Annotated in this window: 50 protein-coding genes and 1 pseudogene (1 of these 51 running past the window's edge); 26 read left to right on the top strand and 25 right to left on the bottom strand. The window is 40.9% G+C overall.

Annotation, left to right across the window (positions count from 1 at the left end; translation table 11 throughout):
• From ACSFVZ_RS10650 to ACSFVZ_RS10640, 3 genes are all read right to left on the bottom strand, one after another.
• A protein-coding gene (locus ACSFVZ_RS10650) for a cyclic di-GMP phosphodiesterase (protein ID WP_135923629.1) crosses the window boundary here: on the bottom strand, window positions 1-912 show its 5' portion. It extends 306 nt beyond the left edge of the window; 912 of the gene's 1,218 nt are visible here — the first part of the coding sequence; its start codon is at window positions 910-912; its stop codon lies off the left edge, out of view.
• A 225-nt stretch (window positions 913-1,137) separates the two neighbouring features.
• Window positions 1,138-1,473, bottom strand: a complete 336-nt coding sequence (gene rraB, locus ACSFVZ_RS10645) for a ribonuclease E inhibitor RraB (protein WP_054552644.1) — start codon at window positions 1,471-1,473, stop codon at window positions 1,138-1,140.
• The gene (locus tag ACSFVZ_RS10640; protein WP_171040399.1) at window positions 1,473-2,186 is read right to left on the bottom strand and encodes a 1-acylglycerol-3-phosphate O-acyltransferase; all 714 of its coding nucleotides are present in this window, start codon (window positions 2,184-2,186) and stop codon (window positions 1,473-1,475) included. The genes rraB and ACSFVZ_RS10640 overlap by 1 nt, the downstream gene beginning before the upstream one ends.
• A 264-nt stretch (window positions 2,187-2,450) precedes the next feature.
• Between ACSFVZ_RS10640 and ACSFVZ_RS10635 the strand changes: the two genes are divergently transcribed.
• Window positions 2,451-4,760: a M66 family metalloprotease gene (locus ACSFVZ_RS10635; RefSeq protein WP_435558822.1), complete on the top strand. Its 2,310-nt coding sequence runs from the start codon at window positions 2,451-2,453 to the stop codon at window positions 4,758-4,760.
• A 36-nt stretch (window positions 4,761-4,796) separates the two neighbouring features.
• Here ACSFVZ_RS10635 and parC read toward each other — a convergent pair whose 3' ends face one another.
• From parC to ACSFVZ_RS10600, 7 genes are read right to left on the bottom strand one after another with little or no spacing between them, the layout of a single operon-like run.
• Entirely contained in the window at window positions 4,797-7,094 is a 2,298-nt protein-coding gene (gene parC, locus ACSFVZ_RS10630; protein ID WP_135923627.1) for a DNA topoisomerase IV subunit A, read from the bottom strand.
• A 10-nt stretch (window positions 7,095-7,104) separates the two neighbouring features.
• On the bottom strand, window positions 7,105-8,205 hold the full coding sequence (locus ACSFVZ_RS10625; RefSeq protein WP_199526099.1) for a PQQ-dependent sugar dehydrogenase: 1,101 nt from the start codon (window positions 8,203-8,205) through the stop codon (window positions 7,105-7,107).
• Between the two features lie 34 nt (window positions 8,206-8,239).
• Complete coding sequence (gene parE / locus ACSFVZ_RS10620) at window positions 8,240-10,129, bottom strand: DNA topoisomerase IV subunit B (RefSeq protein WP_435558821.1); 1,890 nt, start codon at window positions 10,127-10,129, stop codon at window positions 8,240-8,242.
• 33 nt (window positions 10,130-10,162) lie between these two features.
• Window positions 10,163-10,723, bottom strand: coding sequence for a YqiA/YcfP family alpha/beta fold hydrolase (locus ACSFVZ_RS10615; RefSeq protein ID WP_281546552.1), 561 nt, complete (start codon window positions 10,721-10,723; stop codon window positions 10,163-10,165).
• Window positions 10,708-11,490 (bottom strand): metallophosphoesterase, encoded by a 783-nt coding sequence (locus ACSFVZ_RS10610; RefSeq protein WP_435558820.1) that lies wholly within the window; start codon window positions 11,488-11,490, stop codon window positions 10,708-10,710. Before ACSFVZ_RS10610 ends, ACSFVZ_RS10615 begins: the two co-directional genes overlap by 16 nt.
• On the bottom strand, window positions 11,477-11,935 hold the full coding sequence (locus ACSFVZ_RS10605; RefSeq protein WP_135923622.1) for a DUF1249 domain-containing protein: 459 nt from the start codon (window positions 11,933-11,935) through the stop codon (window positions 11,477-11,479). The genes ACSFVZ_RS10610 and ACSFVZ_RS10605 overlap by 14 nt, the downstream gene beginning before the upstream one ends.
• Before the next feature lie 9 nt (window positions 11,936-11,944).
• On the bottom strand, window positions 11,945-12,577 hold the full coding sequence (locus ACSFVZ_RS10600; RefSeq protein ID WP_135923621.1) for an NUDIX domain-containing protein: 633 nt from the start codon (window positions 12,575-12,577) through the stop codon (window positions 11,945-11,947).
• 150 nt (window positions 12,578-12,727) lie between these two features.
• Between ACSFVZ_RS10600 and tolC the strand changes: the two genes are divergently transcribed.
• From tolC to ACSFVZ_RS10585, 3 genes are all read left to right on the top strand, one after another.
• Window positions 12,728-14,068 carry an outer membrane channel protein TolC gene (tolC, locus tag ACSFVZ_RS10595; protein ID WP_435558819.1) on the top strand — a complete coding sequence of 447 codons (1,341 nt, stop codon included), beginning with the start codon at window positions 12,728-12,730 and terminating at the stop codon, window positions 14,066-14,068.
• 107 nt (window positions 14,069-14,175) lie between these two features.
• Window positions 14,176-15,102 (top strand): LpxL/LpxP family Kdo(2)-lipid IV(A) lauroyl/palmitoleoyl acyltransferase, encoded by a 927-nt coding sequence (lpxL, locus tag ACSFVZ_RS10590; RefSeq protein ID WP_435558817.1) that lies wholly within the window; start codon window positions 14,176-14,178, stop codon window positions 15,100-15,102.
• Between the two features lie 59 nt (window positions 15,103-15,161).
• Window positions 15,162-15,737 carry a TcpQ domain-containing protein gene (locus ACSFVZ_RS10585; protein ID WP_135923618.1) on the top strand — a complete coding sequence of 192 codons (576 nt, stop codon included), beginning with the start codon at window positions 15,162-15,164 and terminating at the stop codon, window positions 15,735-15,737.
• A gap of 22 nt (window positions 15,738-15,759) precedes the next feature.
• Here the strand turns inward: ACSFVZ_RS10585 and glnE are convergent, their stop codons facing one another.
• Complete coding sequence (glnE, locus tag ACSFVZ_RS10580) at window positions 15,760-18,567, bottom strand: bifunctional [glutamate--ammonia ligase]-adenylyl-L-tyrosine phosphorylase/[glutamate--ammonia-ligase] adenylyltransferase (protein ID WP_435558816.1); 2,808 nt, start codon at window positions 18,565-18,567, stop codon at window positions 15,760-15,762.
• A gap of 72 nt (window positions 18,568-18,639) precedes the next feature.
• Between glnE and ACSFVZ_RS10575 the strand changes: the two genes are divergently transcribed.
• From ACSFVZ_RS10575 to ruvX, 6 genes are all read left to right on the top strand, one after another.
• Window positions 18,640-19,533, top strand: coding sequence for a DUF350 domain-containing protein (locus tag ACSFVZ_RS10575; protein ID WP_135923616.1), 894 nt, complete (start codon window positions 18,640-18,642; stop codon window positions 19,531-19,533).
• Between the two features lie 27 nt (window positions 19,534-19,560).
• On the top strand, window positions 19,561-20,022 hold the full coding sequence (locus ACSFVZ_RS10570; RefSeq protein ID WP_135923615.1) for a hypothetical protein: 462 nt from the start codon (window positions 19,561-19,563) through the stop codon (window positions 20,020-20,022).
• Between the two features lie 69 nt (window positions 20,023-20,091).
• Window positions 20,092-20,826 carry a 16S rRNA (uracil(1498)-N(3))-methyltransferase gene (gene rsmE / locus ACSFVZ_RS10565; RefSeq protein WP_253038611.1) on the top strand — a complete coding sequence of 245 codons (735 nt, stop codon included), beginning with the start codon at window positions 20,092-20,094 and terminating at the stop codon, window positions 20,824-20,826.
• A 69-nt stretch (window positions 20,827-20,895) separates the two neighbouring features.
• A complete protein-coding gene (gene gshB, locus ACSFVZ_RS10560; RefSeq protein WP_435558815.1) occupies window positions 20,896-21,849 on the top strand; it encodes a glutathione synthase in 954 nt (317 codons plus the stop codon).
• Between the two features lie 24 nt (window positions 21,850-21,873).
• On the top strand, window positions 21,874-22,431 hold the full coding sequence (locus tag ACSFVZ_RS10555) for a YqgE/AlgH family protein (RefSeq protein WP_135923612.1): 558 nt from the start codon (window positions 21,874-21,876) through the stop codon (window positions 22,429-22,431).
• A 21-nt stretch (window positions 22,432-22,452) separates the two neighbouring features.
• Window positions 22,453-22,902: a Holliday junction resolvase RuvX gene (gene ruvX / locus ACSFVZ_RS10550; RefSeq protein ID WP_135923611.1), complete on the top strand. Its 450-nt coding sequence runs from the start codon at window positions 22,453-22,455 to the stop codon at window positions 22,900-22,902.
• Here ruvX and ACSFVZ_RS10545 read toward each other — a convergent pair.
• Genes ACSFVZ_RS10545 through ACSFVZ_RS10535 form a run of 3 tightly spaced genes read right to left on the bottom strand, consistent with a single transcriptional unit; the run spans window position 22,899 to window position 25,956 of the window.
• Complete coding sequence (locus ACSFVZ_RS10545) at window positions 22,899-23,768, bottom strand: hypothetical protein (protein ID WP_435558814.1); 870 nt, start codon at window positions 23,766-23,768, stop codon at window positions 22,899-22,901. The genes ruvX and ACSFVZ_RS10545 overlap by 4 nt on opposite strands.
• Window positions 23,768-24,901 carry a PilT/PilU family type 4a pilus ATPase gene (locus ACSFVZ_RS10540; protein WP_135923610.1) on the bottom strand — a complete coding sequence of 378 codons (1,134 nt, stop codon included), beginning with the start codon at window positions 24,899-24,901 and terminating at the stop codon, window positions 23,768-23,770. Before ACSFVZ_RS10540 ends, ACSFVZ_RS10545 begins: the two co-directional genes overlap by 1 nt.
• 14 nt (window positions 24,902-24,915) lie before the next feature.
• Window positions 24,916-25,956, bottom strand: coding sequence for a type IV pilus twitching motility protein PilT (locus ACSFVZ_RS10535; RefSeq protein ID WP_135923609.1), 1,041 nt, complete (start codon window positions 25,954-25,956; stop codon window positions 24,916-24,918).
• Window positions 25,957-25,958: 2 nt separating this feature from the next.
• On the opposite strand from ACSFVZ_RS10535, the gene ACSFVZ_RS10530 reads away from it, so the two are divergent.
• From ACSFVZ_RS10530 to ACSFVZ_RS10490, 9 genes are all read left to right on the top strand, one after another.
• Window positions 25,959-26,672 carry a YggS family pyridoxal phosphate-dependent enzyme gene (locus tag ACSFVZ_RS10530; RefSeq protein ID WP_435558812.1) on the top strand — a complete coding sequence of 238 codons (714 nt, stop codon included), beginning with the start codon at window positions 25,959-25,961 and terminating at the stop codon, window positions 26,670-26,672.
• A 17-nt stretch (window positions 26,673-26,689) separates the two neighbouring features.
• Window positions 26,690-27,511, top strand: a complete 822-nt coding sequence (proC, locus tag ACSFVZ_RS10525) for a pyrroline-5-carboxylate reductase (protein WP_199526089.1) — start codon at window positions 26,690-26,692, stop codon at window positions 27,509-27,511.
• A gap of 23 nt (window positions 27,512-27,534) precedes the next feature.
• A complete protein-coding gene (locus ACSFVZ_RS10520) occupies window positions 27,535-28,068 on the top strand; it encodes a YggT family protein (RefSeq protein ID WP_135923606.1) in 534 nt (177 codons plus the stop codon).
• A 56-nt stretch (window positions 28,069-28,124) separates the two neighbouring features.
• On the top strand, window positions 28,125-28,565 hold the full coding sequence (locus ACSFVZ_RS10515; RefSeq protein ID WP_235381781.1) for a DUF4426 domain-containing protein: 441 nt from the start codon (window positions 28,125-28,127) through the stop codon (window positions 28,563-28,565).
• Between the two features lie 8 nt (window positions 28,566-28,573).
• On the top strand, window positions 28,574-29,173 hold the full coding sequence (locus tag ACSFVZ_RS10510) for an XTP/dITP diphosphatase (protein ID WP_058586594.1): 600 nt from the start codon (window positions 28,574-28,576) through the stop codon (window positions 29,171-29,173).
• Complete coding sequence (gene hemW / locus ACSFVZ_RS10505; protein ID WP_421967159.1) at window positions 29,170-30,303, top strand: radical SAM family heme chaperone HemW; 1,134 nt, start codon at window positions 29,170-29,172, stop codon at window positions 30,301-30,303. Before ACSFVZ_RS10510 ends, hemW begins: the two co-directional genes overlap by 4 nt.
• A 40-nt stretch (window positions 30,304-30,343) precedes the next feature.
• A complete protein-coding gene (locus ACSFVZ_RS10500; RefSeq protein ID WP_435558810.1) occupies window positions 30,344-32,179 on the top strand; it encodes a DUF885 domain-containing protein in 1,836 nt (611 codons plus the stop codon).
• Window positions 32,180-32,278: 99 nt separating this feature from the next.
• Entirely contained in the window at window positions 32,279-32,962 is a 684-nt protein-coding gene (locus tag ACSFVZ_RS10495) for a hypothetical protein (RefSeq protein ID WP_421967157.1), read from the top strand.
• Window positions 32,963-32,966: 4 nt separating this feature from the next.
• Window positions 32,967-34,223 carry a lipopolysaccharide biosynthesis protein gene (locus ACSFVZ_RS10490; protein ID WP_435558809.1) on the top strand — a complete coding sequence of 419 codons (1,257 nt, stop codon included), beginning with the start codon at window positions 32,967-32,969 and terminating at the stop codon, window positions 34,221-34,223.
• On the opposite strand, the gene ACSFVZ_RS10485 is transcribed toward ACSFVZ_RS10490, so the two are convergent.
• A complete protein-coding gene (locus ACSFVZ_RS10485) occupies window positions 34,212-34,928 on the bottom strand; it encodes an SIMPL domain-containing protein (RefSeq protein ID WP_435558808.1) in 717 nt (238 codons plus the stop codon). The two genes, ACSFVZ_RS10490 and ACSFVZ_RS10485, sit on opposite strands and share 12 nt — an antisense overlap.
• Window positions 34,929-35,097: 169 nt before the next feature.
• Between ACSFVZ_RS10485 and ACSFVZ_RS10480 the strand changes: the two genes are divergently transcribed.
• Window positions 35,098-37,767, top strand: coding sequence for a bifunctional acetate--CoA ligase family protein/GNAT family N-acetyltransferase (locus ACSFVZ_RS10480; protein ID WP_435558807.1), 2,670 nt, complete (start codon window positions 35,098-35,100; stop codon window positions 37,765-37,767).
• Window positions 37,768-37,776: 9 nt separating this feature from the next.
• Window positions 37,777-38,730, top strand: a complete 954-nt coding sequence (locus ACSFVZ_RS10475; protein ID WP_435558854.1) for an ion transporter — start codon at window positions 37,777-37,779, stop codon at window positions 38,728-38,730.
• Window positions 38,731-38,756: 26 nt separating this feature from the next.
• On the opposite strand, the gene ACSFVZ_RS10470 is transcribed toward ACSFVZ_RS10475, so the two are convergent.
• From ACSFVZ_RS10470 to ACSFVZ_RS10460, 3 genes are read right to left on the bottom strand one after another with little or no spacing between them, the layout of a single operon-like run.
• Entirely contained in the window at window positions 38,757-43,262 is a 4,506-nt protein-coding gene (locus tag ACSFVZ_RS10470) for an EAL domain-containing protein (RefSeq protein WP_138557174.1), read from the bottom strand.
• A gap of 15 nt (window positions 43,263-43,277) precedes the next feature.
• On the bottom strand, window positions 43,278-43,703 hold the full coding sequence (locus ACSFVZ_RS10465) for a GNAT family N-acetyltransferase (RefSeq protein ID WP_135923596.1): 426 nt from the start codon (window positions 43,701-43,703) through the stop codon (window positions 43,278-43,280).
• Between the two features lies 1 nt (window position 43,704).
• Window positions 43,705-43,905, bottom strand: a complete 201-nt coding sequence (locus ACSFVZ_RS10460) for a DUF3283 family protein (RefSeq protein ID WP_135923595.1) — start codon at window positions 43,903-43,905, stop codon at window positions 43,705-43,707.
• A gap of 145 nt (window positions 43,906-44,050) precedes the next feature.
• On the opposite strand from ACSFVZ_RS10460, the gene ACSFVZ_RS10455 reads away from it, so the two are divergent.
• The gene (locus ACSFVZ_RS10455) at window positions 44,051-44,752 is read left to right on the top strand and encodes a transporter substrate-binding domain-containing protein (RefSeq protein ID WP_249930195.1); all 702 of its coding nucleotides are present in this window, start codon (window positions 44,051-44,053) and stop codon (window positions 44,750-44,752) included.
• Here ACSFVZ_RS10455 and ACSFVZ_RS10450 read toward each other — a convergent pair.
• The 4 genes from ACSFVZ_RS10450 to zntR form a co-directional block, all read right to left on the bottom strand.
• On the bottom strand, window positions 44,749-44,994 hold the full coding sequence (locus tag ACSFVZ_RS10450; protein WP_135926240.1) for a DUF1289 domain-containing protein: 246 nt from the start codon (window positions 44,992-44,994) through the stop codon (window positions 44,749-44,751). The genes ACSFVZ_RS10455 and ACSFVZ_RS10450 overlap by 4 nt on opposite strands.
• Window positions 44,995-45,103: 109 nt before the next feature.
• Window positions 45,104-46,234, bottom strand: a complete 1,131-nt coding sequence (locus tag ACSFVZ_RS10445; protein WP_295508134.1) for a 1-acyl-sn-glycerol-3-phosphate acyltransferase — start codon at window positions 46,232-46,234, stop codon at window positions 45,104-45,106.
• Window positions 46,235-46,387: 153 nt separating this feature from the next.
• The gene (locus ACSFVZ_RS10440; RefSeq protein ID WP_435558806.1) at window positions 46,388-47,668 is read right to left on the bottom strand and encodes an SO_0444 family Cu/Zn efflux transporter; all 1,281 of its coding nucleotides are present in this window, start codon (window positions 47,666-47,668) and stop codon (window positions 46,388-46,390) included.
• Window positions 47,652-48,065 carry a Zn(2+)-responsive transcriptional regulator gene (gene zntR / locus ACSFVZ_RS10435; RefSeq protein WP_135926239.1) on the bottom strand — a complete coding sequence of 138 codons (414 nt, stop codon included), beginning with the start codon at window positions 48,063-48,065 and terminating at the stop codon, window positions 47,652-47,654. The genes ACSFVZ_RS10440 and zntR overlap by 17 nt, the downstream gene beginning before the upstream one ends.
• A 94-nt stretch (window positions 48,066-48,159) precedes the next feature.
• On the opposite strand from zntR, the gene ACSFVZ_RS10430 reads away from it, so the two are divergent.
• Window positions 48,160-49,104 (top strand): D-2-hydroxyacid dehydrogenase, encoded by a 945-nt coding sequence (locus ACSFVZ_RS10430; RefSeq protein ID WP_435558805.1) that lies wholly within the window; start codon window positions 48,160-48,162, stop codon window positions 49,102-49,104.
• A 159-nt stretch (window positions 49,105-49,263) separates the two neighbouring features.
• The gene (locus ACSFVZ_RS10425; protein ID WP_435558804.1) at window positions 49,264-49,647 is read left to right on the top strand and encodes a DUF3192 domain-containing protein; all 384 of its coding nucleotides are present in this window, start codon (window positions 49,264-49,266) and stop codon (window positions 49,645-49,647) included.
• Between the two features lie 31 nt (window positions 49,648-49,678).
• Here the strand turns inward: ACSFVZ_RS10425 and ACSFVZ_RS10420 are convergent, their stop codons facing one another.
• From ACSFVZ_RS10420 to ACSFVZ_RS10410, 3 genes and pseudogenes are all read right to left on the bottom strand, one after another.
• On the bottom strand, window positions 49,679-50,602 hold the full coding sequence (locus ACSFVZ_RS10420; RefSeq protein ID WP_135923590.1) for a GGDEF domain-containing response regulator: 924 nt from the start codon (window positions 50,600-50,602) through the stop codon (window positions 49,679-49,681).
• Window positions 50,571-54,011: a response regulator gene (locus ACSFVZ_RS10415; RefSeq protein ID WP_435558802.1), complete on the bottom strand. Its 3,441-nt coding sequence runs from the start codon at window positions 54,009-54,011 to the stop codon at window positions 50,571-50,573. Before ACSFVZ_RS10415 ends, ACSFVZ_RS10420 begins: the two co-directional genes overlap by 32 nt.
• A 61-nt stretch (window positions 54,012-54,072) precedes the next feature.
• A pseudogene (locus ACSFVZ_RS10410) lies at window positions 54,073-54,330 on the bottom strand (PhoH family protein); the annotation flags it as partial.
• A gap of 85 nt (window positions 54,331-54,415) precedes the next feature.
• Here ACSFVZ_RS10410 and ACSFVZ_RS10405 point away from each other — a divergent pair.
• Window positions 54,416-55,906, top strand: a complete 1,491-nt coding sequence (locus tag ACSFVZ_RS10405) for a tyrosine-type recombinase/integrase (protein ID WP_016708217.1) — start codon at window positions 54,416-54,418, stop codon at window positions 55,904-55,906.
• Entirely contained in the window at window positions 55,890-57,599 is a 1,710-nt protein-coding gene (locus tag ACSFVZ_RS10400; RefSeq protein ID WP_435558801.1) for a hypothetical protein, read from the top strand. The genes ACSFVZ_RS10405 and ACSFVZ_RS10400 overlap by 17 nt, the downstream gene beginning before the upstream one ends.
• Window positions 57,600-57,671 lie beyond the last annotated feature (72 nt).

Below are 57,671 nucleotides of genomic sequence, written 5' to 3'. Positions count from 1 at the left end.
TAAATAGCGCAGTGCCGAAATGGGTTCTTCACCCATTTGATGAGGTCTGTCCGCCGTCATTGCATCATACACATCAACAATAGCCATAATGCGCGCTGGTCGACTTAACTTTTCTCCGGTGATGCCACGAGGATAACCGCTGCCATCTAAACGTTCATGATGATTAACTATCATCTCTAACATTAAGGGCGTAATGCCTTTTTCACCTTTCACTAAACCTAAACTTTGTGCCACATGTTTTTTTACTACCTGCATTTCATTATTATTTAATGCGCTTGGCTTAGAAAGAACCCCCTGTGGCATCTTGGCTTGCCCAATATCATGCAGCAATGCACCCATTGCTAATTCTTTAATGGTTTTTTCTTTATAGCCTAAATACTTGGCAAACACACTAACCAAAATGGCGGTGTTGATCATATGTCGCCAATTATAAATATGTTTATCTCTGAGCCGAGTTAAGATAGTCAACGCATTGTGATTACGAAATACCGAGCTGACTATATCAACGGCGATATCATCAAGTACCGACACATTCATTTTTAAACCCGAGGTAATATCAGAGTAAAAGCCTTGCAGTTTTCGACTATGTTGTTCGTAATGCACACTGGCTTTTAGAAACTCTTGCTGAACAGTGATCCCTTGCGGTACTTCGTTAGCCGCAGGCTTTTGTTCTACTTTGGCTTGAGTAGTCTCAGTTTTTGGTTGATATTTTTTAGGAAGTGCAACATCACTTTGGGTGAAGTCGATAAGAAGCTCTTCAACACCTTCAGATATTAAGCGCTGAATAATGGTTTTATCGCGGACCAGGCCACGCGTCTTAATTTTTATGCTATTTACGTGCTCTTGCTGCTTACTGACACTGTCAACAAACATCCCTGGTACTAGTTCGGCAATGGGTAAAGTTATAAGCATAAACGCGCTTGGTGTATAAAAAGATTGAGTTTTTAATTATCACCAATTAATCAAAAATGTCTATATATTATTCTTAGAATACGAAATAGGTATGGGTTATAAAGTTGAAAAGGGGAAAATTAAAAAAGGTAAAGTTAGAAAGTAGCAACTCGCTAACTTTACTCTTTCCCCTAGAAGCTCACAAACTATTAAGTTTCAATCTGAGAGCTGAAAGCTGATAGCTGTTTACTCCTGAAAGTAAGTGCCCCAGCCGTCGTATTCAACATCAGTTTGCTGAGCAAGCGCTTCTAGCTTGTCTACGTCTTCCATAATCGCTTCTACGTCAAGTTCACACTCAACAACCACATCAAAGCTCCACACTTTCTCGCCGTCTTCTAGCTCAAGTTCAGCAGGTTCTTCAACATCATAACCTAGTTTAAAAGCGGCTAAAGCTGCTTGCTCTAACTTTTCAAAATTTTCGCTAACAAAGTGGTGTTCCACTTCATAAAGTACTTCAGGATCTGAGCCATCTTCAAGTAATGAAGTTACGATGTCTTCAGTAATTTCGCGCCAATTTTCCATTATTTATTTCTCACTTGAGCATCTAATTCAGTTATTTTAGCAGCCATAACCTGATGAACATGGGATGCATGATCACGAGCAGATACGTCTTTATCAAGATAGATTGGCGCTAACATTTCGAGATAAATTGTACCATTATCCCAGCGATTTAGCTTAATAGTTTTATGTGTTGTACTCATACAAACAGGCACTACTGGCACATCGGCACTCATAGCAGTATGAAAAGCACCGGTTTTAAAAGGTAATAAACCTCGGCCATAGCTACGTGTACCCTCAGGGAACATCCATACCGATAACCCTTTACGCTTAATTTTTTCGGCTGATTTAGAAATTGTACCAGCTGCTTTTGAGCGATTAGCTCGGTCAATTAATATATTGCCTGATAGCCAATAAAGCTGGCCAAAAAATGGGATCCACTTAAGACTTTTTTTACCAAGGCTTACACAGTTCTCAGGCACCATCGCTGGCAAAGTAAATAAATCATAATTATTTTGATGGTTAGCTACATACACTGCAGGACCAATATTTTTAGGATCTTCGTGGTACTTAAGCTCAAGCTTTACACCCAATACTTTAGCAACTTTGCAAAACCACCCAGAGATAATGTGAACGTTATTGGCATGAAACGGCTTCACAATACATAAAAGCAAACCAACAAGGCAGCTAAAAACTATAAATAAAGCCATGAAAATAATGCGAAAAACAGCTAACAAACGAATTCTCCTCGTACTAATCAGCGCGCATTATACCGTGATTAATTGCATTTCCATAGTATTAAGCGAACACATGTAAGCTAAAAATTATCACAAAATCGCTTACCGGCATTACCATTACGGCTATCTGAAATAGCCAATTGCTAACCGTGTTCAGAGTTTTCTCTTGTTCATTTATGAAGCATCTTAAAAGGTGCTAGGCCTATGAATGATAGTATTTTCGATAGCTTTATTCCTACTTATTACGCAATTGGTTGAACGTTTATGAAAAACACATCTTTATCTCTAGCTGTACTGTGCGCATTAACGCTAAGTAACTACAGTGTGGCAAATAACACAGAAACTCACTACTTTAACCAAAATGCCCTTAATAGTGATACCGAAGGAAACTTTCCTGCAACCGTACTTTTTGCTCAAAATTCAATAACGCCTTCTCTAAATAAGATCGAAGACGATATTCAACCTCATTTAGTAGCGCAAAGAAAAACCATGTTGATGTTCAAGCCACATCAAGAATTAGCAAATGACTCTCAAATTATCTTAAGTGTGCTTGATAGCAACGATACCCTCGTGTATCAAACGTTTATGCGCTCGCCTGATGCCTTTACTAAACCCTTTGGTTATGATGATAATTCTGTTAACTATTCTGATAACACTTTTTCGAGCATTCTGCCGGCATCAGTTATTCAGCCGAACATTCACTTTGCGTTTGAGCTAGGCGATAAGTCAAGTAAACTAAATAACGTCAAAGTTGGTGCAAGCACAAGTCTTATAATTAATACTATTGATGTAGGCTTGCTTACTCCTTATCGAGACAAGTTCACTTTTCAACACGATGCTGATTTACATCGCCAGTACTTTCAGCAAGTCCCTATTACTAAGCTATCTGTAAATAATTTTGAACCGCTGCATTTAACCGAAGTGATGATGCCTGACGGCCGCCTGTTGACTGACTCAGATCCAAGTAAAGGGGGAATTTACTCTGGCGATATGCGCCATTTAATTGCTAAAAACCTACTGTCGCATGGTATCAATAATGCTAATTATGGTATCAATGCGTCTGGTATCGGTGGTCCGACAGCACACCCGTATAGTGCAGCACAAGTAACCGCCCATAATGCTATTGGTAAGTACGATAATGGTATCTTTGTTCACGGTTTATCAGGTGGTGCGGGCATGGTGACACTGTATAAATCTGTTGGTAATGAATTTAGTCACGAGTTAGGACATAACTTCGGTTTAGGCCATTACCCTGGCGGCGAACATGGAGTATTAAATCGCCCCGCCGATGAACGTAATTCAACTTGGGGTTGGGATGGCGACTTAGATAAATTTATACCAAACTTTTCACCTAAGTTATCGTATAAAGACCGCTGTTATAAACAGACCTGTATTGCTGCATTTAATGGTCATCAATATGGCACAGGCTCTATGTCTGGTGGTGGGCCAATGTACAGCGAGTACAACAAATACACGCTACATACTCCATACGAGTTGCAACATATACAACGCTTTTTAGAAAACAAAGCACATTTTGATAGCAGCAGCAAAACTGGGTTTAGTAAATGGGATCCGCTGACTCAATCAATGCAACCTTGGAACAATACAGTCTTAGATACCAATACACTGCGCTTGGTTAATCGCACTCCTTATAAGCAAGATGTTCCAATCACAACAATCATCGGTTTTTACGATCCTGAACAACAGCTACAAAGCTTTATTTACCCTGCACTTCACGGTGCTTCAGGCGCCGTCTATAAAGACAGCTTCTCTTCATCAAGCTGTAAGTTAATTGTCAAAACCCAAAAAGCAGGGAATAAAACCTTCAACCTACCTGCAACACGATTAACAACAGGTAAAATGAATAAGATCCACATCAATCTAGAGGCAACTTCAGTACCAACTAGCGCTTCTGTGTACTGCGACTCAAACCTACTGGTATGGCAAGAGCTAGAACCTGCAAAACAAAACTTACCAGCCTCAGTTATCACTACTCAAGAGAAGCCAAAAGCCTGTATTGTAAACATAGAAACAAACGAAGAGTTTTGTCTACAGGATGGACAAAAAGCAAGCTCTCTTCCCGCTTTTGTAAGTCGAAAGCCTGTTTATGTGAGAGCACCACAAGGTTTACAGGTTATGTTATCTGACTATGGAAACTTATCTTATAACCGCATTGCGACTTTTAATGGCACCGTTGAAAATAACAAACTGAAAAATGTTTTAGCAAAAAATGGACAATATTTAGATTTCTCTAAGCCACGCTCTATGCGCGTATTTAGCTCTGAGGAGCCTTTAGGTTGCATTGTAAGCTTGCTAGATCAAAGTGAATACTGCTTAAAAGCAAATGAACGCTCAAACTACAGGCTACCTGCTTATATCAATAAACATCCTGTATACGTTAAAGCAGCGCCAGGAGTAGCAGTGACTCTTTCTGATTGGCCGAATCTATCTTATCGCCATACAGCTACATTCACTGAAAATACCAGCCATCAAGATTTGCAAAATGTAAAAGCCGATAACGGTCAATACCTTAACTTTTCTAGGCCGGCTTCAATGAGAGTCGTTGCAAACTAAAGCAACAAAAAGGCCTGCAATTGCAGGCCTTGTATTTTACTCTATTACTTCACTTGGCGACTCATCACTATCATCAGTTTGAGTCATTTCAACCACAGCTTCATCAACCCGCTGTAGACCGCGTGGTAATTTGTTACCTCGTCTACCCCGTTCACCATGATAATGCTCAAGATCAGACGGTTTAAGTGTCAGTTTTCGTTTACCTGCATGCAGGGTTACGCTACTGCCCTCTGGCACCACAGCAAGTACTTTTACAAACTCTTCACGAGCTTGTACTTTCGCACTTGGGATAGAAATAATCTTATTCCCTTTACCTTTACTTAACTTAGGTAAGTCACGCAGTGGGAATAACAACATTCGGCCTTCATTAGAAATTGCCATACAGTAGTCTGTCGCTACATCAGTCACTCTAATTGGCGCGAGTAATTCACCGCCCTTAGGAACACTAACAAGCGCTTTACCGTTTTTGTTCTTACTCACTAAATCTTTAAAGTCGCTAATAAAGCCATAACCTGCATCTGAAGCCATTAACAATACTTGGTTGTCTTCAGCCATCACCACATGCTCAAAATTGGCACCAGAACTTAGGTTAAAGCGCCCTGTCATTGGTTCACCTTGACTACGAGCTGAAGGTAAACTGTGCGCATCGGTAGCAAAAGCGCGACCACTTGAGTCTAAGAACACTGCTGGCTGATTACTCTTACCTCGCGCCGAGGCTTTATAGCTGTCGCCAGACTTATAACTTAGCCCTTCAACATCTAAATCATGGCCTTTACCAACACGTGCCCAGCCTTTTTCAGATAACACAACTGTAACTGACTCAGAAGGAATAAGATCTTTTTCGCTTAGTGCTTTTGCTTCTACACGTTCAACGACTGGTGAGCGGCGATCATCACCGTACATTTCAGCGGCTTCTTGGATTTCTTTTTTCATCAACGTCGACATACGACGCTCAGAACCCAGAATTTGCTCTAACTTGTCACGTTCAAGCGCAAGCTCATCTTGCTCACCTTTAATCTTAAATTCTTCAAGTTTTGCTAAATGACGTAGCTTTAATTCTAAAATTGCTTCGGCTTGAATATCGGTAATACCAAAGCGCTCCATTAATACGGGCTTTGGTTTATCTTCAGTGCGAATAATTTCGATGACTTCGTCGATATTTAAAAAGGCAGTTAATAAACCTTCTAAAATATGCAAGCGTGCTAACACTTTATCTAAGCGGTATTGTAAACGGCGACGAACAGTTTCACGACGGAACGTTAACCACTCAGTTAAGATACTACGTAAGTCTTTAACTTGCGGACGACCATCAAGGCCAAGCATGTTTAAGTTTACGCGGTAGTTCTTTTCTAAATCGGTGGTTGCAAACAGGTGTGCCATTAATGGCTCAGCCTTGATGCGGTTCGAACGCGGTACAATCACGATACGAGTTGGATTTTCGTGATCTGATTCGTCACGTAAATCGGCAACCATCGGTAACTTTTTAGCGTTCATTTGTGCAGCTATTTGCTCAAGTACTTTTGCACCTGAACACTGATGAGGTAGCGCTGTAATTACAATATCACCGTGCTCTTCAGTGTAAATTGCACGCATCTTGATAGAGCCACGTCCGGTTTGATAAATCTTACGAATATCATCCTTCGGAGTGATTATCTCAGCTTCTGTTGGATAGTCAGGGGCATGCACTAACTCAAGCAGCTCTTCGATTTCAGCTTTTGGTTTATCAAGCAGTAAACAACAGGCACTGGCAACTTCTCGCACGTTGTGTGGTGGAATATCCGTTGCCATACCAACCGCGATACCAGTCACACCATTGAGCAAAATGTGCGGTAAGCGCGCTGGCAATACCATTGGCTCATCCAGTGTGCCATCAAAGTTTGCGGTCCAATCAACAGTACCTTGGCCGAGCTCTTTTAATAAAACTTCAGAGAACTTAGATAAACGCGCTTCGGTATAACGCATCGCCGCAAATGACTTAGGATCGTCCGCGGCACCCCAGTTACCTTGGCCGTCCACCAGCGGGTAACGATAAGAAAACGGCTGAGCCATCAACACCATGGCTTCATAACAAGCACTATCACCATGGGGATGGTATTTACCAAGTACATCACCAACAGTACGCGCAGATTTTTTATACTTAGCTTGCGCCGATAACCCAAGCTCGCTCATTGCATAAATGATACGACGCTGTACAGGCTTTAGACCATCACCCACATGCGGTAAGGCGCGGTCCATAATGACGTACATTGAGTAGTTTAAGTAGGCGTCTTCAGTAAAACGCCCCATTGTTTGTTGTTCTATGCCCTGCATCAGCAAGGTATCAGTATCACTCATTAACGCTTACCTATTTTTTCTTTGCGCTAACACGATAAATCACGTTAGCAAAGTCGTCTGAGATCAATAAGCTGCCATCTGCAAGTTCTGCAAAGGCAACTGGGCGACCAAATGTTTCTTCATTTTGCATAAACCCTGTAACGAACGGAGTGTATTGGGTAATACGACCTTGTTCAACGTTCGCTAACATCACTCTGTAACCCGATTTTTTACTGCGGTTCCAAGAGCCATGCTCAGCAACAAATAGTTGCTCTTTGTATTTCGCAGGGAACTGTTTGCCGTTATAAAAATGAATACCAAGAGGTGCCACGTGCGCACCAAGTGCAAGCGCAGGTGACTTGTAATCAGCAATGCTCTTACCTTGACCAAACTCAGGGTCTAAAATGGCACCTGCATGTACATAAGGGAAACCATAATGTGCCCCTTCTTCACCTTCACCTACACGGTTGATTTCGCAAGGAGGCATATCATCGCCCATCATGTCACGGCCATTATCACTAAACCAAAATGCATTGGTAGTTGGGTGATAATCAAAACCAACTGAGTTACGAACGCCTTTGGCGATTGTTTTAATTTCTTTTGTATCAACATCTAACGAAAAGATACGACCATATTTGTCGTCTTCTGCACAAATGTTACATGGCACACCCACAGGCACAATTAGCTCACCGGTTGGCGCAAAGCTAATGAACTTCCAGCCATGATGACGATCGGTTGGGAATTTATCGTAAACGACTTCAAATTTAGGGTCTTTTAGGTTTTTATCGATATCTTTAAAACGGATGATACGCGACACTTCTGCCACATATAAATCACCATCTTTAACAGCTAATCCCGAAGGCATTTCAAGGCCTGTGGCGATAACCATTTTTCTATCGGCAACGCCATCACTATTATGATCTATTAATGCATATACATTGCCCGCTTTTCGTGAACCAGCATACACGATGCCTCTTTTTGACACGGCAATCTGGCGCGCATTTTCAACGTCATCAGCAAACAAGCTGATAGTAAATCCATCAGCTACAGTGAGTTTATCAAGAATATCTTTGGCCATTACCGGCGCTGACAACAAGCTCAGCGATAATAATGAGGTCAGTATTTTTTTCATTTTTCTTGCCCTTTCATTCGTTCAACTACCTTAACTAAACTTGTGCGCGGTTACCGTGATCTTCTAACCACTGGCGACGGTCTGATGAACGTTTCTTTGCAAGTAACATATCCATCATCTCCATCGTTTGCTCCTCTTCGTCCAGCGTTAATTGCACTAGACGACGCGTATTTGGATCCATAGTGGTTTCACGTAATTGTAGTGGGTTCATTTCACCCAACCCTTTAAAGCGTTGAACATTGACCTTACCACGTTTCTTCTCGGCCTCAATGCGCGCTAAAATACCGTTCTTTTCGTCTTCATCAAGGGCGTAGTAAACCTCTTTACCAATGTCGATACGAAATAGCGGCGGCATAGCTACGTACACATGGCCTTGTTTGATAAGCGATGGAAAGTGACGAACAAACAGCGCACAAAGCAAGGTAGCAATGTGTAATCCATCCGAGTCAGCATCGGCCAAGATACAAATTTTGTTATAACGCAAACCAGATAAATCACTCGAATCTGGGTCTATACCTAGTGCCACAGAGATATCATGCACCTCTTGCGACGCTAAAATCTGACCCGACTCCACTTCCCAGGTATTTAAGATTTTACCGCGCAGCGGCATGATTGCTTGGAATTCACGGTCACGCGCTTGTTTTGCTGAACCACCCGCAGAGTCACCCTCTACTAAAAACAGTTCAGTGCGGTCATTATCTTGCGCGCTACAATCGGTTAATTTACCTGGTAATGCGGGGCCAGAAGTAATGCGCTTACGCACAACTTTTTTGGCGGCACGTAAACGGCGCTGTGCATTTGAGATACATAGCTCAGCTAATAATTCTGCCGTTTCTGTGTGCTCGTTTAGCCATAAGCTAAATGAATCTTTTACTACACCAGAAACAAATGCTGCACATGAACGTGAAGATAGCTTTTCTTTGGTTTGACCAGCGAACTGTGGGTCTTGCATTTTTACCGACAACACATAGCTACAGCGCTCCCAGATATCATCTGGCGTTAGCTTTACGCCACGCGGTAATAGGTTTCTGAATTCACAGAATTCACGCATTGCTTCAAGTAAGCCTTGGCGTAAGCCATTGACGTGTGTACCGCCTTGGGCAGTAGGGATTAAGTTTACATAACTTTCAGCGATTGACTCACCGCCTTCAGGTAACCATACCACAGCCCAATCAGCGCCTTCTGTAGAGCTAGAAAATTCACCTATAAATGGGTCTTTTGGCAGTACTTCAAAACCTTTAACAGCTTCATTTAAGTAATCTTTTAAACCTGTTTCGTAATACCACTCTTGGCTTTCTTTGGTTTGCTTATTGGTAAACTTAATACGCAGGCCTGGGCATAATACTGCTTTGGCTTTTAGCAAATGATTAAGCTTAGTAATAGAGAAGTTAGCTGAGTCAAAATAGCTGGCATCAGGCCAAAAACGCACAGTTGTACCTGTATTACGCTTACCCACAGTACCAATGACGTTAAGGTCTTCAACCTTGTCACCGTTCTCAAAAGCCATACGAAATTGCTGTGCATCACGGCGCACGGTTACTTCAACACGAGTCGATAGCGCATTTACAACCGAAATACCTACCCCGTGTAGACCACCCGAAAACTGATAGTTTTTATTTGAGAACTTACCACCGGCATGTAGCTTGGTAAAAATAAGTTCCACACCCGGAATACCTTCTTCTGGGTGAATATCAATTGGCATACCACGGCCATCATCAATAACTTCAAGTGAGTTATCTTCATGAAGAATAACATCAATTTTTGTTGCATGACCTGCCATTGCTTCGTCGACACTGTTATCGATAACCTCTTGACCTAAGTGGTTAGGACGAACCGTGTCGGTATACATACCTGGGCGGCGTTTTACGGGCTCTAACCCGTTTAAGACTTCAATTGCTTCGGCGTTATAATTTTGCTGACTCATAGTTTTTATATCTTTTATGCGCTTAGCTATGTTTTACGTGATTTTAAGAAAATCTACAATACTTGCAAAGGTTTGTTCGAAGCCGATAAAACTATGATCGCCTCCAAATTCAACGTGTTGCTTACACTGAGAATAATAGTTAACCGCCTGCTGAAAAGGCAGTACTTCATCGCCCGTTTGCTGTAGCAAATAAAGCAATGAAGGAGTGTCTAATTGCGGCAAATATAAACTGCGCAATGCATCCATGTGACGAGTACCAAGTTCGTAATGACTATCTTGATACGGGTTATAATTTTGCCCTAAATAGTTATTGAGTAACTCAAATGGGCGAACCGCAGGGTTAATCACCACCGCAGGTATCGAATAACGTTGCGACAGATAGGTCGCATAAAAACCGCCTAATGAACTACCTAGTAATACAGTATCATCATTTAGCAATTGTTCTAATTGTATAATTGCATGTAATGGCTCATGGGTTAATCGCGGCACCTGATAATCAACATCGAATTGCGCCATATGTTCACCAAAGCGCACGGCTTTGTAAGATTGCTCAGAACTATTAAAGCCATGAATATAAATTACCCGTTTAGCCATACTACATCCGTGCTTAACTGCAATTTTTGTTGTGCATCAACATTTAAGTTGATGACACGAAATGCGGGGCCTAAATCGTCTTGCTGCCATGCCATCGTGTGCTTGGTAAATTGTATCGAGCTGGCTGGTGTAGCAAACACGCTAAGATCACGGTAGGTTTGCGTGTATTCATGATGCACATGACCATGAAACACACCAATACACTGCTCACTGTTTACACACATGTTTAAAAACTGTGGACCATTTTCTAGCATATGTTTATCTAAATAAGCTTGAATTGGCAACGGATTATGATGACAAAACACCACGCTTGGAACTTGCCCTATTGCTTGGCTTAATTCATTCAAATGCGTGTGTGTTACCCAACCTGCTGGCGTCGGACCTTTTGAGTTTGCTAAAAGCAGTTGCCCACCTAAAAAAGTAATGCGTTTACTGTTTAAAATTTGCGGGCTTGTAAGCTTTTCATATTCAGCGAGTTCATCATGATTGCCAGGCAACCAAAATACCGGGCAGCTGAGCGCTGAATCTGTAATTAATTTAGCAAAAAGTTGATAAGACTCGCTGCTGTGATCTTGTGTTAAGTCGCCACCAAACACCACACAATCAGCATCTAGCTCAGCAATGGCATGTAAACAGCGCGCAAAATACGCAGCCGTATTCACAGAAAAGTAGTCACCATTAGGTTCTTTAAATAGGTGACAATCAGTTATATGGGCGACTTTCAGTGCTGTTTTATCAAAATGATAGCTGTCACTAAACCAAGCCATTATTTACATCCCAATTTAAAACTGCTCGGCCATTTTCAACACAGGCAACCAACCAGTCATACAAAAAAGCATTAAGCTGATACTTTTCATCTTTTTGATGCATACTCGGATTCGGGTACGCGTATGAGGGCTTGATACGTTGATGAAAATCATGATGAATGATTTCAGCCACTTTCGCATCATGATACATACGGACCGTTAGATATAGAGGCTGTAATGAGCTCAATTGCCCAGTTTCTTGGTTAATAGAAATATCGGTGGTGTATTTAGCCGTATCGTCCACTTTTATCACAAAAGTGCTCTGACCTAACTGAACTTTTCGCTCCTGCCCTACCAAACGCTCACGTGGCAATAATTTTAGTGCACGCGCATAGTTGTGTTCACACAATGTTAAGTACTTGGGTAAACTTTGAATATAGCGCTGTTCGGCAGTGACGTAGGCCAAAATAATCCCCTATTTATTGTTCCAATCAGACAGTATACGTTGCTTATTAAGTGCTAACCACTGTAATGAGATCACAGTTGCAGCGTTATCAATTTCGCCTTGCTCTAAACGTAGCATGGCCTCTTGATATGACATTACATGGGTTTTGATATCTTCATCTTCATTATCTAGACCAAAAAGGCCACCTTGATACCCAGATAAGTCAGTGCGCGCCAAATATAAGTACAAACGCTCAGTCGTACCACCAGGGCTTGAAAGATACGACATCATAAATTCGAGCTCATTAAGTTCAATGCCCGCTTCTTCAAACGCTTCTCGCTTGGCAACCTCTTCGTAGTCAGTACTACCATCAGCCATGCCAGCGATACACTCAAGTAACCAAGGAGACTGCTTTGATGCCATTGCACCAATCCTGATTTGCTCAATAAGCAACACTTGATCAGTAACAGGGTCATAAGGAAGTACAGCTACAGCATGGCCACGCTCTAAAATTTCACGCTTAATCTCCACCGATTTACCACCAGCAAACAGCGCATGATGAAAGCGATACACATTAATTTTAAAAAAACCATCATAAACTCGCTCAATTGGCTTTAACTCTATGTCGTCATGGCTAAATTGTGAGATTGCTGATATTTTCATTCACTATTTCCTGTAAGTATTACGTAAAATTTATCGTCAATTATATTCTGTTACACTTGGACATGTAGATTTACGTAATTTTTTTTTGGTTATTCATTAAAAAAGAGTACCATGTTGGCAGTACGAAATTGTCTAAGGACTGAACAAAAAATGAAAAAAACATTACTCGCTGCGCTGATTGGTTTTTCTAGCGCATTGACTGCAACAGCAAGTAACGCTGAAGACCTACTTCAAGTTTACGAGATCGCAACCGCAAACGATCCTACCGTACTTAAAGCAAAAGCCCAAGCAGATGCGCAAGCCTATGAGAGCGATCGCGCGTTAAGTGCACTATTACCACAAATTGGCTTAAGCCTTGGCTATGAAAAAACCAAGTCGGACCTATACGATGGTAATGATGCTACAGGCTATGCTGGTTATGATTATGACCCTGACGTTTTCAGTCGTGGCCTTAGCTTAAGTCAAACATTGTTCGATTTAGGTGCATGGAACTCACTTGGTATTGCAGAAAAACAAGCATTACAAGCAACTGCACAGTATGACTTTGCACGCCAAGACCTAATCGTTCGTGTTGCTGAAGGTTATTTCAATGTATTAAGCGCCATTGATAACCTTGAGTTCGTACAAGCAGAAAAACGTGCTATCGAACGTCAGTTACAACAAACTAAAGAGCGTTATGCGGTAGGTTTAACTGCGATCACTGACGTTCATGAAGCACAAGCTCAGTTCGATAACTCAGTAGCACAAGAAATTGTCGCTAAAAATAGTGTTGAAACAGCACGTGAGCAACTTCGTGAAATCACAGGTAAATACCACGCTAAGTTAGATGTATTAAATACAGAAACCTTTTCGACGGTTGCACCTAGTAAACAATCAACTGACTTTATAAAAATTGCCGAAGACAACAACTTAAACCTGCAAGTGTCTAAAGTAACGGTTGATATTGCAAAAGACCAAATCGATTTAGCAAAAGCAGGTCACTATCCTAAGCTAACTTTGAACGCGTCTTATGGTGACAGCCTGACAGATTTAAACAGTAATTCACATCAACCACGTGAAGACAGTGCAAAAGTGGGTGTTAACTTCAGCTTACCTATTTATTCAGGTGGAGCAACGACAGCAGCAACAGATCAAGCTCGCGCTTACTATGTTGCAGCAAGCGAAGACTTAGAAGCAAGCCTTCGTGCAGTAACACGCTCAGTGATCACGTCATATAATCAAGTGGTCTCTGACATCGCAACTTACAAAGCACTTCAACAAGCTGTTGTTTCTGCAGAAAGTGCGCTTAAAGCAACTGAAGCAGGCTTTGAAGTTGGTACACGTACTATCGTTGACGTATTGATCAGCACACAAAACCTGTATAACGCAAAAAGTAACTTAGCGAATGTTCGTTACCGTTATGTTGTTTCTACACTACGCTTGAAGCAAGCTGCCGGTACCCTAACTAGCGAAGACCTTATTGCAATTAATCAGGGTTTAAAAGAAATCTAATCATTTCTTCTAATTGAGTCCTTAAATAAAAGCCAGCCTAGCGCTGGCTTTTTGTATTTTTAAAGACATACAGTTAAACTAGCTTTTTTATTTTTAGAGATTTTTTTGTGGTTAGTTCATCTCCGTTTAAAGCGTCTTTTTTAGGCCCACGTTACTGGTTAACTTGGATTGGCGTGTTCTTTTTATATCTTATTTCTTGGTTACCACACAAATTACAACTTGCACTAGGTAAACTACTTGGCCGTTTAGTGCATCGCTTTATGAAACGCCGTCGCCATATCGCTGAGGTCAACATTCGTTTGTGCTTTCCTGATATGCCAGAACATGAACAGCGCGAATTAGTTCGTAAAAATATGGAAAACACCGGTATTGCCATGATGGAAACGGGCATGGCTTGGTGGTGGCCCGAGTGGCGTGTAAAAAAAGTATATGGCTCCATTAAGGGCCTAGAATACTTTGAGCAAATCCAGCAATCAGGAAAAGGGGTATTGTTACTTGTACCGCATATTCTTCATTTAGAAATGGCAAGCCGTGTCATGGGTTTAAAACACCAAGGCATTGGTTTTTATCGCCCTCATAATAATCCTTTGATGGAATACTTTACGACTAATGGGCGCTTACGCTCAAACGAATACTTAATTGGCAAGCGAGATGTAAAGGGTTTACTAAAAGCACTTAAAAATAAAAAAGTGTGCTATTACCTTCCTGATCAAGATTATGGCCATAATCGCTGTGAGTTTGCGCCTTTTTATGCAGTAAAAGAGACAGCAACGACAACAGGGACTTTGCTTTTCGCTAATAGCAAAAACTGCGAAACTGTCAGCCTAACCAGCCGACGTGATGAACAAGGTCGCTACCATTTAGAAGTACTGCCTATTTTGCACGATTTCCCAAGTGGCGATGATCTAAAAGATGTAACACGTGTCAATCAACGAATGGAACAAGCCATAGATAATGCCCCAGAGCAATACATGTGGTTACATCGACGTTTTAAAACGCGCCCTGATAAGAACGCACCTTCTTATTACAAGTAGAGTGACAATTTTTAATTAGTATGTTTTTATTAAGGTAATAAACAACAAGAGTATTAGAAATGTGGTTCTGGGTTAAGCATTTATCATTAGCTTTTATTTTAATTGCTGCTGCAATCTACTTTTTATTCGGTAGCGGTCCGGTATTTGATATGAAAGAAACAAAAAATGCCGCTGCTCAGGGGTTGTCTCGCTTTTATTCTGCGTTACGTAACCAAGTAAACAGCAAAGATAACGAACGTGATAAATACGTTCTCAAGTTACCAACACCTGCAACAAGTTTAGATGTTGCACTATTTGAGCGCGAAAAAGTAGTTGAACCATCGTCACCAAACTGGACCGGCGATATTCAACCGCGCCGCTTTGAAAATGGTAATACGTTAAAAGACGTGCTCTCTGATTATGCCCGTAATGAAGACATTGTACTTTATTGGTATTTAAGTAAAGACTATGTCGTTAAAGATCATTTTCGTGTTGATAGTAATTTTGTTTCAACACTGTATCAGGTTGGCCGTGCCATCAATGACGACTTCGAAAATGAGGTTTATACCTTCTTTTGCTTTAAGCAAAGAGCAGCTGTTATCACTGAGCTCCCCTCTGCTTATGTGCGCGAGAACTGCCGCCGCTTAAAAAGCTAACGGCACTTCTAATACCATTTCGTTAAGTATTATTGCTGTTTGCTATAAATACTTGCTGCCACGCGTTACTAACCAATGCTATGTGCTGAGTTAGCTCAGCACGTGGCGCACAACGACCTTGCTGATCTAAACTCATTACATGATAGCGTGAGCGATAGGTAATATATGCCTCGACTAATTCCTGCTGCATTTGCTCTGTGATACAACCTAAACGTGCAGCATCAGCTAAAATACGCACGTTATCAGACCAAGTAGTTAGCTCTGGATGCTGCATCGCATTATTCAGCACCAAATATTGAGTGATAAACTCAATATCTGTGATACCACCTCTATCTTGTTTTAAATCAAACAGTTCATCATTCCCTTTCGCGAGGTGAGTGCGCATTTTTTCGCGCATCTCGATGACCTCTTTTTTCAGCTTTTCTGTATCACGTGCTTGGCACAACACATCTTTACGGATCGCAGTAAAGCGCTCGTATAATGAAACTTGCCCATAAATCATGCGTGAACGGACTAAAGCTTGGTGTTCCCACGTCCATGCTTGAGTTTGCTGATAGTGATAATAACTTTCTAAATTAATAGCCAGTAAGCCCGATGCCCCTTCGGGACGTAAACGGGTATCAAGTTCATACAAAATGCCAGACGCAGTTCGCGTGTTGAATAAGTGCATTAGTCGCTGCGCGAGCTTTAAATAAAACTGACGTGAATCAATTGATTTATCACCGTCGGTATAACTACTGCCATCGTGATTATGCACAAATACCAGATCAAGATCTGAATCGTAGCCAACTTCAAAGCCACCCGTTTTACCATATGCAATAACTGCAAAGCCCTTTTCTTGATCAGAAGTATTGGCTGGCCGACCAAAGCGCTCAACACAAGCATGCCAGGCAATATTGACCGCTTGCTCTACAATAGCCTCAGCAAGCGCAGTAAGGTGATCGCTAACCTTCATCACACTAAGCACACCGGTTGCATCGGCGGCAGCAATGCGTAACTGATGTGTTTGTTTAAACTGACGAAGTGCTTCCATTTGCAGCTCTAAATCGCCATGTTCTATACGCAAAAAATACTGCCTAATTTCATCTTTGTAAGCAGATAAAGGCGTCGGTTTATAGAGCACCTGAGGATCAATCAGCTCATCGAGTAAGATTGGGTAACGCGAAATATGTTCACCAATCCATTTACTATGACAGCAAAGTGCAACTAGTTGATTTAATGCGCCTGGATTTTCATATAACAGCTCAAGGTAAGCGGTTCGAGAAATAATTTTATTCAGCACTTGGCTTATCATGTTAAATGCTTCGCCACTTGCCTTGGCAACAGTAAGCTGTTTAAGCAACAGTGGCATTAATTTGTCGAGAATATCTCTGCCGCGCGTACCTATTTTTGCCTTCGTTAAGCGCGCTTTAAAGTCTTCAAGCGCCGCTTGCCAGTCAAGGTTAGGCTCGCACATCAAACTAACATCTGTCATCTCCCACGCGCTAATATACTCACTTTCACAGGGATCTGCGCTCTCACTTTCAAAGCCAATGACTTGCTCAAACTCATTATGTACTTCAGCCATCACCTGCTCGATTGCAGCTAGGCAATGGCTAAAATCAGCCTTATTAAGTAAATAACAAAGGCGCTGCTGATTAAGCTCATCATCAGGAAGTGTCTGAGTTTGTTTATCAGCAAAAATTTGTAAATATTGCTCTACACGACGTAATTCTAGGTAGTTCTGTTTTAACAATTGCGCTTCCGTGGATGTCATAACTTGATTATTAACCAGCTCTTTTAGAGCCAACAGTAATGACTGCGTTTGCAAGTTTGCTTCTCGACCACCACGCACCATTTGCAGAGCTTGCACTACAAACTCCACTTCACGAATACCACCTGCACCGAGTTTTATGTTATTGGTTAAACGTTTACGACGAACTTCTTGAGCAATCATATGCTTCATTTTTCTAAGTGACTCAATCACTGAAAAATCAATATAACGCCTGTAAACGAACGGCCTTAACAGTTCGTAAAACTCACTCCAATAGCGATTCTCAGTACCAATTAAACGCCCTTTGAGCATGGCATAGCGTTCCCACTCTCGACCTTGTTCTTGATAATAATCTTCCATAGCATGGAAGCTCATCACCAATGGACCACTTTCGCCAAAAGGCCGCAAACGCATATCTACTCGAAAAACCTGGCCGTTCACTGTTGTCTGGTTAAGCGCCATAATTAACTTTTGCGCTACCTTGGTATAAAAAACTTGAGCTTCAACTGAACGACGACCACCTTGTGTTGCAACATCTCGAGGATAAGAAAAAATGAGATCGATATCCGATGAATAGTTAAGCTCTCTTCCTCCTAACTTTCCCATACCAAGAACCAACATAGGGATGGCATTTCCGTCAGCATCGACTGGGGTGCCGCTTACTTTAGCAACTTGCGCAAAAGCCCATTGATTTGCGCTGTCAATAAGCTGGTTTGCCAGCTCAGAGATATAAGCAATGCTGTCAGCAATTGGGTTTGCACAACACAAGTCTAGATACGCGACTTTCAACCAATATTTTTCACGATATAAACGCAATTTTGCCATTGCTGCTGAATCGTCAAGTTCACTTAGGTCACTGTTACTTAATGGCGACTCTACCACGCGGTAAGCACATTCTGTTTCATCAAGTAACCATGTTCTCAAAGCCGGCTGTGATTGTAAGCAGTGCCAAGCAAAATCACTTAATGATAATAACTTAGCGATATTTTCGTCGACATCTTGATCAGGGTATAAGCTAGTAAAGCGGGTTTGGCCTAACTGTTGAACTGACGTTGGAAGCGGATACGAATTACTCATTAAATACTCTCTTTTAACTTGCCAATAACCGTACTAGAATGATTATCAAAGATTTATTTAGCAGGGATCTGCATGTCATATTTATCATTATCTAACACTAGTTTAGTCGCGATTGCTATTAGTTTTGCGGTTATTTGTATCACCATAGTACTGCTGCGTATCCTAACGCAAATAAAGGCAAAACAAGCCCTTAAAGAAGAACTGGCGCAACATGATAATTTTGCTATGGGAATAAGCTTTGCCAGTGAGATCTTAGTTGTCATTGCTACCATTGCTTACATCTTTGATGAAATAAGTCTAAGCGCGGCTCAATCAAACCCTTTGAAAGTATTGATACTCATTTTTTTATTATTTTCTTTCATTAAGATTGGTCATTTAATACACCGAAAATGGATTTTATATCGCTTTAACGAAGAAGCGGCTATTTTAAAACAGAATGTCTGCGCAGCACTGGTTGATTCAGGCATGCTGATAGCTAACTGTATCATTTGTCTTGGTTTATACAATTGGTCGCATACACAAGGCTTTAGTAGTTTACTTATTGCTACCGTTAGCTTTTTTGTTATACAAGGCATGTTTGCTCTTGATACTAAGATCCGCGAGTACCGCTTTGCAAAAGCCAACCAAGGGGCATCGCTGCAAAGTAATTTCAATTTAGAAAACACATCTATCGGCATACGTTATGCCGGGAAATCGATCGGTCTAGCACTTTCTGGTTACGCTGGTCTTTCCAGTGCATCCTTTATTAGTGGTAAGATGGTAGAAAATTTATTCACTTTAGTATCACATTGTGGTGCTATGTGGGTGTTATTGTATGTTTTGAGCTACATTATTAAATATATTTCCTTACCCAATATTGATACATCTCTGGAAGTTGATCACCAAGATAATATTGGAATTGCGTGTATCGAATTTGCCGTTTTTGGTGCTATAGGCTATTTACTAATTAGTATGTTTTCAATTTGATCAGAAGTGTTTGAATCGTGGGGCTTTATGCCAAATAAAATTAATAATTTTTTATTAGTCGATATCGACAATGAGTTTAGTCGAGCATTCGCTGAGCATTATTTTGCTAAAGCTGAAAGCTCTACACTTGTTGTGGCTGGTGCTAATAGCCGACAAATGGTCAAGCTGATGTTCGATGAACTAATTAAAGATTATTGCTACTGCGATTTTAGCAATGAAATAAGCGTTTCTGAGCTAGCCAGCTATTTGCACGAGCATCACACAATACAGGGAGTACTCATTAATCTAACTGATTACCAACTGGCTGATGATGCACAAAAGTTTATTTATAATTCATTACACAAGATAAGGTACTTAGTTCAACAAGACGAGCAAGGTTTTAGCTTTACCCCCTGCCCTGATGCTGCTCATATTAACCACCTTTCTTGCCAATCTGAGATTGCCGAAACCACTGCTCACGTCTTAAGTGCAAAAGACGACCTTAAATAACAAATAAATAATTGCACCTAAACCGCTGTATACTTACCATATTGCTAAAATTATTGATAAGTGACAGCCATGCGAGTACCTCATATTTACCAACCTTCAGCGATTTCTTTAAACACTCCTGTAGCACTTGATGATGATGCAGCAGGTCATGTTGGCCGAGTGTTACGTATGCAAGTCGGAGATAAAGTATCTATTTTTAATGGCGAAGGCGGTGAATACCTCAGCGAAATCATCGAGGTTAGTAAAAAAACAGTCGTTGTTGAACCGCAAGAGTTTATCGATCACGACGTTGAATCACCACTTAAAATTCACTTGGGCCAAGGCATCTCTCGTGGCGATAAAATGGATTTCACCATTCAAAAATCGGTGGAATTAGGTATCACTGAAATCACCCCTATTTTTAGTCAACGCTGTGGTGTAAAACTAAGTGGCGACAGACTGCAGAAAAAACACCAACAATGGCAAAAAATTGCAATTGCTGCAGCTGAGCAATCTGGCCGTAACTTCGTGCCTGTTGTGCATCCACCTATCGATATAAAAGAGTGGTTAGAACAAGCTAGCGAAGCAATTAAACTTACCCTACACCCTCGCGCTGAGCATAGTATTAAAACCATTCAAGTGCCCAGCGAAGGTGTGCGCTTTTTAGTTGGCCCTGAAGGCGGTTTTACTGATGAAGAAATTAACATTGCAAAGCAACAAGCCTTCGTTGATATTCGCTTAGGCCCACGCGTACTTCGAACAGAAACAGCCGCACTGACTGTTTTAAGCGCATTGCAATTACAGTTTGGCGACTTAGCCAATTGAAAATGGTAAAAATACCCATATATCAAAGTTACTAAATACAGTATGGCACTTCGATTCTAAGGCAAAAATATGGCAATTAAGTTAGGCATAATCTCTGATCCAATTAGTGGCTTTAACATTAAAAAAGACACTGGCTTCGCAATGATGATGGAAGCACAAAAACGTGGCTACGAACTTTATTACATGGAAATGGACGACCTGTCACTGCGTCAAGGTCAAGGCTATGCAACAGCTGCCAAAGCCCGTGTATTTGACGATATAAATCATTGGTACGAATTAGAAGAAAAAGCCACCGTTGCCCTTGCTGATTTAGACGTGATCTTAATGCGTAAAGATCCACCTTTTGATACTGAATATATTTACGCAACCTATATTTTAGAGCGCGCAGAACAAGCTGGCACATTAGTTATTAACAAACCGCAAAGTTTGCGTGATGCAAATGAAAAACTGTTCACCGCTTGGTTCAGTGAACATACGCCAGATACATTAGTAACGCGAAGCCAAGCAGATATTCGCGCATTTTTAGCTGAGCATAAAGACATCATACTAAAACCACTTGATGGTATGGGTGGTGCCTCTATCTTCCGTGTTAAAGAAGATGATGCCAATATTGGTGTAATTTGCGAAACATTAACCGAGCACGGTAGCCGTTTTGCAATGGCACAAAACTATATTCCTGAAATCAAACAAGGCGATAAACGTGTCCTTGTCGTTGATGGTGAAGTTATGCCTTACTGCCTAGCTCGAATTCCACAAAATGGTGAAACGCGCGGTAATCTAGCAGCAGGTGGCCGTGGTGAAGCTCGCCCTATTAGCGAATCAGATCGCAAAATCGCCGAAGCAGTCGCACCAACGTTAAAAGAAAAAGGCCTTATTTTTGTGGGCTTAGACATCATTGGTGACCGCTTAACTGAAATCAACGTCACTGCGCCGACTTGTGTAAAAGAAATTGAAGCCGCGTACGACATTTCTATCACTGGTAAGTTATTTGATGCCATTGAGAGCAAACTGAGCCATACTTAATCTAAACAACAAAAGGGGCGACCTATGCAGTCATTAGAGAATCATTTCTTAATCGCGATGCCAAGCATGCAAGACCCTTTTTTTAAACGTGCTGTCACTTATATTTGTGAGCACAATCAAGAGGGTGCTATGGGGCTGGTTATTAATCAGCCTATTAATATCACTGTGGGTGAATTACTCGATAAAATCGAGATTGATAACGACAAAAATAAGCAAGCCGCAGGGCTTGCTGTTTATGCTGGCGGCCCCGTAAAAACAGACCGCGGCTTTGTGTTACATTCTCCTAAGCATGGCTATTCATCAAGCCAAAAGCTTAGCAGTGATATTATGATCACCACTTCAAAAGATGTGCTGGCAAGCTTAACCACTAATGAAGCACCTGAACAATTTATTATTACTTTAGGTTATGCAGGTTGGGAGCAGGGTCAACTTGAGCAAGAGCTGCTAGAAAATTCATGGCTTATCATAAAAGCAGATCCAGATATCATCTTCAACACCCCTGTTGAAAAGCGCTGGGAAAAAGCGGTATCCATGTTGGGGTTTGATGTAAGTCAGCTAAGCTCTGAAGCCGGCCATGCCTAACATAAATGAATTATTGAAACTATGACAAAAAGAACATTTAAGCCCGTAGGTGAGCGCACCGTTATGGGCTTTGATTTTGGCACCAAAAGTATTGGTATCGCCATAGGCCAAGAGCTAACCGGCACAGCCTCAAGCCTTCAAGCAGTGAAAGCCAAAGACGGTATTCCTGATTGGCAGCAAATAAAAAAGCAAGTAGATGACTGGCAACCAGATCTAATGGTAGTTGGTTTACCGCTTAATATGGATGGCAGCAATCAAGAAGTCACTTTTAAAGCCAAGAAGTTTGCAAACCGTTTGCATAATCACTTTGCTATCCCGGTTGAAACTCAAGACGAACGACTAACAACCGCAGATGCCAAAGCGCGTTTATTCGAACAAGGTGGTTACCGTAACCTTGGTAAAGGTAACGTCGATAATATGTCTGCGGTGATCATCTTAGAAAGTTTTTTTGAGCAATCTTATGGCGACTAACGCGCTTTGTTAATCACAGTATAGTCGTTTAAATCTGGAATAAAGCCTGCTTCTCGGTAGGCTTTTTCAATAGCGCTGCTATTACGAAGCTGCTGTAAGCCTTTTTGAATTGCTGCAAAGGCGGCTTTTCCGTCTGGATGCTTTTTCGAAATAATAAAGTGGCGGCTATCATTTAATTGCAATACCACATTAGGCACTGCAACCAGTTCAATATTTTCCAAACTGTAACGATTATTGAGACTTGGCATTAAAGGCATCATCATAAAATCAACCCACTGCATCGATACCGTGCGGACTTGCCCAAGCCACTCATCTTCTCTGAGCAGCTCTTTGAGCGGTAGAGCCGATAACGTTTGCCAGTCAGTTTGCCAACGAGGTGTTGAAACCGCAGTTAATTGCTTAAAGTCAGCAAACTGCTTTAATTGCAGTGCTTTTTTATTGTTTGGGGACGTGAATATACCAGCAAAATATTCACCATTACGGATCACGGGATCTGAAATATACACAGACTCAGCAAGCTGCTTTGCATCTACTGACCACACACTATCAAAGCTAAGTAATAACTGGCCATCTTCTAACAGCTTGGTGTTACAGTAATTAGCATTACCTTTGTGATAGCGAAATGATTTATTGAAACCACCTAAGCTCAACGCTTGTTGAGCAATGATCATATCAACTACATCACGGCGGATGTAAGCTCCACTAAAGTCTTTTACTTCAATAGGTTTACGACCATTTAAGAAGCGACTGTAATCGTCATAAACATCATCGCGGATAAAAATAACAACATCTTCAACAACATTACTAGACGCCTCAAAGGCAGTTACCAGCAATATAAAGGCAGCTATAATTATCCGCGAAAACATTATATATCGCTCTTCTCGTCAAGGCCGTCGATGGTAACACCTTGTAAGAAACCAGCACCTTTTTGCTCATTATTTTGCAACTTGATCATCAAGCGCAAGTCGTTTGGTGAGTCGGCATGATGAAGCGCATCAGCGTAATTAATTCGACGCTGTTTATAAAGCTCAAATAACGCTTGGTCAAAGGTTTGCATGCCCATTTCTTTCGATTTCGCCATGGTTTCTTTGATAGAGCCAATATCACCACGTTTGATAAGCTCTGCCACCATCGGTGAGTTAAGCAGAATTTCGATAGCTGCAACACGGCCTTCACCATCGGCTGTAGGTATCAACTGCTGGGCAACAATGGCACGTAAGTTTAGTGCTAAGTCGTACTTTAATTTATCGTGCTTCTCTTTTGGTACTAAGTGCATGATACGGTCAATGGCTTGGTTGGCGTTGTTGGCGTGCAGTGTTGCTACACACAAATGACCGGTTTCGGCAAAGCTTAGGGCATATTCCATGGTTTCTTGGGAGCGTATCTCACCAATCAAGATAACATCGGGTGCTTGACGCAGTGAACTTTTCAGAGCGGATTCAAAGCTTTCTGTATCTAAACCAACTTCACGTTGGGTGATAATACTTTTACGATGTTCATGAACAAATTCAATCGGGTCTTCAATCGTTAAAATATGACCTCGCTGATTGCGGTTACGATAACCCAGAAGCGCTGCTAATGACGTTGATTTACCGGTACCTGTACCACCCACAAACAATACTAAACCACGCTTTGCCATGATCACATCGGTCAGTGTTGACGGCAGACCAAGCTCATTAACGTCCGGTATTTTCGTCACGATACGACGAATAACCATACCGGCACGATCTCGCTGCCAAAAAGCAGAAACACGGAAACGCCCTTCATCTGTCGCTATAGCAAAATTACACTCTTTAGTGTCATGAAATTCTTGGCGCTGCTTATCGCTCATCGCAGACTCAACTAAAGCCAGAGAGCTTTCATCAGAGAGCTTCTCATCAGTAAGATGCACAAGCTCACCATTGATTTTTGCACTCACTGGTAATTGGCTCGAAACAAATAAGTCAGACGCTTTTTTATCGATCATAACTTGTAAAAAGTGATTTAAAGGTAAAGACATCTTAAGTAACTCCGTTAGCCACCAAATTGAGTTTTATCTTGCGCTTTCGCACGTGCATCATTGGTTGTAATGATACCGAAGTTAACTAAGCTTGCTAAACATTGATCCATCGTTTGCATACCATGCGAAGCACCTGTCTGAATCGATGAGTACATTTGCGCAATCTTGTCTTCACGGATCAAGTTACGAATTGCAGGAATACCGATCATAATCTCATGAGCAGCAACTCGACCACCACCGACTTTTTTAAGTAATGTTTGCGAGATTACGGCACGTAATGATTCAGATAGCATTGACCGCACCATGTCTTTTTCTTCACCAGGGAATACGTCGATGATACGGTCGATAGTTTTTGGTGCAGAGGTAGTATGCAAAGTACCAAACACTAAGTGACCGGTTTCTGCTGCAGTCATCGCGAGGCGAATTGTTTCAAGGTCACGCAGCTCACCAACTAAGATAACATCAGGGTCTTCACGCAACGCACTTCTGAGCGCATTCGAAAAGCTATGCGTATCACGATGAACTTCACGCTGGTTAATCAAGCTCAATTTATTCTCATGTACGAATTCGATTGGATCTTCAATCGTCAAAATATGATGGTGCTTGTTCTGATTGATGTAATCGACCATTGCTGCCAGTGTCGTTGATTTACCGGAGCCGGTAGGCCCTGTCACCAACACGAGACCACGAGGGTTATCTGCAATGGTTTTAAAAATATCCGGTGCACCTAAATCATCTAGAGTCAGTACATCACTAGGGATAGTACGAAACACCGCAGCCGGGCCACGGTTTGAGTTGAATGCATTAACACGAAAACGCGCAAGATTAGGTACTTCGAAAGAAAAATCCACTTCGAGATTTTGTTCGTAGTCCTTACGCTGATTATCGTTCATAATATCGTATACCAGACTATTTACATCTTTTTGTTCTAATGCTGGAATATTAATACGACGTACATCGCCATCAACGCGTATCATAGGTGATACGCCTGATGATAAGTGTAAATCCGAGGCTTTGTGTTGCACACTAAAGGCCAATAATTCGGTAATATCCATTTATGACTCCACAACCAACTGATAATTATATGGTTACAATAGCAGAACGACTTACATCCGCCTATGCCAGAATTGCGCAAGCTGCAAAAAATAATCAACGTAATGAGCAATCAATAAACCTATTGGCTGTCTCAAAAACCAAACCAACCGACGATATCATTGCTGCTTATGAACAAGGCCAACGATTGTTTGGCGAATCTTACGTACAAGAAGCAGTAACAAAAGTGGCTGCCCTTGCTGAATACAAAGATATTGTTTGGCATTTTATTGGCCCTATTCAATCGAATAAAAGTGCACTTGTTGCCAGCTATTTCGACTGGGTGCAAAGTGTTGACCGTATAAAAATAGCCAAACGTCTGAACGAACAACGTCCCTCGGATAAATCACCGCTGAATGTATTAATTCAAGTAAATATTAGTTTAGAAGAGGCTAAGTCAGGCTGCCACCCCGACGAGGTAATGACATTGGCAGAATTTATCAGTCAATGTGATAATTTATGTCTCAGAGGTGTAATGGCTATTCCCGCCAAAACGGACGATACGGCGCAACAATTACAATATTTTGAGCAATTAAGCGCTTGCTTTGATAAACTAAAGGCCCAATATCCCCAAGTAGACACCTTGTCGATGGGTATGAGTAATGATGTTGAAGCGGCAATTGCAGCGGGTTCAACCATGGTACGCATTGGCACGGATATATTTGGCCAACGAAATTAAAAGGTGATAACAGACATATGTCAGACAAAAAAATCGCATTTATAGGCACGGGTAACATGAGCTACGCCATTATCGGTGGCATGGTAAAGAACGGTTTTGCAGCTAAAAATATTATTGCAACCAATCGCAACCAAGAAAAATTAGCTAAGGTTGCTGCTGATTTCGGGGTGCAAACTACCGCGGATAACAACGCGGCACTTCGCGATGCAGATGTGATTGTCTTGTCTGTTAAACCACAAATGATGGGTGATCTTTGCCAATCATTCCAAGATTCTGGTGTTGATTTTAGCGACAAGCTATTTATTTCAGTGGCAGCAGGTCTTACCGTAAAACGTTTACGTGAAATGCTAGGCCAAGATGTGAAAATGGTGCGTTGTATGCCAAATACACCATCATTACTTGGTCGTGGCGTATCTGGATTATTCGGCGCAGATGAAACCGCTGAAGAACATGAGTTTGTTCAACAGGTATTCGAATGTACAGGTATTGTTAAATGGGTAGAACACGAGTCTCAAATTAACGATATTATCGCTGTGACAGGCTCATCACCTGCTTACTTTTTCTTATTTATGGAAGCCATTGAAGAAAAAGCAAAAGCCCTTGGTTTTAATGATGAAGATGCACGCCGCTTAGTACAGCAAACGGCGCTTGGCGCAGCTGAAATGGCACTTTCACAACCAGATATCAGCATAACTCAGTTACGAGCAAATGTTACATCGAAAGGCGGTACAACTCATGAAGCGGTAGAGCACCTTAAATCACAAGGTTTAGTCGCTACAGTTGCTGATGCAATGGACGCCTGTATCGCTCGCGCTCAGGCAATGGAAAAAGAACTTTAAGCTTACTTTTTGAAGGTAAAACTATGCAAGCCATGCAATTTTTAGTTGGGATTGTTTTCGATCTCTTTTTAATGGTGGTCCTTTTACGCTTTTGGTTACAAACGGCAAAAGCGGACTTTTATAATCCAATTAGCCAATTTGTAGTAAAGGCAACATCATTTGCAGTAAATCCTCTTCGTAAAATTATTCCGGGATTGGGTGGCTTTGATATGGCATCGTTAGTCCTTGCATATCTTGTAGCCGTAGCCAAAATTAGTGTGATTTTACTGATGTTTTACGGTACCTGGTCTCCAGCACCAGTATTTGTTTCTGCTTTAATGACTGTAATAAAAGAAGGCTTAAATCTGTTATTTTGGGTCTTAATAATTCGTGCATTATTGAGCTGGGTAAGCCAAGGTTACAACCCTATTGAGGCCGTTTTTCATCAGCTGACTGAACCTATGCTTCGCCCTATTCGTAAAATCATTCCACCACTTGGCGGTCTTGATTTATCGATTTTAGTACTGATCATTGGTCTACAGTTTTTACAAATCTTATTGATGGATTTTATAGGCTAAGTAATAACAACTACATCAAGAGGCCGAAAGGCCTCTTTTGTTAAGTGAGATATAGCATGAAGCAAGTTATTTATTTTTCTTTGATTTTATTGAGTTTATTTACAACTCTTGCCCAGGCAGATGAACAAGCAGGCGCTCAGTATAAGGTACTTGGCCCTTGGGAAGTTCACTACATTGCATTTCCATCGACCTTTATTCAGCCTAGCATCGCCAAAAACTACGATTTAGACCGCAGCCCTAACAAAGGGATAATCAATATTTCGGTATTAAAAAACAGCGATAAATCAGCGCAGACTGCAACTTTAACAGGCACAGCGCGCAACCTGCTTGGCAATAAAAAGCAGCTTGAATTTAAAGAGGTGGTTGAAGGCGATGCAATTTATTACCTCGCACAAATCGATTACAGCAACGAAGAAATTTACCGTTTTGATATCGAAATTAATCAAAATGGCAAAGTACAAACGCTGAAGTTTCAGCAAAAATTTTACGTAGATTAATAGACCCTATGAACAACACCTTGGTTTTAGCCACGGGTAATCCTGGCAAAGTAAAAGAGCTGGCAAGTATGCTCAGCCCACTTAATATTAACGTGGTTCCACAAAGTGATTTTCAAGTACCTGACGTACCAGAGACAGGCACCACATTTGTTGAAAACGCCATTATTAAAGCGCGTCATGCGGCAAAGATCACGGGCATGCCTGCGATTGCCGATGACTCAGGTCTGGAAGTCGACGGCCTAAATGGTGCGCCGGGTGTGTACTCTGCACGCTTTGCTGGAGCGGGTGCGAGTGATCAAGATAATATCGACAAGCTATTAAAAGAGCTTGCTGATAACCCTGTTCGCAGTGCGCGTTTTTGGTGTGTTTTAGTATTAATGCGCCACGCCGACGACCCGACACCACTTATTTGTAGTGCCAGTTGGGAAGGCGAAATCACCCATAGCCAAGATGGTCAGGGTGGGTTTGGTTATGATCCGGTGTTTTATGTACCGTCTGAGCAATGCACGAGCGCCCAGTTAACTAAAGAGCAAAAAAATGCTCTTAGCCATCGCGGCCAAGCTTTAAAACAACTACTTGCGCAATTGCAGCAAAAAGGCGGCCTGTGAGTTTACCGCCTTTAAGTTTATATGTGCACGTACCTTGGTGCGTGCAAAAGTGCCCATACTGTGACTTTAATAGCCATGGCCAAAAAGGCACAATCCCCGAGAAAGAATACGTTCAGCATCTTATTGATGATCTCAAGGCCGATTTGCACCTAGTACAAGGGCGTAAAATCCACAGTATCTTTATTGGTGGCGGTACTCCAAGCTTATTAACCGGTGACGCTTATACTCGCCTACTTGGTGAAGTTGACAGGTTAATTGGCCTAACTGATGACTGTGAAATTACCCTAGAGGCTAACCCTGGCACTGTCGAAACCGGTCGCTTTAAAGAGTATGTTGCCGCTGGCATTAATCGTATTTCGATTGGTGTGCAAAGCATGCAAAACGACAAGCTAAAAGCCCTTGGCCGCATCCATGGTGCAGATGAAGCAAGCTATGCGGCTAAACAGGCGCACCAAGCGGGGCTAAACAGCTTTAACCTCGATTTAATGCATGGCTTACCCGGACAATCTCTTGAAGATGCCTTGGGCGACCTTGAAAAAATCATCGCCCTTAATCCTCCCCATATTTCTTGGTATCAGCTAACAATTGAGCCAAACACTCAGTTTGCATCAAAGCCACCGACCTTGCCTCATGATGACATCCTTTGGGATATTCAAGAGCAAGGACAAGCCTTACTAGCAGCAGCAGGTTATGAGCAATATGAGATCTCAGGTTACGCAAAGCCCGGTTACCAATGCCGTCATAACCTGAATTATTGGCGATTTGGCGATTATCTCGGTATCGGCTGTGGCGCGCATGGTAAAATTACTGATGAAAATAAAGTCATCACCCGTACGGTAAAAGTTAAACACCCGCGCGGTTATATGGATCTAGCTAAACCGTATTTATATGAGCAATGGCAAGTAACCAAAGACGACTTAGCCTTTGAATTCTTTATGAATCGTTTTCGCTTAGTTGAACCGTGTCCGAAAGCTGATTTACCTTTGCTTACAAGTTTGTCACTGCAAAGTCAGGAACAAGCCTTGACTGAAGCGATTGCAAAAGGCCTACTAATTGATGATAAAGATAACTGGCAGGTAAGCCCTAAAGGCCAACGTTTTTTGAATGACCTGCTAGAATTATTCGTTTAAGAATTATAATTAAATTTCTAACAACTACAAAGGAACGATAATGCGTAAACTGACCTTCATCGCTGCGGCGGTAAGTGTTGCATTACTTGGCGGCTGCCAACAAATGCAAGAGCAACCAACGCCTGCACCAAGTGTACAAAACCAACCTGTACAAAGTGAAATCGATAAAGCAAATGCCTTCTTCGAAGATACTTTTAACCGTGACGTAATGAAAAGCCCTATTTATCAAACATACATGGGCATCAAAAAAGATTACGACAAATGGGACGATGGCAGTGAAGAGCGCGTTTTAGAAGACTTTGAACAAACTAAAGCTGACCTAGTTGCGCTTAACGCAATTAACCGCGACCTATTAGATGACGCAACAAAAGTAAGTTACGACCTTAAAAAGCAAGATCTTGAAAACGAAATTGCTGATTTCAAATGGCGTCATTACAACTACCCTGTGAACCAAATGTTTGGTGTTCACTCAATGATCCCTGCGTTTTTAATCAACCAACATCAAATTGCCGATGTCTCTGATGCAAAAGCGTATATCTCGCGTTTAAATGGTGTTACAACGGTTATTGATCAACTAATCAAAGATCTTGAAGTACGTGCAGATAAAGGCATTATCGCGCCTAAGTTTGTTTTCCCACACGTGATTGATTCAAGCCAAAATATCTTACGCGGCGCACCATTCCACGACGGTGAAGACTCAACATTACTTGCTGACTTTAAACGTAAAGTTAACGCATTAGAGATTGCCGATAGCGAAAAATCAGCACTTATCAGCGATGCTGAAAAAGCCTTAAAAGCAGCAGTAAAACCTTCTTATACTAAGTTAATTAATTTCTTAGCTCAGCTAGAAAAACGCGCTGATGACCGTGATGGTGCTTGGAAGTTCCCTGACGGCGAAGCGTTCTACAATAATGCCTTAGCACGTACAACAACCACTGATTTAACTGCGAAAGAAATTCACACAATCGGTCTAGCTGAAGTCGCGCGTATTCACGACGAAATGCGTGCAATCAAAGACAAAGTAGGCTTTGAAGGTGACCTTAAAGCATTCATGCAATTCATGAAAACTGATAAGCAGTTCTACTACCCTAACACGGCTGAAGGTAAACAACGTTACCTTGATGAAGCAACGGCGCTTATCGATAACATGAAATCTCGTTTAGACGAGCTATTCATTGTTAAGCCAAAAGCTGACCTTAAAGTTAAAGCTGTAGAAGCATTCCGTGAAAAAGCAGCAGGTAAAGCGTTCTACCAACAACCTGCGCCAGATGGTTCACGCCCGGGTATTTATTACGCAAACCTTTACGACATGGAAGCAATGCCAACATACCAAATGGAAGCACTTGCATACCACGAAGGTATTCCAGGCCACCACATGCAAATTGCTATCGCGCAAGAGCTTGAAGGTGTACCTAAGTTCCGTAAGTTTGGCGGCTACACAGCGTATGTTGAAGGTTGGGGTTTATACTCTGAACTAGTACCAAAAGAAATGGGCTTATATGAAGACCCATATTCAGATTTTGGTCGTCTTGCTATGGAACTATGGCGTGCATGTCGACTAGTAGTAGATACAGGTATCCACGCTATGAAGTGGACACGTCAAGAAGGTATCGACTACTACGTAAATAACACACCAAATGCGACCTCTGATGGCGTTAAAATGGTTGAGCGTCACATTGTAATGCCTTCACAAGCAACAGCATACAAAGTGGGCATGCTGAAAATTTTAGAGCTTCGTGAAGCAGCTAAAGAAAAACTTGGCGATAAATTCGATATTCGTGAATTCCACGATGTAGTACTTAAAAATGGTGCAGTACCATTAAATGTACTAGAGAAGTTTGTTGACCAATGGGTTGCTAAGAAACAAGCAGCTTAATCAATAAAAACTTGAAAAAGGCCGCTCAGCGGCCTTTTTTATTTATTTAAACAAGTAGTTGAGCTATAAATGTATAAATAATAAAAAACGGGTAATTCCATGCAAAGCGCGATAGAGCAACTGAACAGCCGACTTCAACATCATCAGTTAAAAGAACTTATTGCCGATTATCAAAGCTTGTCGGGGGTTTTACAAGCGGCACAGTTACAGCATATCTATCAATTAGCTTGCAGTAGTGAAGTTAAATACCTGTTTTTACAAAATGTTGCAGCGCATTTACTTGAAGCAAGCCCACTGCCAAGCGAAGCTGTTGCCTTGATTGATGATATTGATAAGCTGAGCTTTTTCACGCCTGGCCTTAAGTTTCAAAATGCTTTTTGTGTTACAGACAACCAAGGTAACACCCTACTACATCATTTATTTACGCTGTGTCAGGCAGATAAACTCCCCTTTAACTATTTGCGTTCGTTAATGTTATTTGAAAGCAACGAAAGCTTAGGCGTTGCTTTAAAAACATTGAATAAACAGCAGCTCACTCCTATTGGTTGCTTTATAGCGCAAAACAGTACGACTCAAATGCTAGCAAAGCATGAATTCTCCGCATTATTAGCCATGATGGAAGTCGACCAAAGCCACAGCCCTAGCGCAGTCAGTGCCTTAATAAACACCCTTAAACAATTTTATGGTGCCAATCAACCAACGAGTGCCGACAGTAAAGTTTTACTGTGTGCGGCCTATTTGCAAGTGCCAACGGCGCAGTTATTAAACGCCCTTAATCAATAACTTCATGAATAAGGATGTTGTTAAAGCGTTTTTATCGCTCAGCAGTTTTACCGCCCTTAACCATGGTAGCCGTATTGTGCTTACCTTGTGCCTTGCAAGGTTATTAAGTAATGATGAGTTTGGCACTTTCGCCGCGTTACTCGCACTTTGTGAAATTCTTTTGTTACCAGCGAGCATGGGCTTTGCATCGTCGTTAATGCGTATTAGCTATCCGCTCTACAAAGCTCAACAACATGATTTACTGCGTGGCTTAAAGCATGTTTATTTAGCTGCATCGTGTTTATTCGGGGTGATTTTTGTCGCTGCTGTGGTGATTAGCTTTCAGGCCATTTCGCCGCATCAAAGCGCCAAAGAACATGTAATTTATTTACTGTTACTGGTGCCGATTGGCGCCATTATGCAAAGCCAATCTGCTTTTTTAGTGGCTTTAAACAAACCCAAAATAGGCCTGATAACGCAGCAATGTATCTTTGAATTATTAACCGCGGGTTTTTGTTTCTTAGTTTATTTGATACGTGGCGACTTATCTTTAGTCGAGATTTGCATCTTGTTGTTTTGTAGCATGTTGTGCGTAGTCAGTTATCAATATTGGTTAATCAAGAAAATGATCGTCGCAAGTACTGCCCGCTACCAAACCAAGCAATGGTGTAAAGACTCCTTGATCATGCTCGCCAGTGGTGCAGGCACTGTATTAGTCGCAAAACTCGATGTATTACTGGTGCATCACTGGTTTGGTGCACAAGGCGTAAGTATCTTCTTTCCTGCGGTGGTGATTGCCGGCTTACTGACTATTTTAGGCAATGCCGCCAACCAATATTTAAAACCCATTTTAATGGCCGATGAGACAACCGTTCAGCAACTTAGTGAGTTAATGAAAGTGCTGTGGCGTTTTAACTTTGCCGCTATTTTGCTACTTGCCCTGCTCGCAAAGCCACTACTCACTCTCTATGGCGAAAGCCAATTGCAGGAAGGGTTTTGGATTTTAATTCTGCTGTTACTTGGGCAGCTGTTATTACCAGCAAGAATCTTAGCCAGTAGCATGATCAAGTTAAAAGGGAACCCGCTTATTAACTTGTACGTATTACTTGGCGCAACCAGTGTCACGGTTTTAATGGCAGTACTGTTAAAAGATCAGTTTGGCTTATTGGGGGTGGCTGTGGCATTTAGTGGTGGCTTTATGCTCGGAGCGCTTTGCCGCATGGTGATTGTATGTACACGCATGCGGCTGCCTTTATCTGTGGTATTGGGTTTAGTCAGATAGATAATATTCAACACTGGTAACAACACGCACTTTTTTCAGCTGTGGTGTGTTTGAATCTCTATCTGAAATTGAAAACTGCCCCTGACGCGCTGTTTTAATTTTACCTAATTTAGATTGTGAATCTTTGGCAAATTTCATTGCCACTTCTCGGGCTTTTTCGGTTGCTTCTTGAATCATATTTGGCTTAATCTCATTTAAGCCATTAAATAAATATTGAATACGCGTTTCGTAATTGTCTTGTACTATCGCAATGCCTTGCTTGGCTAATTGGCTTACAGCGCCTAAGGCATGTTGCACTTTTTCGATGTCATTTGAATAAACAATGACATTATGACGGGCAATATAACGAAACTGCTGATTTTCGCCGCCATATTCGCGGGCTTGTTTATCAATAATTGACTGGCTACCGAGGCTTATTTCTTCATCGCTAAAACCATGTAGCTTTAAAAAAGCCACAACCGCATCGCTTTTCTCTTCAACCCGACCAACTAGTTTTTCGAGGTTGTTATCGGCATCAGAAAACTGCAATGGCCAAATAACGGTGTCGGCTGGCACTTCCATTTCCGCTAAACCTTTAACGTGGACGGTGCGCTCCATGCCTTTTACATCTAGGGCTGCACTTTTCAATATAAAACCTAATCCAAGCAAACCAACCGCCAATGCGCACGCTGCAATAACGATATTAAATGGTTGCGTCTTATTCATGCTTTTCTCCTTGATGTAGGTCACTGTTTTTGACTCGAAAAGTAGTTATAAACAGGTTATCTTATGAGTATAACTATTAATACTTTAGAAGTGTGTCGGTTCTAGTTTGGGTGTATTAAACTTAACAGACCCTGAAGTTTTAACAAACAGCGCAAGCAAAGGAAACAGCATGAGCGTTAAACGTATTAGCCAATTTTTTAACCCTAAATCGGTCGCTGTAATTGGCGCCTCTAACTCTCCAAATCGTGCTGGCTTTGTGGTGATGCGCAATCTGCTGCAAGGGGGTTTTAAAGGCCCTATCATGCCTGTTAGTTTAAATCACAGTGCTGTACATGGTGTATTAGCTTATCCAAGTATAGCAGCGTTACCAAAAGTACCCGACCTTGCGGTTATTTGTACTAACAAGAATACCTTAATTAACATCATTAATGAGCTAGGTGAGCTTGGCTGCAAACATGCAGTGGTAATTGCTGCGGGATTAAACGTAGAACAAAAACAAGCACTGAAAGAAGCTGCCCTTGCAGCTAATGTATCTTTGCTTGGGCCAAATTGCTTGGGCTTACTCATTCCTCATATTGGCTTAAATGCCAGTTTTTCACATACAGTTGCAAGCCCTGGAAAGCTCGCCTTTGTATCGCAATCAGCTGCTGTTTGCTCAACCATTCTTGATTGGGCGAAAAACAAAGAGATAGGCTTTTCATATTTTGTGTCTGTGGGTGATTGCCTAGATATCGACTTTGATGAGTTACTCGACTTTTTAGGCCGAGATGCTAAAACCAAGGCCATCTTGTTGTATATCGATAATATTGAAGATATTCGCAGCTTTATTTCTGCAGCGCGAGCCGCTGCGTTTAGTAAACCCGTAATTGCTATTAAAACCGGTAAAACCAGTGCCGGAGCGCTTGCCGCAGAGATCCATACCGGTGGCAAACAAAGCTCAGATGCGGTCTATGATGCGCTATTTCAACGAGCAGGTATGTTAAGAGTAAACGACTTACGAGAGCTTTTTGCTGCGACACAAACGCTAGCAATGCACCCCAAATTACTAAAAGTCGAACAACTGACTATTTTAACCAATGGCGGCGGCCCAGGTGTCATGGCCGTTGATACGCTATTACAAAGCTCAGGTAAGCTGGCAGAGCTCAGCGACGAGACCAGAGCTGCTCTTAATAAGGTTATCCCGCAATCGGAGATGACTTCAAATCCGGTGGATATTTTTGGCGACTCAGCGCCAAGACGCTATCAACAAGCGTTAGAAATCTTATTGCAAGCTAAAGAAGTTAAAAACCTGCTGATCATTCATACCCCTTCAGCGCTTGCACCGAGTGAAGATTATGCTGAGATCATTGTCGAAACCTTAGAGAAAATCCCGAAGATGGCTCGCCCTTATGTTATGACTAATTTTATGGGTGAAGATGCCGCGTATGCTGCGCGAAAAGTCTGTGCTAATAATGCCATTCCGACCTACCGTACACCTGAAGGTGCAGTTGGTGCCTTTATGCACTTAGTAAGTTATCGTCGTAACCAAAAGCATTTAACGCAAACGCCAGAATCAAACACCGATGATGCAAAAATAAATAAAGACGCAGCACGCAATGTCGTAAATGAGTTTTTAGCCGAAGAGCAAAGCTATTTATCAACCCATGAAGCAAGCCAAATACTCACTCATTATGGTATTGATTGTATTCAAACTGAGGTTGCTTACACACCAACAGAAGCCAAAGAGCAAGCCATAGAGCTAGGTTTTCCGGTAGCGTTAAAACTAATTAGCCCAAGTATTCCTTCTAAATCAGAAGTCGGTGGTGTGGTCCTTAATTTAAATGATGCACAAGAAGTTGAGCAAACAGCCTTTGCCATGCTGCTACGAATCAAAAACACCTACCCTGACGCCCATATTGAAGGCTTTTCATTGCAAAAGATGGCGCCGCGAGCAGGTGCTAATGAGCTACGAATCGCTATTAAAACAGAGCCGAACTTTGGCCCTGTGATCTTACTGGGTGAAGCAGGCACCGGACTTGAGTTCGCTCAAGCCGCAGTGGCACTACCACCACTAAATATGAACTTGGCAAAATACCTGATTGCTGCGGCGCACGATAAAGGGGTTCTTAAAGACCGCGTACTACCAGAAAAAGTCGATAAATACCGTTTATGCGCCCTACTTACCCGTATCTCACAGCTTGTTATCGACCAACCTGATATTACCAGTGTTGAGCTAAATCCTATTTTAGCCAGCAACGGGCAGTTTTTGGTACTTGATGCGACCATTGGCCTTAGCCGTTATAAAGCAAAAGCGAACCGTAAACGCTTGTGCATTCGCCCCTACCCGATTGAATTAGTTAAAGAAGTTACGCTAAAAAACAATACCCAAGCACAGCTAAGGCCTATTAAACCGGAAGATGAGCAAGCACACTTAGAGTTTGATCAATCATTAAGTAAAGAAGACAGATATAAGCGTTTCTTCGGTGAATTACCGCAATTTAATCATGATCAACTCGCAAAAATGACGCAAATCGATTACGACCGAGAAATGGCGTTTATTGTTAGCCAAGAGCAAAATGGTTCAGCCTGCACGCTAGGTGTATCTCGTGTATTAATGGATCCTGACAAGCTCGATGCTGAGTTTGCAATTGTGGTGCGCTCTGATTGCCAAGGTTTAGGGCTTGGTACAATATTAATGAATGCGGCGATTGAGCATTGTAAAAACCAAGGCGTTAAACAAATTGCAGGCATCACTTTGCCGGAAAACACCGGCATGATTGAACTGGCACGAAAGCTCGGGTTTAAGATCACCCGCGACTTTGAAGAAGGCAGCATTAATATGGTGCTAAAACTAAACTAAAACTGGATCATTATTTTGCATCGTTTAAGAAATTACACTGCACGAGTTTTTGAAGGTAATGGCAAATACCGGCGTATAGGACGCGCACTTGACGTGTTTTTGATGTCGTTGATTATGGTCAATGTGGTGGCGATTGTGTTGGAGTCAGTCGGCCCTTTAGCAAAGCAATATCATCACGAATTTTTAATGATTGAGCTGATTTCTGTCGGTATCTTTACCTTAGAATATGTGCTCAGGCTTTGGTCTTGTGTAGATAAAAGCGTGCATAAAGAAAGCCCGTTAACAAATTCAAAAATTCGTATTAAGTATTTCTTTTCGCCGTTGGCGCTGATTGACCTTATCGCAATTTTACCTACCATTCTGATGGTCTTTGTGAGTGTTGATTTACGCTTCTTACGGGTGCTTAGGTTAATGCGTATCTTTAAGCTCACACGCTATTCAAGGGCGATGCAACTACTCTTAAACTCATTTAAAGAGGAAAGCAGCTCACTACTTGCGGCTTTTTTTATTATGGCCGTGGTGCTAATAATTGCCTCATGCGGTATTTATTTAATTGAACACGATGTACAGCCAGATAAGTTTGGCTCCATCCCTGCTGCAATGTGGTGGGCAATGGTGACACTAACAACCGTTGGTTATGGCGATGTCGTGCCTGTGACTCCCCTAGGTCGCTTATTTGGTGGTGCCATTACATTAGTGAGTATGGGCATGGTGGCTATTCCAACCGGTTTGCTAGCTTCAAGCTTTTCTGAGCAGTTACGTAAACGTAGACAAGTATTTACCGATGCAGTACACGAAGCCGTTGAAGATGGGCACTTATCGCCTGTAAAAGAAGAACACTTAGAAAACCTACGTTATAAGCTGGGTTTAAGTCAGCAAGAGGCAAATAAAGCGATTCATAACGAACTTAAAAACCGCAATCGCAACCTGTATTGCCGTCACTGCGGTAAACGCCAAGATTAATAATAAAAGGGATAAAGTCAGTAACTTTATCCCTGAAACTCTTGATGCCAACTCTTATCTAAAAGCGGCCCTATTGCATCCCCAGGTACCGGTTTACTAAATAAATAACCTTGAAAATACTCACAGTCTTTTGCCTGTAAAAAACGCAGCTGTTGGATTGTTTCTACGCCCTCTGCGACGCACTCTTTTCCTAAACTTTTTGCCAAGGTTAGAGTTGAGTTGATAATTGCCTCATCACCTTTATCAACACCAATATCATTAACGAAACTTTTATCAATTTTCAGCACATCAACCGGGAAACGCTTTAAATAGGTTAACGAGGCATAACCTGTACCAAAGTCATCCATATAAATACGACAGCCTAGCTGCTTTAATTTCTCCATGCTTTGTTGAGCTTTTTCTGAATCTCGCATCATCACCGACTCGGTAATTTCAAACACGACAGCACTAGCCGATACTTTTATGGCATTGAGAGTGTGTTCAATGTTGGCAACTAAGTTCACACTTTCAAAATCAAGGGCCGATAAATTAATTGAGATATACAGTTCAGGATGAGTTATGTGCCACTGACGCAACTCAATAAGAGCTCGCGATAACGTTTGCAACATTATTTTGGTGATCAGTCCTGAACTTTCTGCCGCATTAGCAAAATCTTCAGGGCTATATACATCGTTACTAGGCCAGCGAAGTAACACTTCTAAACCAGCGACTTGATGGGTTTTTGCACTGACTATTGGTTGGTAATAATTGCAAAACTCATGCTCTAGGTAAGCTTTACTCAATTGCGATTCAAGATGCAATGTACGCTGAACCTGTAAATTCATCTCTTGTTTATAAAATTGATAACACCCCTCTACATGACGCTTAGCATGATATAAAGCAACGTTTGCCGCTTTTAACAACGCTTTAGTCCCGCTTGCATCATCTGGGTATACGGCCACCCCAACACTCAGATTAACCTTAACGGCTTGCTGACTTAGCTCTATGTGTTTTTCTACTGAGTCCATCACCTTGGCACACAGTAACAATAACTCATCTATTTGTTTGTAATCTTCAGCTAGAATCACAAACTCATCGCCATCAAATCGCGCAATACTATCTTGAGGTCGAAGCACATTTTTTAACCGCTGAGCTACTCGTTTAATTAATTCATCAGATTCTTCGCGCCCAAGTGAGTCATTAAAGTATTTAAAACGCTTGATATTAACATTTAATAAGGCAACTTTGGTTTTATGATAATCAGCTTGCTCAATCGCATGATTCACACGGTCATTAAATAATGTTTTATTTGGTAAACCAGTAAGCGCATCATAGTTTGCTAAAATATGTAGTTCACTTTCTGCTAGTTTTTGTGCACTGATGTCAGTAACAATGATCACATAACTATCGAGCTGACGATTGCTGCCTGCTACAGCACTAATTTTAATCAATACTTGTCGTTTCTCACCGTTTGCCACAACCACGACATCTTCGGCGGAATAATGCTCCCCCGATTGTAGGTTTTGCATAACTCGTAAGTAATTGATCCGAGCCGATACAGGTAATCCCAGCGTTAAAGAGCGGCTTGAGCGCGGCTCTGCGGGAAAATCAAAGGCATCTTGAAGTGATTTATTTGTGGCGCGGATACGCAGGTTTTTATCTATGATAAATACCCAGTCTCTCGTTTGTTCAAAGGCTGCACCAAAGAGACGAGCATTCTCTTCAAACACTAACTCACGCGTCATATTCGTGTACGTGCCCGCTACTTTTTCAGGAGCTGTGCCTTGCCATTCGACCACTTTGCCAAAGTCTTTGTACCATCGCCATTGACCATCGGCATGACGTAATCGGTAAGTACAATTAAAGTAACCTTTTTGAGTGGATAAAAACTCCAGCCATTCCAATCGGAAAGTTTGCTTATCATGCGGATGAATTTTTGCTAAATAGTCATCTAAATTAACACTGTCGGTATCATAGCCCAGCTCGTTCCTAAGACGAGGTTGATAAATAATAGGGCTTTGTGACGACCAATCCCACACCCCTGAATGACTTCCCTCTAAAGCAAGCTTTAACCGCGCTTCACTTTCTTGGCTTTCTTTATGAGCGGCCAGCAAAATTTTCTGCATGCGATTACGTCTAAATACCCATGCAGCAATAATTAAAACTATCAAAATTAAGTACAATACAATGACATGTGGGGCTCGCCAAGGTGGGTACTTTACTTCAATATTTAAAATAGCAGGCGGAGTCAGGTCCCCCGTAACTGGATCTTTTGCCCATACCTTAAGATGGTACTTTCCTGCACTTAGTTTTGGAAAAAGAACACGATTGTTATTGCGCGTATATGTTTTTTGTCCATCACCTAGTTGGTACTCATAAATGATACGTTCTTGATAATTAAATGCCATCGCCGAAAAAGCCACCTCAAGACCAATATCATCATGCTCAAGGACAACACTGTCGATAGGCTGTTTTAACTCAGCAGGCAAATCGCGAGACATTAGATCAAGGTTAGTAATATTGACATGATCAATCAGCGCTTGCTGGTAGTGGTTATCCATCGGGTAAAAATAGGTAAACCCTTTTAAAGTACCATAAACTATCTGCCCAGATTTTAGCTTGGTAAATGCGCCACTATTAAACTCTGTTGAGAACAACCCTTCTGCACCGGTAAACTGCTGAAAGTGCAAGTTTTCTGGATTTAATCGCCACAACCCTTTGTGACTACTCATCCAGATCATACCGGCCTCATCGAGCACCATGTCGTAGAGCAATGTACCCAGTTTGTTTTTTTCTAGGTCAATCGTGTAAATATGCTCATAAGTATCAGCATCTAAGCCAATCAAACCGAAATTAGATAACGACAACCACAGTACATTGTTGTTATCTATGATGTACGACATCACATTAACAGCAACATTCTCATGTTGTTCTGGAACTGTATAAATAGTGGTTAGCTCGTATGTATCAGGATCAACTTGATACAGAATGCCGGCATTATAAAATAGTGGCGAATCAGGCTTACTTGTTAAAGCAGGTAAGAATCCATAGGCTAGGAAAGGCTCAAATTCATCAAACTGCCCTGCCAAACGGGTAATTACTTGAGTTTCAATATTATAAACAAACATGCCGTAGTCAGGGTGAACGTAAAATAGCTCCCCAGATGGCATCAATAATACACCGTGAACCCAATCGTTTATTAATTTTTGTTGCTCTGGATCTGCGGTTTTCACCGGGGTCGCTTGGCCTGTTTTTGGATCAAAACTCATGATCCCACGATTACTGTGTAACCACAGCTTATCTTTGTAAGGCATCACCTGATAGATGGTAAACTCTGTGGTGATAAGATCCACTTGGTAATCTTTTAAAAACACCTCGCTTTCGTAGGTATCCAAATTAATGGCTGTTAAACCATTATGGGTAGCAAGCCAAACTCTGTCCTGAAACTCAGTAATTCCCCATATAGAATGATGAGATAACCCATCTCCCTTTATTGAGTTTGCTACTACATTGCTAAAATTATAATTATCATAAGGTAAGTAAAAGGCTCCATCATTTTTAGTCGCCAACCACATACCGCCTGATTTGTCCTCAACTAAATCAATAATACTCGTATCAGCGAGTGTGTATCCGCTATCTTTTAAACGCGTACTTTTTACAAGCTCATTATTCGATGGAGTAAATTCGAATAACCCTTTATCAGTGCCTAAAGTTATTGATGTTTCCTTCGGAGTTATCGTCCAAATATTTAAATCATCAATTAAGGTTTTACTGCTAAAAGCAAGCTCGGGAGAGGCAAACATTTCATCTAAATGACTTATATCAATCTGATACAAGCCCCTAACAGCACCAACCAATAAAGTTTGCTCGTCAACAACTGCGAATGACTTTACATAGTTTTGATAAATATGAGTTGGTTCTTGTTGGAGATGTTCAAGTTTTCGATATTTACCTGACGCAATTTCATACACAAACGCCCCATTGCTGGTACCTATAAAAATGAAGCCTTTGTACGGGTACAAATCGCGAATGACACTACTTCTAACTCGATCTGGTATTTCAAAAATTGTTGTTACTTGTTTAGTTTCTAAGTCTAGTTTTGCAAAATCCCAACCACGTCCAAGCCAAAGTGTCTTATCATCAAGAGCGACCATGCTAAACACAGACTCGCTGAAAATCTGTTCTTCGGTAGTTGGTTTTGCAATAAATTGTTGATAACTATCGGTGTTAGGATCGTAACGAAATAAACCCGCTTGCAATGATGCAATCCAAATATAACCCTGGGGATCTTGGTAGATGCGGTCGATAATAGCGTCTTCTAGCTCGCCATTAGGGCCTTTAATATGCACAACTTGATAGCCATCGTAACGGTTTAGGCCACCTTCGGTCGATAGCCATAGGTAACCACTATCATCGATCAGCATAGTATTGACATAGCTTTGCGATAAGCCTTCGCTGGTAGATAAACGCTTTACCTGTGCAAATGCTGGCTGACTAAACAAGCCACAGATAAAAAATACAAACAGCACGATGATGGAAAAGAACTGTGTCATTGACGTTCCAAATTGCTAACTTGGCACTGTGTGTCGTGTACAGTGCATCGCAACTATATTTCGATGCGCATATAACTCAAACAACGATTGCAAAGAATTGGGTAATGTTAACGTACAGTTAAACCCATTTTGTACATAAAAATCAATCAGATTTTGGTATGCAAAAGTAAATATAGGCGCGTTTTGTGCTGTAATTAACGTCGTAAGTAATTGAGAAGCAATCTTTTGACCTCGCCATGCATCATCAACATAAAGTGTTGATAAAAACAAAGACCCCGACTGGTTTTGTATTCGACATGCTGCAATAATCTCTAGACCAGAATAGCAAACCCATACTTGGTCTGCTTTGCAGGCTCGCCCTCGAGCACCATGTTTATCATAAAACTTATTAACTAACGGTGTTTTTATTGGTTCAAGAAGACAAAATTTTAGCGCAGTCATATCAGCTCATAAGTGCAAGATAATGCTCAAACTGCTGTTTCAAAAATGCTTGTTCTGACATTGGGCGACTGTTAATTGTTGTATATACCCCCTCCCGCGTATTTTTACCTCGCTTTATTTGGTAAGCCCAAAAAGAGGCTTCATAGTCCAGTTGTATTTGATACTTTTGCTCTCGTGGCAACTTACATAAATTAAAACTCATATATTCACAACAACTAAAAAATAATAGTGACCAGTATAGCATTTTTTATTGGTCTGTTTAGCCTAATGCCATACGATTAACCTTGATTTTGGTAGCACATACCAGTAAATTAACGGCGGTTTTTTAAACACGCAAGGAATGCACATTGTCAAAATATCTGCTTCTCAGATTTGCGCTAGTCTTATTGCTTTTTTGCCTTCCTGCTAGTGCTAGCTCGAACCTATTAATTTTCAATCGACCAGCGGATACCCCACAAGCACGTTATGTTATTGATTTACTTAAAATGGCCTACAAAGAAATAGGTTATGAAGTACATATCATTGATTTTAATCACCAAAGTGCCCTTATAGCAGCCAATAATGGTATTTTAGATGGTCAACTAGGCCGTATTGCAGATGTAAAAGATGACTACCCAAACCTACTAAAAGTTGATTTCCCGCTTTTTGATTTTAATCTTGTGCTATTAAAAAATTGCCAACACTGTCGCTATAAAGAGTTAAAATCATTAGCAATTCAATCAAGTTATCCTGCTGCCCAAAGTTACATCGATAAACACCCATTCGGCGGAGATGTTATTAAAGTACGAAATATTACCGCACAATTAAATTTACTAACCCAAAAGCGTGTTGAAGGCATTATATTGCTAGATTTTATGCTCAAAACAAAGCACCCAGATTTTAATCAAGCAGCTTTTCATAAAGAAGTTTTAATGCCAATGCAGAGCTTCCATTTCGTTCATAAACGCCATGAGGCACTAATTCCTAAGCTCACTCGCGCCCTTCAGAAATTGCAGGAAGAGGGTAAAGTGCATTTTCTAAAATCCAAATACAACTTAACTGAATTTTAAAAATCAAAACCACCTTGCGAGGGAGAAGACGGTGGGTTTTCTGCTTGTTGTTTTTTTTGTAGGTAACGCTTATATCGCTGTTGGCACAAGCTAATTACTTTACGCTTTTCGGCATTAGTAAACTTATTCCAATAGAAGCGTTCATCCCTGCTTCGATAACAGCCTTTACAATACCCTCGATTGTTAACCTGACAAATCCCTTTGCAAGGGCTTGGAATCTCAAAGATTTCAATTTGTTGCATCATATTTGCCAGTGACGAGTTCATAACTAAAGTATAGCCTGAAAAATAACCATAAAAAAAGCCACTTTATAAAAGTGGCTTTCTAACGCTATTTTTAGCCGCTAAAAATTTAGGCTAATTCACTGTTTGTCAGTTCTGCTTTACGATGAAAAGGCTTCGCATACATTGCAAGAACTAGCGGCTTTAATTCATCGGGTACTTTTGCCAAGCGAGCATAAAATGCCTCTGCATCTTTTTTATCGACAACGGCTTCTTTACAGCCACCAGCAATATAGTTACCAGGGTGTAGAAAGAATGAATCAACGATTTGCTGATCAATAGTTTTTGCAAGCTCTTCAGGTGACTCACAGCCTGACTCAATTGGCTCACCAAAGGCTAAATGCACATGTCCTTTAGCTGTACTAAAGCCTTCAACAATGCTGGCAATATCTTCGCCTTGTTGTTTAACATACTGACCATGTTGCTGCTTATGATAAAGCTCTTTTGCTTTAGCTATCGCACACGGCTCATATTGATAAGAGATAGACACAGGCACAATTTTTAGTTCGCGCACGTATTCAGCAAACTCTTTCTTCTGCTTACGACCTTGTAACTGCAACATCTTAAGTAGAGCTGGATCTGTTTGGTCAAAACCATCTTTTGCTCGGCCTTCTTTTTGGGCTATCCAAATTGAGTGACCTTCAGCTAGGGAGTCATAAATATAAGCAGACAGCTGCGACAAAGCTTTTAGCATCTCTTTAGGTGCTTTCGCTGAGCGCTTCACAATAAAGCTTTTGTTTAAGCGCATTAACTCAGTGATATAAGGAATTTGCAGTAAGTTATCACCAATTGCGATGCGAACAGTCGGCATATTGTGTTTAAACAACCCCCAATTCACCAATGCAGGGTCAAGCACGATATCTCGGTGATTCGAGATAAATAAATAGGCTTGTTTAGGATCTAGCTTATCTATGCCAGAAAATGTCACTTCAGAAGTAGTACGGGTGATTAACTTATTTAAATAATCTGCCACTTCATGCTGTACTTGCTCAACCGATGAGGTATTACCCCACTTTTTACGCAGCTGGCTGCGCACTAATGGGCGAGTAATAAATGGAAAATAGGATAAAAAGCGCGGTAGATTATATTTGGCAATTACATCCACAAAAGCATTATCAGCAATTAAACGTGCTACTGAATCAGCGACTTCATCATCATTGTAAGGTCTTATGTCGGCGTATTTATCCACACTTTCACTCATTAAAAACTACTTAAGTTAAAAAACGGCACGCACAGCGCACCGTTTAAATATTTGGCGGATTATAACTCAGGCAATTTTAAATGCGAACCGAGACGCGATAGTTAACCAAGTTATTTGCCAAATGTTAGTAAAATATATTTTTATAACAAGTAATTACGCAATGCTCTTACCAGTTTGCGAGGACTTTTTCAGAACCATTTTTAACACTAATCTAAGCATTAAAGTAGCCAATACAATGCCCGATATAAAGCTTAACCAATGCGGTAAAACTTCATGCTCTTCGCCTATCATCGGTGCCACCACAAAACCATATTGCGTCACTAAATAATCAGTTAAAAAGCCAAATGCCAACGCTGTAGCAATCACACCTATTAAGTAAGCAACCACAGCACGCTTACCTAGTTCTTTACCCACAACACCTAAGGTTGCAATATTTGTAGCAGGGCCTGCCAACATAAAAACTAAGACTGCACCAGGCGATACACCACTGAGTAATAGTCCAGCAGCTATCGGTGTTGAGGCTGTTGCGCAAATATACATAGGAATACTAATTAAAATAACCACAAGCATCGCAAGTATGCCACTGCCCCATTGGCTTAAATAAGATTCTGGCACATAGGTTTGTACTAAAGCGGCAAAGAATAAACCAATCATTAACCAAATCATGGTGTCTTCAAGTAACTTGTTACAACTAAAACTCACCGCACGTTTCAGTTTACTAAAACGACTTTCAACGGTTTTAGTTGGCTGCTCACTGCTACAACAGCTTTTCTGCGAAGGTACTGCTTGTTCACTTGCGCAACTTTGTTGCGACTCTGGAGTAGCTTGTGAACCTTTATTACTACAACAACTTGTTGTTTTAACAGCCTCAAGTTCTTTGGTTGTTTGCTTGCTGCAACAACTTTGTGCGGGCTTAGCAGACGCCTCTTTACTGCAACAGCTCGCTGTGGTCATAGGCTCAGGCTGTTTACTGCTGCAACAAGATGTTGTTTTAGTGTTCTCTTTATTTGCTGTTGTGCTTTGCTGTTGATGAAGCTCACTGTCTTTGCCCACTAATACACCCGCCACAATGGCACTACACACGGCCGCAATAGGACGTATCACCGCCATAAATGGGCCTAGTAACACATAAGATACCGAGACCGAATCGACTCCCGTTTCTGGGGTTGAAACTAAAAATGCGGTGGTGGCACTTTTTGACGCCCCCGCCCTTCTTAAACCAATGGCCGCAGGGATCACACCACATGAGCACAATGGCATAGGAGCACCAATTAAAGCCGCTTTAACTGTGGTCCATAGCCCTTCTTTTCCTAAATGACGGTTAAGAAAGTTGGCAGGCAAATACACATTTAACAGACCAGCTATGAATAAACCCAGCATTAACCAAGGCGCCGAGAGTAAAAACAGATGCCAAAAATTACTGAGTAAGTCCATCGATATCCTCCAGCGTCGTTAGTATTGAACAGTTTTCAGCGGGTTCTTCACCACCACAACACTTATCAGCCAATAATGAAAGTGAGTCATAAAAGCGGGTAAGCTCCGCAATTCTTTGTGCAACGAGATCGCGTTTTTGTAACGTCATCTCTTTAACTTCATGGCAAGAGTGCTGATCTTTATGAAACTTAATTTGCAGCAACTCTTTGATCTCAGCCAAACTAAAACCAACATTCTTAGCTCTGAGAATAAACGCCATTTGCTTATAGTCATCCTCAGAATAAAAACGATATCCCACGTCTGAACGCGAACTTGGCGTTAACAAACCATGCTTTTCGTAGTACCTTAGAGTATCTGTTGAGACACCCAACTGGCGGGAAAACTCACCTATTTTCATCACCGTCTCCATTGTGAAGCGTTTATTTATTATGCTCACTATAAACCTTGGAGTACACCCCAAGGTCAAGCAATAAATTAAAAAAGGAAAGCACATGAATATTACTGTCCTTGATGCAGCAACATTAGCCAACACTTCGTTAGATGCCTTAGCACAGCTAGGTAAATTAACTTGTTACGATCTAACTTCCCAAGAGCAAGTTGTTGAGTGCTGCCAAGATGCTGATGTAATTATCAGTAATAAAGTGGTGATTGATCAGCTCGCTATGAGCCAGTTAACTAATTTGAAATTAATATGCGTTGCAGCAACAGGCACTAATAATATCGATTTAGAGGCAGCAAAAGAGCATAGCATTGCAGTGACAAATGTGGCGGGCTATTCAACACCGAGCGTGGTGCAGCATACCTTTACCTTAATCACTAACTTATTGGGTAATACTCATAGATACATTAATGATTGCCAGCAAGGTTTATGGCAACAAAGCCCAATGTTTTGTCGCTTAGATTACAGCTTTAATGAAATTGCCGGCAAAACATTGGCAATTGTTGGTTATGGGTCATTAGGTAAAGCTGTGGCTGATGTAGCGCGTGCCTTTGGTGCCAATGTCATTATCAGTGAGCGAAAAGGTCATACGCCTCGTGAAGGTCGTGTTAGTTTTAATGATGCCCTAAGCACAGCCGATATTATTAGTGTTCATTGCCCGCTAACGGATGAAACACGCAACCAAATAGCCGCGGCAGAATTAAGCATGATGAAATCGTCAGCTATTATTATTAATACCGCTCGTGGTGGTATTATCAATGAAGCCGATTTAGCTGACGCTTTAGCTAATAATGTCATTGCTGGCGCAGGTGTAGATGTACTTAGTAAAGAACCCGCAGAGCAAACAAACCCGCTGGCACTATACAAAGGCGCAAACTTATTACTCACACCACACATCGCATGGGCAAGCCAAGAATCAATCGCTCGCCTAGTTAACGAAATAGCTTTAAATATCCAAGCATTTAACCAAGGCGAACCACGGAATAGATTAGTCTAAAATACAACAAATTAGTCAAACAGACTAATCTACGTGTTTATTTAGCCTACCACGCATGTAAGTTAACATGCAAAACATTGATTTAAAAAGACTTTTAAAGTTGGCAAGCTGATTGCTACCTAACAATCACTTAAACTCGAATTTCTAGGGATAAAAAAAATGAAAAAAGCTCTTCTAATCGCTGCACTATCTGCTCCATTCTTAACAGGTTGCGTTATTGCAGTTTCAGATGGCGAAGCCGATACACATTGGGCAGGTAGTTCTTCATCAAGCTGGGAGAAGCAACATAAAAATAATCGTGAAATTATTTCTAACCTTGCACTCGATACCAGTTATCAAACAGTATTAAACAAACTTCATACACCTAACTTTACCGAGCTGCTAAAACAAGGTGATGATGTATATCAAGTGCTATTTTATGTTACGCATAGCATTCATTCAGATGGCAAGATGACAAAAGATGAGTGCACACCTTTAGTATTTAAAAATGATAAGTTAATCGGCGTGGGCGATACAATTTATCAATCGCTAAGTAAAGGCTAATTAGCAAGCTAAAGTTAAGAGTAGGCTTTGCCTACTCTGACTCATTTACCGCAACCATCCTTGAAACAACTTTATCGCGTCCAGTATCTTTAGCTTGATACAAACCTAAATCAGCCTCTTCTAATAAAGTTTGCTCTGCGTATACTTGCCCAGTTTCAGTGGTGGCAATACCAATACTAATCGTAATGTGATCAGCATTTAAAGACGCTTTATGAGGGATATTTAGTTTATTCACTGCATCGCGTAGTTTGTTAGCAAATGCAATAGCTTCTTTTGCAGAAGTGTTTGGCAGTACCGCAGCAAACTCTTCACCACCATAACGTGCTACAAAGTCACTGCCGCGCTCACATGCACCCACAAGCGCGTGAGCAATTTTTTTCAAACAATCATCCCCGGCTCTATGTCCATAACAATCGTTGTAGCGTTTAAAGTGATCAACGTCCATTAACAGCACAGATAACGGTGTACAGTCTCGACGACTTCGACGCCATTCACGAGCTAAATTCTCATCTAAATAACGCCTGTTAGGTATTTCCGTCAGCCCATCAATCGAAGCAAGCATTTCAAGAAGGTCATTTTTTTGCTTAATTAATAACTGATTGCGTACCCTTGCCCGAACTATCGCAGCACTAAAAGGTTTAGTGATGTAGTCCATTGCACCTAATTCAAGGCCCTTTGCTTCATCATCATGGCTGTTATTCGCGGAAATAAAGATAACGGGTAACATGCTGGTTGTGGCATTTTCTTTTAACTTGCCAAGTACCTCGTAACCATCAATGCCGGGCATCACTATATCTAAAATCAACAAGTCGACAGCTTGAGTTTTCAAAAACGTCAGTGCTTTTTCACCACTTTCAACACAAAAAACATCGTAGTCTTGCTGCAACGTTTTCTCTAATACCAAGCGATTTAACGGATCATCATCAACAATCAGTACCTTGGCTCTTTTCAACATGTGTAGATCCTTGTTCGATGATAAATGCAATCACTTGCTGTAATTGGCATTGCAATTCATCATTTAATTGTTCGGGCAGTTCACCAGTTTTCTTCAGCTTAACTTCACATTCCTGAGCGCACGCTGACAAACGTTTAAAACCGAGGTTTCCAGCTGACCCTTTAAGATTATGCACCACACGTATCAGCTCTTGCGCAGTGTTTACTTTAGATATTAGTAATAACTGCTCTTGTGCCATAATCGCAAACTTTGACAACATAGTTAATACTAACTTAGTGCTGTTTCCAAATTGGGATAGAATAAAGTCTTGATCGAAAAAGGATTCTTTTTTATGTTCCAATTCATTCATGGCTAAAAATAATTTACTCGCAACAATTGGCTTGGTTAGGTGCTTATTCATACCAGCTGCAACTGATTGCTCTATGTCAGCAGGTTCACTGTGTGCCGTTAATGCATAGATTGGTATTTGTTGTTTACTAAATGTCTGACGAATAATGCGCGTTGCTTGGCAACCATCCATTTCTGGCATTTGAATATCCATAAAAATCAGATCAGGTTGCAATGACTTTGCAAGCTTTATCGCTCTTTCACCACTGTCTGCACAAACAACATTAACATCTGCTTGCTCTAGAATACTTTTAATTATGTTTAAATTGAGTGGGTTATCGTCTACAGCAAGTACGAGTAAGCCTGATAAATCCATTTTAGAGGGTAACGACACCACAGACTTTTTGGCCGGCTCTGTGGTTTTATCAAGCTGTAAGCAAAAGTAAAACTCACTGCCTTTGCCTTTTTCACTCTCAAGCTTGATTTCCCCTCCCATCAAGGCAACCTCATACTTCACAATGGCAAGACCAAGCCCTACACCTTGATGTGAACGAGTAAGAGATTCATCGCCTTGTGTAAACGCATCAAATAAACGACTTTGATCTTCTTGGCTTATCCCTATACCAGTATCTTTGACGGTAAAACAAATAAGTTGCTGCTCTGTTGATTGTTCAATGAGCTTCATACACAAGGTGACACTGCCTTGCTCTGTAAACTTAGCGGCGTTTGTCAGTAAATTTCCTAACACTTGTTGCAAACATATTTGGTCGCCAATTAAGCTGTCATTGATATCATCATCACATTCAATATTAAAAGTTAAGCCTTTTTTTCTGCACAGTGGTGCGATCAAGCCTTGGCAATACTCAATTAAATTAGAGACACTAAATGGCGCATTACTTAATTGCATTTGCGAGTTTTCTGCTCGAGCAAAGTCAAGCATGCGATTAAGTAAAGTAAGTAAACTATTTGCCGCAGATTTAGCTTGTTCTGCATGAGTACGCTGCTCAGCTGATAAGCCTTGTAAAGCAATTACATCAATCAGGCCTAACACTGCATTCAACGGTGTACGAATTTCATGACTTAAGTTTGCAATAAATCGGCTTTTTGCCAGTGTTGCTCGCTCGGCATCGTCTTTTGCTTGCACAAGCGCTGTAACATCTTGCACATGCACAACATAGTAGTCGGGTGTTTGCTCGCCATTAAACACTAATGAAACACTAATTTGTAGCCACCGCTTTTGCTCTTGTTGTGGCAGGCTAAAGTGATAGACATTCTTTTTCTCGTTGAGTAAATCTAGTAACGTCTCTTTTAATGTATTAAATGATTGCTCAGCAAATAGGTCTTCCAATGTATAGTGACTGGGTGACTTATTACCTAAATCAATTGAAAAAATCTTCCTTGCCGCTTTATTTACTTGTAAAACCTGATAATCAAGTGACACTAACAGCACGCCATTGGCAGCATACTCCATTGCACTTCGTAATTTAGCTTCTGAACTTTGCAACGCATTGAGCGCTTCATACTGTTTGGTAATATCACGACCAATCGCCATAGTCCCCAAAAACTGCTGATGCTCGTTATAAAAAGGCACTATACTCAAATCATAGATTTTATCTTGTGTTGATAAACGTTTTTGATAAACCTGTCTGTCTTTGAGCACTTTCTTTTCAAGCTCGTTGATTTCGCCATTATCATCACTGATATCACATAATTGCTGACCCACTAACTTTTCTTGTGGCAAGCCTATGTAGCGTTCATATGCTTTATTACACCCCAAAAATGAGCCATCAATGTTCTTAAAATAAATAATATCCGGAACATTGTTGAGCATGGTGTTTAATAACGCTAATTGACGCTCTTTAGCATCAATACTTCTTCTAAGCTGTTGCGACTTTACTTGTACTTGAGAATCTAAAGTTTTATTGGCTTCCTGTAAGGACTGTACTAACTCTTCATTGCGTCGAAAGATCTGCTTAACACGACTAAACCAAGGCTGCCAGTTAGCAGGAATTTTGTAACTTACAAGCGCTTGCTTGCCCTCATCATGCTGCTCTAAATAATTCATCAAATGCGTCATGGGTTTTACGAAAATACGTTGGCTTAACCAAAACACGGCACTAAACATCATTACTAAAAAGACGCTTAAAAACATAAACTCTAAAAAAATGTCATAGCCAATAGGCTTACTCAATGCCCTAAGCGATTCGTGAAAACGCGTATGAATAGGTAAGTTGGTAGTATCTTGTACAAAATGACTTTGATAGCGCGAGCCTGAACTTTCAACGATATCTGGCCAATATCCTGTCGCATTAATGGCGCTCTTTAATATCTCTTTAGAGCTAGCAATCACTTGGTTGTCTTGATTAATAAAGATAAACTCACCATCACTAGGTGCTATCTTCTTAAGCCACAATGAAATAGCCTCTAGGTCATAGATCAAAACGATATAATCTTGACTATCAGCAGCTCTTTGTTTACCAATCGCAAAATAGGCATGACCGTTTATGGTCAAAACAGAGCTTGAAGCAAGCCGCTCTTCATTCAGTTGCAATGGACGAAACTTGTTATCTAAAACACTCGTAAGCAACTCACTTTTCGTTGTATTACGTCGTTTAATAAAAACAAAACCCTGCTGGTTTACATAGGCAACTGCTTCAAGTGATTGAATTAAAGAAAGTGCGGTATTGAACGATGGACCTAAGGCTATAACTTGTCGCCATTGATTAACTGCAAATTGCGTTGAAGCAAATCGACCTTGCCCCACAACTTCTCCGATCCCCTCACCTACCAATTGGTAATAATAATGGTCAAACTGATTAACATTGCGCGCCAAGCTAGGCGCATAATCATAAGAAAGTGGCTGCTCGTAGAGCTTGAACATAGTATCTATTAAGCCATTGGCAGCATTCATTGCATGGCTAAGCTGTGCAGAGATATTATTAAAACCGTTTTGCCTGCTTTCAATAGCACGTTCGAGCTTTAAATTATAAAGATGCAAACACAAAAAAAACGCCACCAGCAGTGGCACAATAAGTGCCACTGATAAAGAGCGATAATAATGCTTTAATGGTAAAAAATTCACTGGTTATAAGTACCTTACCTCGTTAACGGTTAGGTTAACGAGGCATAGAAGTACTAGCAAGTTATAAATTTTCTTCAGCGAAGCTGGCTAAACGGCTGCGTACGACGCCATTTAAGTTAACAGTGGCGCTGCATTCAAAATCTTTAAAGCGTTCAACAATATAGGTAAGCCCTGAAGTTACGGGGGTTAAGTAGTTGCTATCTATTTGCGCCAAGTTACCTGAGCAAATTAGTTTCGTGCCTTCACCGCAGCGGGTAATAATGGTTTTAAGCTGTGATGCCGTTAAGTTTTGACTCTCATCCAAAATCACCCCCGAATTGATATAATACTATCATACCCTTAATAAACTTGAACAAAAAAGCTTTTACACACATACTCTAGCTAAGAATCAAAGGTGAACGAAAATGATACTTCGAAATACAACAAAAACTAAAATAATTAAAACATCAGTCAACTTTGGAAAAGGAATGTCTTTTCATCTCGATAAATCAGGGCAACCTATTAAGACTGAAAAAGGCATCAGAACTCACTCATATAGGCACGATAAAATAGAACCTAATTTTCCAGTGCTATATCACCCGACTCGCTTCACCGAATGCCAAGAAATGAACTTATTTTTAATGCACCGCTTTGAAGGTCATTTCAGTCTCAAAAAGAATCAAATAGACAATGAGGCTTTTAGTGACGCTTATCATGCCAGCCAACCGGGAAAGCCATTAGATGTTAAGTCTGTTTGCAGTATAGCTAAGCACTTAAAAGCTTTCTTAGATTGGTTGGATAAAGATGATGCATCCTATTTTGAAGTAATAGCTGCACCACTTTCAAAACAATCTGTAGATGATGATATTTCTAGGTTACCTGTGTGGAGATATCACAAACATTTATGTGAAAGAGTCGAAACCAAAGATAAGTCTAAACGCATAAGCTTTAACAGCGCTCAAGAACGAATTAGAGCTGTTAAAGCATTCTATATATGGAGCCATAAGCGCGGGGCTATAGATAGCCTCCCCTTCTCACTTGAATACAAACAGGTACGTATTAAATCGAAAGCTAAATCAAGTGTAAGTTCATTGTTTCAATTACCTACTAGCAACACACGTTCTGGAGGCTTATGGAAGTGGGTTAGTAATTTGAGCATTCCAAATACATTGAAACAAAAGGAAGACTCACCCGAAAAAGATCTACAACCATATTCTCCAAAAGAACTTAAACAGTTGCTGGAGACGGATACGGCTCAAAAAGAGACTTATAAGCTTTATTTGCAATGTGCTTTGCTAGGTGGACTTCGTTCTTTTGAGATTTCAGCCATCGACCAGAAAGACCTTTTTGATCCTGATGAAAAAGAAAACGAGAAACGTATTCCAAAATTGAACATTGTACGAAAAGGACATAAGCCAGTGAGATTAACAATAGCGCGAGTTCTAATGAAGCTTTTGTACAATCACACTTTGACAATTCAAAATATGAAGCGACGTACCAAACATGAGACTAATCATGGTATGGACAATAGTGAACATCCGCTTCCTTTGTTTATGAATAGTTCAGGATCGCGGATAAGCGAAGATACACCGGGGAATACTATTTCCATAGTTAGAAAAGAACAAAGGAAGCAGGGATTAGAAATACTATTACGCACATTCCATGACTTACGCGCTACCTTTGCTACTTATGTCGCTAAATACCTAATTGACAAAGGTGAATCGGAGAGTTCCATCAGACAGACACTAATGACCTTGATGAGTCACGAAAGTTTTAAAACAACCAAACGTTACATCGACTTTGCCAAAAGTGTAGCAGTGGATGCATACGGAGCAATGTCAGAGTGGGTGAAAGATATCTACGGTGATGTTGACGAATTACTGATGCGTGAGGCTGAAGATGCAGCAGCAAGTTAAAACGCGGAAGTCCAATCGTATTCCTGCTAGATTTAAACCTCATTCAATTGTTCTAGCCAAACAGTTAGACGTTTTATTTAACAGGGCATATGACAAAGAAAACAATATTAGCGCAGATGACGACACTGCTATTTCAATGAGTCGCTTGCGGAATGCTTGTGTCAGTTTACAACATACTCTTCCTCTAGCCCTTAATAAGGTTAGTACAGATACTGCGACATCAATTCAAACTTCGGGATTAAATGCTCTATCAGACTTTGAAATTTGGCAAGAACTGGAATACTTTTGCATTAATGAAATAAATGATGTCAAGCTACCTAGTTATGCTACTCGTATAGAAGAAGCCTTAGAAAACTTAGCTAAGTTTCATTTTTATGATAACGCTATCAACGCTCCTTTTAGGCTAGTAAATGGGGCTACTTCAATCGACATAACTAAATTATTCGAACTTGAATTCCATCAAGTAAAAGAGATTCGTAAATTACTAAATAAATATCTGGACTATCTCGTCCTTCCAGAATTAAGCCTCAAAGATTCTTCTATTAGGGACAATATCCTCAAAACTGCGACAGCTATTATAAATCTTTGTCTACATGATACTTTTAAGAATACTGAACGCGTCAAACTGCCATTATTGGCAACATTACAGGATAGGGAATTCGTTTCATCATTTATATGCAATCACAACTTCCGTACTTTTTTAAAATTTATACTACCCGATGTGTGGGGTAAAGCTAGAGTCAATCAATTTAAAACTGAAGCCGAAGTAATAGGGTATGCACAAAGCATATCATCCAAATTTGGCAATGAAGTTGATGCTTTTTTGAAAAATCAGATAGCAAGCGCTTCGGAAGCTAATACAACAAGAGTTAGATCCTCAACTTTATCATTTCCAAGGTGGTTGAATAGTGCTGGTAGCGTAGCATCACCAATAATTAAGCTGCTTAGTGAGCGTGGAATTCAAGGGTTTGCAGAAAATGGCCTTCAGGGATTTAAATACCTTTATAAGCATTACCAAGAAGAAACTCAAAATAACCAGCAGTTTTTACTGCTACTAAACGCTGCATTGGACCTTTACCACTTTGTTACGGGTGAAAAAATCGCAAAGGAAAGTTTATTACCCTACTCATTGGGCTATTACCTTAAAGAAAGTGACACTACCGAATGGCAGAAGCATGAGTGGGTATATGACAATGCCTATAAATTTTATCAAAACCTAGTCGAATACCATAAAGTTTTTACAAAGCGAATTGATGGCGAGAGCATAGGTATCGTCACTCTCAAAGGTTACATAGGTAGTATGGCTAGAGCATTGAAAGAAAATGCATCATCATTAACAGATGAACAAATGAAGCTTATTGCCAGTCATGGGGTTCATGCTTTTGTTGAAAATAACTGTGAGATACTAAAGGCTATAAGAGAGGCAATTCAACTAAAATCAAAACAAGGCGATTTGTCGGTTTTTGTTGGTAATCAATATCAGAGCGCTATCGACAAATTACTATCGTTTTATGGTCTAGATACTATTAAAAGCTTTCCGGTCAACACCGAATTAACTGCACAACATCAAGAGCAACTATCTCAGAATCAAGATAAACTCTACTCATATAGAGAAGTAGTAGAATTAGCATATTACATAGAAAAAGGGCTTTCTGAGACCTTACTCACAATTAAAGACAAAGTTACACTGTAGTGGCATAGTTAATTTGGCCACCCATTAAGAAAGAAATGTTATGCTAATAAGCATACAAATTTGGGTGTAAAA

The organism is Pseudoalteromonas nanhaiensis (assembly GCF_051235485.1).
GTDB lineage: Bacteria > Pseudomonadota > Gammaproteobacteria > Enterobacterales > Alteromonadaceae > Pseudoalteromonas > Pseudoalteromonas lipolytica_C.
Note: the sequence above shows the minus strand (reverse complement) of the source record. Positions and strands in the feature narration are given on the sequence as shown.

Coding starts and splice junctions, on each gene's coding strand:
- rraB (WP_054552644.1), bottom strand. CDS start 1,473: ATGGAAAATTGGCGCGAAATTACTGAAGACATCGTAACTTCATTACTT.
- ACSFVZ_RS10635 (WP_435558822.1), top strand. CDS start 2,451: ATGAAAAACACATCTTTATCTCTAGCTGTACTGTGCGCATTAACGCTA.
- parC (WP_135923627.1), bottom strand. CDS start 7,094: ATGAGTGATACTGATACCTTGCTGATGCAGGGCATAGAACAACAAACA.
- ACSFVZ_RS10625 (WP_199526099.1), bottom strand. CDS start 8,205: ATGAAAAAAATACTGACCTCATTATTATCGCTGAGCTTGTTGTCAGCG.
- parE (WP_435558821.1), bottom strand. CDS start 10,129: ATGAGTCAGCAAAATTATAACGCCGAAGCAATTGAAGTCTTAAACGGG.
- ACSFVZ_RS10615 (WP_281546552.1), bottom strand. CDS start 10,723: ATGGCTAAACGGGTAATTTATATTCATGGCTTTAATAGTTCTGAGCAA.
- ACSFVZ_RS10610 (WP_435558820.1), bottom strand. CDS start 11,490: ATGGCTTGGTTTAGTGACAGCTATCATTTTGATAAAACAGCACTGAAA.
- ACSFVZ_RS10600 (WP_135923621.1), bottom strand. CDS start 12,577: ATGAAAATATCAGCAATCTCACAATTTAGCCATGACGACATAGAGTTA.
- tolC (WP_435558819.1), top strand. CDS start 12,728: ATGAAAAAAACATTACTCGCTGCGCTGATTGGTTTTTCTAGCGCATTG.
- ACSFVZ_RS10585 (WP_135923618.1), top strand. CDS start 15,162: ATGTGGTTCTGGGTTAAGCATTTATCATTAGCTTTTATTTTAATTGCT.
- glnE (WP_435558816.1), bottom strand. CDS start 18,567: ATGAGTAATTCGTATCCGCTTCCAACGTCAGTTCAACAGTTAGGCCAA.
- ACSFVZ_RS10575 (WP_135923616.1), top strand. CDS start 18,640: ATGTCATATTTATCATTATCTAACACTAGTTTAGTCGCGATTGCTATT.
- ACSFVZ_RS10570 (WP_135923615.1), top strand. CDS start 19,561: ATGCCAAATAAAATTAATAATTTTTTATTAGTCGATATCGACAATGAG.
- rsmE (WP_253038611.1), top strand. CDS start 20,092: ATGCGAGTACCTCATATTTACCAACCTTCAGCGATTTCTTTAAACACT.
- gshB (WP_435558815.1), top strand. CDS start 20,896: ATGGCAATTAAGTTAGGCATAATCTCTGATCCAATTAGTGGCTTTAAC.
- ACSFVZ_RS10555 (WP_135923612.1), top strand. CDS start 21,874: ATGCAGTCATTAGAGAATCATTTCTTAATCGCGATGCCAAGCATGCAA.
- ruvX (WP_135923611.1), top strand. CDS start 22,453: ATGACAAAAAGAACATTTAAGCCCGTAGGTGAGCGCACCGTTATGGGC.
- ACSFVZ_RS10545 (WP_435558814.1), bottom strand. CDS start 23,768: ATGTTTTCGCGGATAATTATAGCTGCCTTTATATTGCTGGTAACTGCC.
- ACSFVZ_RS10540 (WP_135923610.1), bottom strand. CDS start 24,901: ATGTCTTTACCTTTAAATCACTTTTTACAAGTTATGATCGATAAAAAA.
- ACSFVZ_RS10535 (WP_135923609.1), bottom strand. CDS start 25,956: ATGGATATTACCGAATTATTGGCCTTTAGTGTGCAACACAAAGCCTCG.
- ACSFVZ_RS10530 (WP_435558812.1), top strand. CDS start 25,959: ATGACTCCACAACCAACTGATAATTATATGGTTACAATAGCAGAACGA.
- proC (WP_199526089.1), top strand. CDS start 26,690: ATGTCAGACAAAAAAATCGCATTTATAGGCACGGGTAACATGAGCTAC.
- ACSFVZ_RS10520 (WP_135923606.1), top strand. CDS start 27,535: ATGCAAGCCATGCAATTTTTAGTTGGGATTGTTTTCGATCTCTTTTTA.
- ACSFVZ_RS10515 (WP_235381781.1), top strand. CDS start 28,125: ATGAAGCAAGTTATTTATTTTTCTTTGATTTTATTGAGTTTATTTACA.
- ACSFVZ_RS10510 (WP_058586594.1), top strand. CDS start 28,574: ATGAACAACACCTTGGTTTTAGCCACGGGTAATCCTGGCAAAGTAAAA.
- ACSFVZ_RS10500 (WP_435558810.1), top strand. CDS start 30,344: ATGCGTAAACTGACCTTCATCGCTGCGGCGGTAAGTGTTGCATTACTT.
- ACSFVZ_RS10495 (WP_421967157.1), top strand. CDS start 32,279: ATGCAAAGCGCGATAGAGCAACTGAACAGCCGACTTCAACATCATCAG.
- ACSFVZ_RS10490 (WP_435558809.1), top strand. CDS start 32,967: ATGAATAAGGATGTTGTTAAAGCGTTTTTATCGCTCAGCAGTTTTACC.
- ACSFVZ_RS10485 (WP_435558808.1), bottom strand. CDS start 34,928: ATGAATAAGACGCAACCATTTAATATCGTTATTGCAGCGTGCGCATTG.
- ACSFVZ_RS10480 (WP_435558807.1), top strand. CDS start 35,098: ATGAGCGTTAAACGTATTAGCCAATTTTTTAACCCTAAATCGGTCGCT.
- ACSFVZ_RS10470 (WP_138557174.1), bottom strand. CDS start 43,262: ATGACACAGTTCTTTTCCATCATCGTGCTGTTTGTATTTTTTATCTGT.
- ACSFVZ_RS10465 (WP_135923596.1), bottom strand. CDS start 43,703: ATGACTGCGCTAAAATTTTGTCTTCTTGAACCAATAAAAACACCGTTA.
- ACSFVZ_RS10460 (WP_135923595.1), bottom strand. CDS start 43,905: ATGAGTTTTAATTTATGTAAGTTGCCACGAGAGCAAAAGTATCAAATA.
- ACSFVZ_RS10450 (WP_135926240.1), bottom strand. CDS start 44,994: ATGCAACAAATTGAAATCTTTGAGATTCCAAGCCCTTGCAAAGGGATT.
- ACSFVZ_RS10445 (WP_295508134.1), bottom strand. CDS start 46,234: ATGAGTGAAAGTGTGGATAAATACGCCGACATAAGACCTTACAATGAT.
- ACSFVZ_RS10440 (WP_435558806.1), bottom strand. CDS start 47,668: ATGGACTTACTCAGTAATTTTTGGCATCTGTTTTTACTCTCGGCGCCT.
- zntR (WP_135926239.1), bottom strand. CDS start 48,065: ATGAAAATAGGTGAGTTTTCCCGCCAGTTGGGTGTCTCAACAGATACT.
- ACSFVZ_RS10430 (WP_435558805.1), top strand. CDS start 48,160: ATGAATATTACTGTCCTTGATGCAGCAACATTAGCCAACACTTCGTTA.
- ACSFVZ_RS10425 (WP_435558804.1), top strand. CDS start 49,264: ATGAAAAAAGCTCTTCTAATCGCTGCACTATCTGCTCCATTCTTAACA.
- ACSFVZ_RS10420 (WP_135923590.1), bottom strand. CDS start 50,602: ATGTTGAAAAGAGCCAAGGTACTGATTGTTGATGATGATCCGTTAAAT.
- ACSFVZ_RS10405 (WP_016708217.1), top strand. CDS start 54,416: ATGATACTTCGAAATACAACAAAAACTAAAATAATTAAAACATCAGTC.
- ACSFVZ_RS10400 (WP_435558801.1), top strand. CDS start 55,890: ATGCAGCAGCAAGTTAAAACGCGGAAGTCCAATCGTATTCCTGCTAGA.